This window comes from Kitasatospora sp. NPDC096204 (genome assembly GCF_044763205.1).
Taxonomy (GTDB): Bacteria; Actinomycetota; Actinomycetes; order Streptomycetales; family Streptomycetaceae; genus Kitasatospora.
In genome coordinates this window covers 114,476-170,964 of record NZ_JBIWFT010000005.1, presented here as the reverse complement: position 1 = coordinate 170,964, position 56,489 = coordinate 114,476, and the positions used below count along the sequence as shown (strand labels likewise).

The following is a 56,489-nucleotide window of genomic DNA, read 5'->3' as shown; positions in this document are numbered from 1 at the left end:
GCCCGCACCGGGCAGCTGCCACTACCGCCACACCGCGGACCAGCAGCCGCTGCCGGACCCCGCCTGCACCCCGGGCGCGATCAGCCCGGCGGTCAGCCAGGACAACCTCAAGGACACCATCTGCAAGCCGGGCGGCTACACCTCGACCATCCGCCCACCGGCGAACATCACCGGCAAGGAGAAGGCCGAGAACGCCAAGTCCTATGCCTACACGGGGCCGTTGGCCGATGCCGAGTACGACCACCTGATCAGCCTCCAGCTCGGCGGCGACCCCAACGACCCGCGCAACCTGTGGGTCGAGCCGCCCTCCCCCGGCCACGTCCCCGGCAAGGGCCCGAACAACCCCAAGGACACGGTGGAGACCCACCTGCACACCGCGATCTGCAAGGGCCGGATCACCCTGGCCGCCGCCCAGCAGGCGATCGCCACCGACTGGACGACCGCCGAGGGCAGGCTCGCCGTCGACACCGGCTCCGCCCCGACCGCCGCGCCCGACGCCGACGGGGACTGACAGGCCCTCGGAGCTCAACTTCCGGGCACAGCACCGTCGTCGCGACTGCCCCCGATGTCGCCCGCCCCCGATGTCGCCCGTTCACGTGTCCGGTCACGTCACCGGTGGGGCGGGTGCCACGGCGACGGGCCGGCGCTCACCTGTTCCGTCACCCGAGTGCGGGCTCAGTGGCGAGGACGGGCGTCAAGGGGCTCGGCAGAGAGTCGACGGATCTCAGGTCCGGCGCGGTGTTCGCCGTGCTGTCGGTGGTGATCGACGGCTTGCCGCTGTCCAGGATCTGGCGCTGGGCCGGGGAACAGACACCCGGGGAGCACCACTCGGCGGTGCTGCGGACCTGGCGGCTCCTCGCGGGCATCGCGTTCACGGTGCTGCTCGGCATGGCCGTCGCCGGTCAGCGGTCCACCCCGCAGCGCCGCCGGCGCTGCGCGATGCTCGGCCTCCTCCTCGGCCATCTGGCCCTGGCGGCCTTCCTGGCCCTCGCGGTCGCCCTGCTCCTGGGCGGCGGCATCGGCGGCATCCCCTGGGGGCGTGTCTGACCGCCCAGGCCGGTCGACCATCCGGCCGCCGCCCGCCGCCCGGCCACCGAGGTGTCCGGGAGACGGGCGGCGAAGGCACGGGCCCGGCCGGTCAGGCCACCGGCGGGACGACCGGCAGGTTGCGCTTGTGCTCGGTGCGGCGGTAGTGGCCGAGGACGGTCCGGAAGACCTCCTCGCTGACCGGCATGCCCTCCAGGAAGTCGTCCAGGGCGTCGTAGCTGACACCGAGGGCGTCCTCGTCGGGGCGGCCGGGGGCGAGGTTCTCCAGGTCGGCGGTCGGGACCTTCTTGACCAGCTCGGCCGGCGCGCCCAGCGCCTCGGCGATCGCCCGCACCTGGCGCTTGGTCAGGCCGGACAGCGGCATCACGTCGGCCGCGCCGTCGCCGAACTTGGTGAAGAAGCCGACGGCGGCCTCGGCCCCGTGGTCGGTGCCGACCACCAGCCCGCCCTTGGCGCCGGCCGCCGCGTACTGGACCACCATCCGCTGGCGGGCCTTGACGTTGCCACCGACGAAGTCCTCGTGGCCGTGGTCGGAGTAGGTCAGTCCGGCGGCCCTGAGGGCGGCCAGCGCGCCGTCGGTGGCGGGCTTGACGTCGACGGTCAGCACCTCGTCGGCGCGGATGAAGCCGAGCGCGAGCTGGGCGTCCGCCTCGTCCGCCTGGACCCCGTACGGCAGCCGCATCGCGGTGAAGGTCACCTGGCGCCCCTCGGCCCGCAGCCGCTCGACGGCGAGCTGGCAGAGCCGCCCGGCGGTGGTGGAGTCGACGCCGCCGCTGATGCCCAGCACCAGGCTGCGCGCGCCGGTGGTCCGCACCTGGTCGGCCAGGAACTCCACCCGGCGCTCGGCCTCCGCCGCGGGGTCCGGTACGGGCGCGACCCCGAGGGCACGGGCGATCTCCCGCTGGACGTCGGCAGGCAGGGGCTCGGTCATTCCGACTCCTCGGGACGGTGGGTACGTGACGCGCTCCCGAGGATACGACCCCCGGCGGCACGGCCGTCACGGGCGGGGGGTCTCCCCCGGTTCCGCCCGCCCCTCGGGCCCGTCGGGCTTGCGCAGCGAGACCGGCTGCTCCGGGCCCGGTCCCTGGTGCGCCAGGATCTCCAGCACCACCCGGCCGTCCACCGTCTCCTGGGCGACCAGCAGCGCCGCCAGCTCGTCCAGGTGGTGCCGGTGCTCGGTGAGCAGGTCGAGGGCCCGCCGTTCGGCCCGGCGCAGCAGGCCGGCCACCGCCTCGTCCACGGCGCGCTGGGTCTGCTCGGAGTACGGGCGGCGCAGCAGGTCCTCGGGGCTGTCGCCGAGGTAGTGCGGGGTACCGCTGGAGTAGCCGACCGGGCCGAGTTCCGGGGAGAGGCCGAACTCGCGGACCATCCGGGTGGCGACCGAGGTGGCGTTGGCGAGGTCGTTGGCGGCGCCCGTGGAGCCCTCGCCGAAGACCACCAGCTCCGCCGCCCGGCCGCCGAGCTGGACGGTGAGCAGGTCGGTCAGGTAGCCCTCGCTGTACAGGTGCCGTTCGGCCTCGGGCAACTGCTCGGTGGCGCCGAGGGCGACGCCGGCCGGGAGGATCGTCACCTTGGCGACCGGGTCGGCGCGCTCGCACAGCGCGGCCATCAGCGCGTGCCCGGACTCGTGCACCGCCACGGCGTGCCGTTCCTCGGGCAGCAGCGCGTTGGAGGACTCCCGGCGGCCGAGCAGCACCCGGTCGCGGGCGGCGTCGAGGTCGTCGGCGGTGAGGACGGACCGGTCGGCGCGCACGGCGTTGATGGCGGCCTCGTTGACCAGGTTGGCGAGGTCGGCGCCGGAGAAGCCGGGGGTGCCGCGGGCGAGCCGCCCGAGGTCGACGTCCGGGTCCAGGTTCTTGCCCCGGGCGTGCACGGCGAGGATGGCCGCCCGTTCGGCCTGGTTGGGCAGCGGTACGGTGACCTGCCGGTCGAAGCGGCCGGGGCGCAGCAGGGCCGGGTCGAGGGCGTCCGGGCGGTTGGTGGCGGCGATGACGACGATGCCGGTGCTCTGGTCGAAGCCGTCCATCTCGGCGAGCAGCTGGTTCAGGGTCTGCTCGCGCTCGTCGTTGCCGCCGAGCCGGGTGCCGCCCGCGCGGCGGCCGCCGACGGCGTCGATCTCGTCGATGAAGATGATCGACGGCGCGCGTTTGCGGGCGTCCTCGAAGAGGTCCCGGACCCGGGAGGCGCCGACGCCGACGAACATCTCCACGAAGCCGGAGCCGGTGACCGAGAGGAAGGGCACCGAGGCCTCCCCCGCGACGGCCCGGGCGAGCAGGGTCTTGCCGGTGCCTGGCGGCCCGACCATGATCACCCCGCGTGGCCCCTTGGCCCCGGCGGCGGCGTACCGCTCGGGGCTGCGCAGGAAGTCGACCACCTCGCTGACCTCCTGCTTCACCCCCTCGTAGCCGGCCACGTCGGCGAACCCGGTGTTCGGCCGCTCGGCCTCGATGATCTTGGCCCGGGACCGTCCGATGGCGCTCAGGCCACCGCCCAGCGAGCGGGCGGCCATCCGGCCGGACCAGAGGAACAGCGCGCCGAAGATCAGCAGCGGCAGGAACAGCAGCAGGGTGGACCAGGCCGAGCCGCCGCCGCTGGTCCGGCTGCCGGTGACGGTCACCTGGTGGTCGGAGAGCGCGCTGCTGAGCTGGGAGGTGTCCAGGGCGGTGGGGATCTGGCTGGTGAAGTGGGTGCCGTCCTTGAGCGTGCCGCTCACCCCGCCGGTGTCGCTGACGTCCACGGTCTGCACCTGGCCGGCGTTGACCCGGTTCACGAAGTCGCTGTAGCCGTAGCGGGTGCCGGGCTTGCCCGGGTTGGAGAAGAGCACCAGCAGGAGCAGCGTCACCAGCACGGCGACGGGCAGCAGCCAGCGGCGCCACGAGGGCGGCGGGGGCTTGCCGGGGCCCCCTGGGCCGCCCGGGCCGCCGGGCCCCGGGCCCTGGTTACGGCCCTGGCCCGGGCCCTGGCCGCGCGGCTGATCCCAGCCCGGCCTCGGGCCCGGGCCGGTGCCGGGGCCGGCGCCCGAGTCGGTGCCCGGGCCGGTGCCCGGGCCGGAATCGGGCCCCGATGGAGTCGTGGGGTGATGGGCAGCGCGCAGCCGGATTCGTACGATCATCCACGCTCACCGCCTCTCGGCGCCGCATTCTCGGGGCCGCACTCTCGGGGGGCCGGACAGCCTCCGCCCCTCCATGGTCGGACGGTCCGCGCCCGGACGGGAGACCGAACGGGGTGGAAACGGTCCACCCGGGGGAGAACGGCGTGTGCGGCGCCCCGGCCGACAGCCTCGGAGCGCGGGCGTCCGCCGGGCTCCGGCCCTTGGCCGCTCCGCCGGCCACGGTGTCGGCCACGCTCACGGCACAGGTGCCGGCCACGCTCACGGCACATCCGGGCACGGGGAGTTGGCGATCGAGCGGCCTGCCAGGGCTGTTCGTGACCTAGAGTAGCCGCATGGTCAACGAGGAACTGCCCGCCATGCGCACGACGCCCGAGGCCGCCGTGGAACCCCGGGCCGGGGACGGCGACCGGGAGGCGGTGGCCGAGCAGTTGCGGGTCGCCGCCGGCGAAGGCCGCATCGACCTCGCGGAGTTGGAGGAGCGGCTCGACCTGACCTACGCCGCGCGGACGTACCGCCAACTCGACGTCCTGGTGGCGGACCTCGGCGGACGGGTGGGGCCCGGAGCGGAGTCCACGGAGGAGGCCCTCGTGCTCCGGCCCCGGATGAACAACATGGTGCAGGCCGGCCGGTGGTCGGTGCCCCGCCGGATCGTCGCGGAGACCAGGATGTCGCTGCTCACGATCGACTTCACCGAGGCCGTCTGCCCCCACCGGGAGGTCACGGTGGAGGCGTCGACCGGCCTGGGCCACGTGCGGCTGATCGTCCCGCGCGGCTGGGGCGTACGGATCGACCCGTCGAGCACCAACACCGGGAACATCGTCAACAAGGCCGCCGAGTCGGCGGAGCCCGGCGCCCCGACGCTGGTCCTGATCGGCCACCCCCGGTCGGGGCCGATCAGGATCAAGCAGCGCCGCCGGGGCTGACGGGCGGGGGCGGGTCTGGCCTGGCCTGGCCTCTGGCCGCCTCTGGCCGCGTCGGCCTGCGTCGGGCCTGGTGGGGTCGGGTCGGATCAGGAGAAGTCGAGGCCGCCCGTCCGGGTCCGCTTGAGTTCGAAGAACTTCGGGTACCCGGCCAGCAGCCGCACACCCTCGAAGACCCGTACGGCGTCCTCGCCGCGCGGGATGGCGCTCAGCACCGGGCCGAAGAAGGCCACGCCGTCCACGTGGATGGTCGGCGTGCCGACCTCCTCGCCGACCGGGTCCATACCCTCGTGGTGGCTCTTGCGCAGGGCCTCGTCGTGATCGGTGCTGTTCGCCGCCTCGGCCAGCTCCTCCGGCAGGCCCGCCGCCACCAGCGCCTCCCGGATGACGGTGTCGTCGGCGGCCCGGTCCTGGTCGTGCAGCCGGGTGCCGAGCTCGGTGTACAACTCGCGCAGCACCTGCGGGCCGTACTGCTCGGCGGCGGCTATGCAGACGCGTACGGGGCCCCAGCCGGTGGTCATCAGGCGCTGGTAGCGCTCGGGCAGGTCGGTGCGGCCCTCGTTGAGGACGGACAGGCTCATCACCCGGAAGTTCAGGTCGAGTTCGCGCTGCCGCTCGACCTCCAGGATCCACCGCGAGGTGATCCAGGCGAACGGGCAGACGGGGTCGAAGTAGAAGTCGACCCTGACGGTGTCACTGTCGGGCTTGTGGCCCTTGTCGAGGGGCTGGAGGGCGTGGTGGGCGGGGTGCTGGTCGAGCACGCTGTTCGTCACATCGTTCGTCACATCGTTCGTCACACGGGAGAGACTAGTGGCCGAATGGCCCACTTCCCAGGGCCAATCGACAGCCACTGTGTCGGGCCACTTTCAGCCCCGGACTCACGCCCGACCACCCTGCTCAGGAACACGTCGTCCCGTCCGCCGGCACCGTGCCGTCCAGCAGGTAGGCGTCCACGGTCTGCTTCAGGCACGCGTTGCCGGTGTTGTAGCCGCCGTGCCCCTCGCCCTGCAGGGTGACGCCGACGCCGACCCCCGCGCCGAGCTGCTGCGCCATCGTCCGGGCGCCCTCCACCGGGGTGGCCGGGTCCCCGGTGGTGCCGACCACCAGGATCGGGGCGGCGCCCGGCGCGGAGACCTCCGGGTGGGCGGTCTTGCCGGGGACGGGCCAGCCGGTGCAGCCGGTCAGGCCCCAGGCGGTGAAGGTCCCGAACACCGGGGAGGCGGCGCGGAACTGCGGCAGCTGCTGCTGCACGTCCTGGTCCGAGTAGCGCTGCCGGGCGTCCACGCAGCCGATCGCCCGGTTCGCGGCGTCGAGGTTGTTGTAGTGCCCCTGCGGGTCGCGCCCGTTCAGCGCGTCGGCGAGCTGGAGCAGCGTGTCACCGGTGCCCTGCCGCATCGCCTCGGTGAGCCCGCCGACCAGCGCGGGCCAGGTCGCCTGGCTGTACAGGCCACCCGCGATGCCGGTGACCGCCAGGCTCTCGGTGAGCTGCCGCCCCTGCTTGGTGGGCAGCGGCGACTGGTCCAGCTGCTGCAGCAGTGCGGCGACCTTCGCCGTTCCCTCGTCGCCGCCCGCGCCCGTCGGGCAGGCGGCACCGGCCTGGGCCGCGCAGGCCTTCATGAAGTCGCCGAGGGCGAGTTGGAAGCCCTGGGCCTGGCCGAGCGCGGCCTGCTGCGGGTCCTTGGTGGGGTCGACCACCGAGTCCAGCACCATCCGGCCGACCTGCTGCGGGAACAGGTGGGCGTAGACGCCGCCGAGCTGGGTGCCGTAGCTGAAGCCGAAGTAGGACAGCTTCCGGTCACCCAGCACCTGGCGCATCAGGTCCATGTCGCGCGCGGCGCTCACGGTGTCCACGTACGGCAGCACCGCGCCGGAGTTGTGCTCGCAGGCGGCGGCGAACCCGGCGTTGGTGTCGTCCAGGGCCTTCACCTCGTCGGGGGTGTCGGGGGTGCCGTCGGAGGCGGTGGCGGCGTCCATCGCCCGGTCGTCCAGGCAGGTCACCGTGGCGCTGGCACCGACTCCGCGCGGGTCGAAACTCACCAGGTCGTAGCGGGTGTTGAGGGAGGCGTAGTTCGCGGCGAAGGCGGGCAGGCCGACCACGCCGGAGGCGCCGGGGCCGCCGAAGTTGAACAGCAGCGAACCGATCCGCTGCTGCTCGTCCTTGGCGGGGGTGCGGATCAGTGCGAGGTCGATCGTCGCGCCGTCCGGTTTGCCGTAGTCCAGTGGGACCTTCAGGGTGGCGCACTGCCAGTCGGCCGCGGGCGCGGTGCCGGCGCCCTGGGCGGTGGTGGGGGCGGCGCAGGCGTGCCAGTCCAGGTGCTGGGTGGCCAGGACGGTGGCGGCTGCGGAGGCGCCGGTGGCGGTCCCGGTGGCCGTCCCGGTGCCGGTGGCCGGCGAGGTCGGTGCGGGTTCGGCGGCGGAGGGTTCGTCGGCCTGGCAGCCGGTGGCGGCGGTGAGCAGCAGGACGGTGAGGCCGAGCGCTCCGGCGCTGCGGACGACGGTGTGCATGGGTGGGTCCACCTCTCGGTCGGCCGGGCGCCCCGGCGCGCGGTCACGGGCCTGCGGGCCTGCGGGCCTTGGGGCCTGCGGGCCTTTGGGCCTGCCGGACGCCCGTGCGCTCGGCAGGACGGCGTACGCCCGGCGCTCGGTTCGTCGACGCACCGCAGACCCTAGGGTCTGGAGCCCGCCGGTGCCGTGCGGAGGCCCACGGACGGGGGCGTGCGCCGGACCGGCTGCCACCGGCCGAACGGGTGAGGAACGGGTCTGCGCGGCCCGGTTGCGGGGCGCCTGCCTCCCACTGCCCGGTCTCCACCCTGCCGATCGGCAGGGTGGAGACCGGGGTTGCGTCTTGGGGACCTCCCGATCGGCACATGTGCGACGGACCGGCAGCACGCAAGGATGACGGGCATCGGGGCCCCGCCGGTGGGGCCCGGGAAGGAGCCCTGCCGTGACCGCCCTGTTCCTCTCGCTCTCCCTGTCCGCCGCCTTCTGCGTCCGTCTCCGCTTCGCCCTCGGCGCAGGCCTCGGGTCCGCTGGCTTCGGGTCCGCTGGCTTCGGGTCCGCTGGCCTCGGCTCCGCAGGCCTCGGCCCCGCAGGCCTCGGGGGTCGCCGACGCGCCTCCTCAGCGCAGCGCCATGCCCGGGGTTCCCCGCACCGCGTACGCGGGCAGGCGCAGCCCGCCGAGGGCCGCGCGGGGCAGGCTCAGCCCGAAGCGCCGTTCGACGGCGCCGAGGGCACGGCGCCGGGCGGCGCCGCCGGCCTCCCGCCCGGGGTCACAGGAGGTCACGCCGTCGGCCTCCAGGACTCCGGCGGCGACGAGGTCCGGCACCAGCAGGTCCGGCTCCTGGCCCCAGCGCCAGCGCTCCTCGCCGAGGCCGAAGCCGCACAGCACGGCGCCGTCCCGGGCGTAGTCGAGCAGGGCCGGCCGCTGCTCCGGCATCGGGCGGAAGTGCACCACCTCGGCTCCGTCACGCGCTATCTCGGTGATCAGCTCACCGCCGGTGGAGTCGCCGTACTCGATCGCGAACGACCAGCCGGCGCAGCTGCCGACGCGGATCACGCCGTCGCCGTCGTCACCGGGGCGGTAGACCTCGATGTCGAGGTCCCGGATCTCGGCATCGCTGATCGGCTCGGTCGCGGTGGCCGGGTCGGCGCCCATCCGGCGGGCGAGTTCCTCGGGCGTGATCCCCCGGGCGAAGACGACGCCGCCGAGCTCACCGTCCGTGTCGGCGCCGCCCGTTGGGCATCGCCCGGCGCCGGTCCCGCCGATCTCCGCGAGCCACTGGATGCCGTCGCCGTCCTGCCCCGCTCCCCCGTGCGTGCCGTCGGTCATGCCGCCCTCCCCTCGCGCGCGGCCTGCGGTGACCGGGCGCGCCGGTGGGCACCCTAACCGACGCGGCCGACAGCCGGTCTCCGGTCGCCGGATCACTGCCGGAACCAGCCGTACGCGGGCCGACAACCACCCCCGATCGATCGGAAGGAGACTACCCCGAAGCCGAACTCGCCCGGCCCGAGCAGCCGTTCACCCGGACACGACCGTCGCTTCCTGTCCCACCGCTTCGAACAGCATCTTCGCGGCGACCATCGCCCCGTCGGTGCGGATGCCGCCGGCCACGGCCCCCGCCCGTGTCCTGGTCTCCGGCGCCAGGGCCGTGGTGAGCGCGGCGGAGAGCGAGTCGACGGTCGGCGTGCGGTCGAGATGGGCCGCGCCGATGCCCAACTCGGCCACCCGGGCGGCCCAGTAGGGCTGGTCCGCGATCCGGGGGACGACCACCTGGGGCGCCCCGGCCACGGCCGCGGTCGTCGTGGTGCCCGCACCGCCGTGGTGGACGACGGCGGCCACCCGGCGGAACAGGGCCTGCTGGTTCACCTCGCCGACGACGTGGCAGTCCTCCCGGTCGTCGGTCGGGGTGAGCCCGGCCCAGCCACGGGCGAGGAGCAGCCGGCGGCCCTGCGCGCGGGCCGCTTCGACGGCCACCCGCGCGATGCCCTCCGGAGCGTACGCGGCCATGCTGCCGAAGCCGACGTACACGGGCGGCTCACCCGCGTCCAGGAACGCCTCCAGGTCGGCCGGGAGCGGGCGGTCGTCGGGCAGGATCCACGCCCCGGTCGGCACCACGTCGAGCTCCGTCATGCCCTCGGACGGGCACAGCGTCGGGTCCGCCGCCAGCCACGGCCGCTCGGTGAAGACGTGGTCGCGGACGTTCTCCACCGGCGGCAGTCCGATCGCCGCCCGGTGGCTGTTGAGCGCCTCCCCGTACAGCGCGTTCACCCGCTGGGCGTCCTGCTCCCACAGCTTCCGGTAGTCGGTCTCGTCCTCCGGGGACGGCGTTCCCGGCCGCCGCCCGGGCCGGAAGTGCCGCGAGGGCAGCCCGAAGATGTGGAAGCAGGCCAGCACATAGTGGAGGCCGAGCTTCTCGGCGACGTCCCGCGCCCCGGCCGGCATCAGCCCGGTCGCCAGCAGCACGTCACAGCCCTCGGCAGCGGCGGTCAGCGTCTCGAACCGCGCGGCGACCAGCTCACGGGCCAGCCGGAACGCGTCCTCCGCCGTCGGCGGCTTCGGACCAGCAACCACCGACCGCACCGTCGGCCCGAGCGGCACCAACGGCACCCCGGCCCGCGCCAGCACCGCCACGAACTCCTCGTCCGGCGGCGCACACACCCGCACCTCCGCACCGAGCCCCCGCAACGCCACCGCCAGCCCGGCCAGCGGCTCGACATCCCCGCGCGATCCCCACGTCGTCATCAACACACGCATTTCACGACTCCCGTTCCCGCAGGTCATGGCCTTACGAGCGGGATTCTGCGACAGCTCGGGGGCCTTGCCGCAAGCCCCGGGTCACGCTATAGCTTGATAGTGGCAAGGGGATTGACTCTCCTTGCCCCTTTCTTTGGCCGCCCGGTCCCACCCACTCCCCCGAACCGGCCATCCCGTAGCAATCCCGCCCCTGGCCTCCGGGGCACCGTGCAGGCCCCACAGGACGCGAGCGGCCACCACGCATCAGCCAGGGGCCCGCCCCACCACCCAGTCGCACCATCCCACCAACCACCCACCAACACGGCACGCAGACCCGCCACCACCACGACGCCCACCGGCGAACGCGCCACCCAAGCCCGGCCAGGCACAACGCCGGCCAGGCGCTCACCGCGCTGGAGGCGCTGTCGGCGGTGACCCTGCGGCCTGCGAGGTGTAGCGGTCGGGTTGGATCACCGTCGGCCGCCGCGCGGACCTCCCCGTCTCCCGCTCGGCTGCTTCCCCGGGGCGCGTTCGACGTCCCGTTCCCGCACGTCTGCAGGACGTTGCACAGCGGGGGCGTCCGCTTCGGCGCCACGGTGGACTTCGCGTCCACGGCCGCCGCCCGGGTGGAGGCCTTCGCGATGCGCGGGATCAGCGGCCCGCTCCGGGGCCGTACGCGCAAGCCCGGCCGGCTGCTCGTCGAGGTCTACGCCCCTGCGGTCCGCGACGGCCTGTGGCGCTCGGGCCTCACGTCCGTCTCCGAGCTCGCGGGCCCTGCCGGATGGCGGCCCTCGGCTTCGCCGTGGATCGCCCCCGGTCCGGTTCCCGCTCCTCAAGCCGGACGCCGACGGGCGCGCGGCTGCCGCCCGGGCACTGGCCCCCGTGGGCGAGGCGGCGCCGAACGGGCTGAGCCCGGACCAACTGCTGCGGCGGGTCCCGCCGGAGGACGACCGGGCCACCGCGACTGCACGCCGGCGACGGCCTGGCCCGCATCCCGTTGTCGGCCGTCCCGGTCGCCCTCGCCGCGCTCGCCGTCCGGGCGCACGGGTGGAGGCTCGGCGTAGCCTCCGGCTACCTCGCGGTCACCGTGATCGGCACGGGCCGGCAGGCCGGCGGGCGGACAGACGGGCGGACAGACGGGCGGGCACGAGACCCGCCCGGTCGGTCCGCGCAGGCCTGTCAGCCCGTGAACCGACCGTCCCGCGCCACCACCCGGCCCGCACGGACCACCAGTTCGCGCGCCGGCAGGTCGACCACCACCTGCGGCAGGCACTCGCCGGTCACCAGCATGAAGTCGGCGGGCGTGCCCGGCTTCAGGGTGGCGGCCGGCAGGTCCAGCAGTTCGGCGCCGCCGTCGGCCGCCAGGGCGAAGCAGTCGGCCAGTTGCCCGTCGGTGCGGGCGTCGGTGGTCCAGCCGAGCAGGTGGGCGCGGTGCAGGAGGTCGGCGTTGCCGTACGGGCTCCACGAGTCACGCACGCCGTCCGAGCCGAGGCCGACCCGCACCCCGTGCGCCCGCAGCTCGCGGAACGGCAGCACCTGGTGGGCGGAAGGCGCCACGGTGGTGAGGCCGACTCCGGATTCGGCCAGCTCGGCGGCGAGGTCGGCGAGTGGCGCGCCGGTCAGTTCGGGGACGCAGAAGGCGTGGCTGACGACCACCCGTCCGGCCAGTCCGGCCGTCCTGGTCCGCGCGGCGATCTCGCGCAGCGGGCCGAGGCCGCGCTCGCCCCGGTCGTGCAGGTGGATGTCCAGGCGCAGTCCGTGCTGCTCGGCGAGTCCGAACAGCAGCTCCAGTTGGGCGGGCCCCTCGCCGCCGGAGCCCTCGGCCGGGACGTCGTCGAAGCCCGCCGGGTCGATCCCGCCGATGGCGTCGATCAGGCCGCTCGCCGCCGCCTCGGCGAGCAGCGCGCCCGCGCCGGGCATCCGCCGGACGCCGTGCTGGGGGAAGGCCACCAGTTGGACGTCCAGCACTCCGGCCAGCCGTTCGCGCGCCTCGGCGAGGCCGGTCACCCCGGCCAGTCCGTACGCGGGCGCCACGTCCACGTGCGCCCGCACGGCGCGGGTGCCGCGCGTCACGGCGTGGCTGAGCAGTCGGTGGGCGCGGTCGGCGACGGGGGTGCGCTGGTGGCGGTGGAGGTCGACGTCGCCCTGTACGTACTCGGGCAGTGAGCCGGCCGGGCGGCGGCTGTACCAGGGCTCGCCCCAGGCGGTCTTGTCGGGGTGGATGTGCGCGTCCACCAGGGTGGGCAGCGCGATCCGGCCGCCGCCCTCGACCACCTCCGGCACCGCCCCGTCGGGCAGGCGCTCGGTCAGCTGACCGTCGACGGCGATCAGGTCGACGGCCCGGTCGGCGCCGTACGGGCGGACGTTCCGGAAGAGGGTGACGGAGGGCCTGGTCATGGGGTGCTCGCTCTCGCTCCTGGCCCCGGGGTGGTTCGCGTACGTATCCGTGGACGGAATGTGCTCACCAGGCAAAACGTCCCACCTTTCCTTCAACAGTCTGTTTATCATCTCCGGGTTCCCGTCCCCCGTCCGGAGTCGCTCACGCATGACCACACCACCGCCCGCCGACACGCCCCGACCGCATCCGCTGCACGCCCTGCGGGCCGCCGTCTTCGCCATCGGCGCCCTGCTCCTGCTGGTCGGGGTGGGCGTACTGCTCGACCAACCACTGCTGATCCCGTCGCTGGCCGCCAGCGCCGCGCTGGTGCACGGCGCGCCCGGGCTGCCGATCTCGCAGCCGCGCAACCTGATCGGCGGTCAGCTGATGTCGGCCCTGATCGGCTTCGCCACCCTGGCCGTCACGGGCAGCACCACCTGGGGCGCGGCCGTCGCCGCCGGGCTCTCGCTGGGCGCGATGATGCTCGCCCACCTCTCGCACTCCCCGGCTGTGGCCACCGCCGTGATCGTCGTCCTGCAGGCGCCGCACCCCGTGCCCTTCCTCCCGTTGCTCGTGCTGGCCACCGGCCTGCTGGTGCTCATCGGCCTGCTGCCCTGCCGGATCGGCGGGCACCCGGTCCGCTACCCGGTGTCCTGGTGACGGCCGGGCGGGAATGACGGCCGCGCGGGAATGACGGCCGCGCGGCAGTGACCGGCCGCACCGTCACGACCGGCCTCGCGCCGGTGCCTGATCTCCACTCTCCTGCCGAACACCGACGGCCGGGTCATCCGATCGGATGACCCGGCCGTCATCCGTTCCGTCCGACGGGGGCGACCGCCCCGCCGACGCCACCGGGCGCCCGCGACGGCAGGCTGGGATCGTCGCGCGCTGTCCGCCACCCCACCGAGGAGCCCCCCATGACCGCCCGCCCGCTCTCCCCCGCCGACCAGGCCCTGCTGGAGGCCGCCGACCACGGCGACGTCGACGCCGTCCGTACGGCCCTGACCGCGGGCGCGGCCCTCGAGGCCCGCGACGCCCAGGGCCGTACGCCGCTGCTGCGGGCCGCCCTCGCCGACCGGGTCGCCGTCGCCCGGCTGCTGGTCGAGGCCGGAGCGGACGTCAACGCGCGGGATTCCCGACTGAACACCCCCTGGCTGGTCACCGGCATCACCGGCAGCGTCCCGATGATGCGCGCCCTGCTGCCCGGCGGCCCGGACCTCACCCGCCGCAACCGCTACGGCGGGGTGTCGGTGATCCCCGCCGCCGAACGCGGCCACGTCGTCTACGTCCGCGCGGTCCTCGCCGAGACCGCCATCGACGTCGACCACGTCAACGACCTCGGCTGGACGGCCCTGCTCGAAGCCGTCCTCCTCGGCGACGGCGGCCAGGCACACCGGGAGATCGTCGAGGTCCTGCTCACCCACGGCGCCGATCCGCACCTCCCCGACGCCGACGGCGTCACCGCCCGCGCCCACGCCGAGCGCCGCGGCTTCCACACCATCGCCGCGGCACTGCGCACGGCGGAGGCCGGGGCCGAGGCCGCCCGCAACGACGGCACGGGCACTACCGGCTGAAGCCCCCGACGACGTCCTCGCGGATCGGCCGCTGTCAGTCGAACGTTCCGCCCAGCATGGCGACCAGCGGCCGCCCTGGATCGTCGTCGTCGGCGTCCCAGCCGTTGTACGTGGGATCCAGGAGCACCGACAGCGGGACCGACCAGGACAGTCGGTAGCGGAACACGGCCGGCGGCAGGCCCGGCCGGCGGACGGTGAGGCGGCAGCGCACGAGACCGCACTGCTGGTGGCTGATCTCGGTCCGCTCGTCCACCACCGTGGACCAGTCGTCGATGTGCAGGACCCGTTCGCCGTCCACCTCCCTCACCACGGTCAGCAGCCGGCCGAGCCGTTCCACCCAGACGACCTCGGAACCCGCCCAGCTCACCCGCGCCAACTCGTCGTTCCTTCCGTGCGGCCGGCCCGCCCGGCGGACGTGCCGTGTCCGGTTGACGTGCCATGTCCGGTTGACGTGCCGTGTCCGGTTGACGTGCCGTGTTCGGCGGACGGGCCGGACGGGGCCCTGGCCTGCCCCCGCCCCGAGGCCCGGGATCAGCGCTCGGGCAGGGCCCGATCCCCCTGCTCGGCCAGCGACCTGATGCCGTCGAGAGTGGCCGCCATGCCGGTGCGCAGCTCGTTCAGCCGGAAGTCGACGATCTTCTCCTCCAGCTCCGGCCTGGCGTCGATGAACAGGCTGGGGCCGCTGCGGCCCGGACCGATCACCACCGACTGGCGCAGCCGGGTGCCGCCGTCCTCGGGGGTCAGCTCGAAGCGCCACCGGGCCAGCGCCCCGAGGAGGTCGGACACCGGCTCGCCGTAGCGGCCGTCCGCGTCCATCACACCCCAGGCGAAGACCCGCCGGTCGCCCGGCCCGGCCGCTTCCGTCGCCCCGGTCAGCTCGGTGATCTCGGAGACCGTCCGCCAGTCGGGCATGCCCGTACGGCTGTTGTGCCCCTCGAAGCGGGCGCCCACCGCGGGGCCGTCCGCACCGTCCAGCCAGGCGACCCGCTGGAGCTCCGGGCTGAGCCGGGCGGGCAGGCCGATGTCCGTCACCAGGTCCCACACCCGCTCCACCGGCGCCGCGACGAACACCTCGCACTGCGTACCCGGACCTTCGGCGTACCGCATTCCCGTCCCCCTCTGCCTTCCTATGTCACCGCTCTTGCGCATCGATGCGGGTCGACACCCGCCCGCGCCCCCGCCTCGGCGTCCGGACGCCGGCGAGGACAGCGGGCGGGTTGCCGCCCTGGGCCCTGGTTCGATGATCGATCCGGCGGAACACCCAAGTCAATCCGCCGATTTACTGGGACACCCCCAAGCGATACCTTGGGCCTCCGTGACCATTGACGACCTCCGCGTCTTCGCCGCGGTCTGCCGGGCCGGCTCGCTCAGCGCCGTGGCCCGCGAGCTGAACTGCACCCAGTCCGCCGTCAGCCAGCACGTCCGACGGCTGGAACGGGAGGTCGGCCTCGCCCTGATCGAGCGCCACCCGCGCGGGGTCGTCCCCACCACCGCGGGGAGCCTGCTGCACACGGCGGTCGCCGCCGGCCTCGGCAGCATCGACCACGCGCTGCACCGGATCGCCGAACTCGCCCGCGGCGAGGGCGGATCCGTACGGATCACCACGGGCGCCACCAGCATCCGGCACTTCATGTCCGCGGCCGTGGTGGACTTCCGGCGGCGCTTCCCCCAGGTCAGCCTGGAGTTCCAGACCGAGGTGTCCAGCCGCAGCTGCCTGGAGTCGCTCAACGCCGGACGGGTCGACCTCGCCTGGATCACCCTCGGCGCCCCGGCCCGGGGCGTCGACCGGCGGCCGGTGGTCGAGCTGCCCTGGGTGCTCGCGGTCGCGGCGGGCGACCCGCTCGCCGCCCGGTCCCGGATCTCGCCCGCCGACCTCCAGGACGCCCGGCTGATCGGGCTGCCGCAGAACTCCGTCTCCCGCTCCCAGGTCGAGTCCTGGCTGGGGAAGTCGGGCATCCGGCCGGTCTTCGACACCAGTGTCGCCGACTGGGACACCGCGATCCTGCTCGCCGAACTCGGCCTCGGCCACGCCGTCGTCCCCGCCCTCCCCCAGTGGCAGGGCTCCGGCCACCCGGGCCTGCGGCTGCTTCCGCTGCCCGACCTGCCCGCCCTCACGGCCGGTTGGGCCGTCCGCGACTGGGAGAACCTCGGCCCGCTCGCACGTGCCTTCGCCGACACCGTCGCCACCCACTGCGGCCGCGACACCCCGCGGGCCGGCGGCCCGGTCGCGGGCTGACGGCGGCGCGGCCGGCCGCAGCGGGGCCGGCCGGCATCCACACGCCGTCCCGAGCCGCCGCCGGCCGCAGCGGGGCGAGTCCTCCGGCGGGACGTCCGGCAGGCCGCGCAGCCGCCCCCTCCCCGCGCGGCGATCGCCACCTCGCAACGCAACTGCGCCGGCAGCTACGGCCGGTGGGACAGCCGGTGCCGCAGCACCGACCCCGCGGTTCCGCCCACGCCCACGCCCACGCCCACGCCCACGCCCACACTCACGCTCACGCCCACGCCCACGTCGGCCCGGCCGCCGGGCGGGACCGAGCCCTTCCGCCCGCCCGCGCAGTAGTCGCGTGGCCCTCGTCAGCGGCTGTGGAAGGAGTGGCTGCGCCCGATCTGCGCGAAGCCCCGGCGGCCGTACCACTCACGCGGCCAGTCCACCGCGTCCGCGAGCAGGAACAGCCGCGGGGCGCCGGCCTCGGCCGCCAGTGCCAGGCCGGTGGCGAGCAGGGTGTCGCCGTGGCCGGCGCCCCGGTGCCGTGAGGCCGTCACCAGGTCCTCCAACTGGGCCAGCCCGAGCGATGGTTCGAGGTAGAGGTCGCTCCAGGCCGCGACCTCGCCGGCCGGTGTCCGGGCGGCCAGGAAGTGCACCCCCGCGGCACCGCGCAGCCGGGCGGCACGGCGGTCGGTGAGCTGCCGGCCGAGCTCCTCGTCCTCGCTCCACTCCCGCTGCTGGCGCAGCACCGCCTCCCGCATCTCGGCCAACTCCACGGGGATGGCGGCCGGTTCGGGCCTGAGGCAGCCGTCCGTCGACCGGGCCAGGATCACCACGCTCTCCCGCTCGTACCCCGCCGCCGTCAGCACCGGGGCGGCCCGCTCGCCCGAGTCCGGGTCCAGCACCGTGATGCGGTACCGGCGGCGCCGCCCCAGCCATCGGGCGGCCAGCTCGGGCAGCACCGCCGGATCGGTGCCCGGGCCCTCGACGACCAGCTGGTTGTGCTCCTCCGAGCGGGCGAACTCGGCGTCCCGGACAGCGAACACCCCCGGGAACTCGGGAAGTTCGAGGATTTCAGCCGCCTGGCGGCGGGCGAAGGCGGAGCGGAAGGTGGTCACGCGCGCGAGTAGATCCGACATCCCGCCATGATCACCCCCGGGACCGCCCGTGGACAACCGCTTTCCCGGGCCCCGCACCTGCCCCCGCGCCCCCACAGGCCGCACACCGCCCCGGCGGACTAACGATCCAGGAAGCGCCGGATCCCGTCCCGCACGCCGTCCGTCGGCACGGTCGCCGCGAAGGCCGCCGCCTCGACCGCCAGCCCCTCGTCGATCGGCAGGTTGATGCCCCGGGTCACGGCCCGCAGACAGGCGGCCACGGCGGTCGGCGCGTGCCGGATGATCCGCTCGGCCAACTCGCGGGCGGTGTCCAGCAGTTCGTCCGCCGGGACGACGGAGTTGACCAGGCCGAGCTCGGCGGCCCGGGCGGCGGGGATCGGGTCGCCGGTGAGGATCAGCTCCAGACCGCGCTTGCGGCCTACGTGCCGCGGCAGCCGCTGCGAGCCGCCGAAGGGCGGCGGGAAGCCGAGCGAGATCTCGGGCTTGGCGAAGGTCGCGTGCTCGGCCGCGACGGCCAGCGGCGCGGCCTCGGTGATCTCGCAACCACCCCCGTAGGCCAGGCCGTTGACGGCCACGATGACCGGCTTGGGGAACTCCTCGATCCGCCGGGTGAGGGTGTGCCCGCGCCGGACGAACTCGCGCAGCGCCCGCTCCGGCCCGCCCGCGATGCTGGCCGCCAGCGACGGAATGTCGGCGCCCGCGCTGAACGCCCGCCCGCCGGCGCCGGTGAGGATCACGGCGCGGACGCTGTCGTCGGCGTCGATCAGGTCGAGCTCGGCGAGCAGCGCGTCGATCGTCGGGTAGTCGAGGGCGTTGAGCTTCTTCTCCCGGTCGATGGTGAGGGTGACGACGTGCCGGTCCCGCTCGCTGCGGATGGTCATGGGCGCGTGCTCCGTTCCTGGCCTCGCTGCTGGATGTGACGAGGCTAGGAAGAACCGCCCAGGACAATCCACTTATTGTCCTGGATACACTCCGGTACCCGCCCGCGCGCCCGGGGCGGGCCTCCACACCCAGGGCCTCCACATCCAGGGCCTCCACATCCAGAGACTCCACTCCCGGGAATCCCACTTCCGGGAACCCCACTCCCAGGAACGGCAGGTGCCCCGTGCGGCCGCCCACCTACAAGGCCGTCGTCGACGAGTACGCGGCCGCCATCCGCTCCGGCACGCTCCCGGCCGGCACCCGGCTGCCGACCCACCGCGCCCTCGCCCGGGAACGGCGGATCGCCCTCGCCACCGCCACCCGGGTCTACGCCGAACTGGCCGCCGCCGGACTGGTGGTGGGCGAGCAGGGGCGCGGCACCTTCGTCCGGCTGCGGTCCGGCTACGACGGCCTCGAACCCTCACGAGCACTCCCGGTGCCCCGGGTGGCCGACCTCTCCTTCAACCAGCCGCTCGCCCCCGGGCAGGGCGACCAGCTCCGGCAGGCCCTGCGCGCGCTCGCGTCCTCGGGTGACGCCGAGGCCCTGCTGCGCCAGCACCCGCCGGGCGGCCACCGGCACGACCGGGCAGCTGTCGCCACCCACCTGCTGGACCGCGGGATCGACACCCCGCCCGAGAACGTCCTGCTCACCAGCGGCGCCCAGCAGGCCCTGGACTGCGTCCTGCGCACGCTCACCCGCCCCGGGGACGTCCTCGCCGTGGACGCGCTCGGCTACCCGGGCATCAAGCTGCTCGCCACCGCCCACGGGCTGGACCTCGCCCCCGTGCCGGTCACCGCCGCGGGCCCGGACCTCGACGCGCTCGACCGGCTCTGCCGCACCCGGCCGGTGCGGGCGGTGTACACCCAGCCCACCGTCCACAACCCGCTCGGCTGGGTGCTCGACGCGGCGCAGCGCGAGCGCCTCGTCCGGCTCGCCGCCGACCACGGCTTCACCCTCGTCGAGGACGGCACCTACGCCTTCCTGGAGGCCGCACCGCCCCCGCCCCTGCACACCCTCGCCCCCGAGCGCACCTGCTACCTGGCCGGCCTCTCCAAGAGCGTGGCAACCGGTCTGCGGTTCGGCTTCGCCGTCCTGCCCGCCCACCTGGTCCGGTCCGCCACCACCAACCTGCGCACGGCGGCCTGGGGCGCCCCCGGGCTGATCACCGCCCTCGCCACCGGCTGGCTCACCGACGGCACGGTCGCCCGGCTGGAACGGGAACGCCGTACGGACGCCGCCGCCCGCCAGTCCATCGCCCGCACCGCGCTGGCCGGCCTGACCACCACCGCCCACCCCACCTCGTACATCGTCTGGCTCACCCTCGAACCCCACCAGCGCCCCGACCACGCGGCCGCCGCCCTGGCCGCCGAGGGCATCCTGATCTCCACCGCCGACGCCTTCGCCACCACCCCCCACCACCCCAACGCCCTCCGCCTGGCCCTTGCCACACCCCCACTCCCCACCCTCCCCGCCGTCCTCACCCACCTCCGCACCACCCTCGAAGCCATCGCCCCCTGACTCCCCACCAGCCGCAGCATCAGAAGTCGGCCCAGCCGACTTCCCACTCCCCCATCACCGCCCGACCACGGCGAACCCCGGAAACGCCGCCATTGCCGCGAGAACCCGTGACCCGGAACCGAGGCAAACGGCTTCCGGAGGCAGAGCCGATCCGCTTGCTCACCCACGCCGGAAGTCGACCTGGCCGACCTCCGCCTCCCCCGCCGCGCGGGCGAAGCGGGTGCTCCAGTCGGCGAGCAGGCTCCGCAGGGCCGGTGGGGCGAGTACGTGGAACTCGGCGCCGAGGGAGCCCAGGGCCATGGCCGGCCAGTCGAGGGAGTCGGCCGTCATCCGCAGGCGGCAGCGGTCGGGGGTGACGGGTTCCACGGTGGCCCAGCGGCCGACGCGGGCGCGGACGTGGTCGGCCGGCGCCTCGACGAGGGCCTCCACAAGGTGCGGCCGGGGCATGCCCTGGAGGCCCGCGCGGACGAACTCCGCCGCGTCGGCGGCCGGGAGGGTCCGCGGGGCGAAGCGGGCGCCGCTGCCGGACGGGGCGGTGAGGCGGTCGATGCGGAAGCTGCGCCAGTCGGCCCGGCCGAGGTCGTACGCCACCAGGTACCAGCGGCGGTTCAGGCAGACCAGCCGGTGCGGTTCGACGTGCCGCTCCGTGCCGCGCCCGTCGGCGGCCGTGTACGAGAACCGTACCCGTTCGCCGTCCCGGCAGGCGAGCGCCACCACGGTCAGGACGTCCGGGTCGACGCCCGCGCCCGTCCCCGTCCCCCAGTCCACCGGGACGGTCACCGCGCGCAGCGCCTCCACCCGTCGGCGCAGCCGGGCCGGCATCACCTGGACCACCTTCGCCAGCACCCGCACCGAGGCCTCGGCGACGCCCTCCACCGGGCTCTCGGCCGCCGCCTGCAGGCCCACCGCGAGGGCCACCGCCTCCTCGTCGTCGATCACCAGCGGTGGCAGCGCCGCGCCCGCCGCCAGCTGGTAGCCGCCGTCGACGCCGCGCTGCGCCTCGACGGGGTAGCCGAGTTCGCGCAGCCGGTCGATGTCGCGGCGCAGGGTGCGGACGGAGACGCCGAGCCGGTCGGCCAGTTCCTCGCCCGGCCAGTACCGGTGGGTCTGGAGCAGGGAGAGCAGTCGCAGCGTCCGGGTGCTGGTGTTGGCCATGCCCCGATTCTCCCGGGAATTCAGGACAGGAAGTGGCCGCAATGGTCCGTAGCGTTGTTCTTGCCCGAGGGAGCAGGACCCGGGCAGGAACCCGAGCAGGACCCGAACGAAAGGCCGTCCCGATGACCACGCCCATCACCCCCGCCGCCACCCCCCGGAACCTCACCGGCGAGCGCGCCGACCTCCTGGTGTCCCTGGAGAAGCAGCGGCACTTCCTGCGCTTCACCACCCGCGACCTCACCGACGAGCAGGTCGGTCTGCGGACCTGTGCGAGCGAGCTGTGCCTGGGCGGCCTGATCAAGCACGTGACCAGCGTCGAGCGGCTCTGGGCGGAGTTCATCGTGCAGGGGCCGTCCGCGATGCCCGACTTCACCAGCTGGACCGAGGAGGACCTCGCCCGCCGCGCGGACGAGTTCCGCATGCTGCCCGGCGAGACGCTGGCCGGTGTCCTCGCGGCGTACGCCGAGGTCGCCCGCCGCACCGACGAGCTGGTGGCCACCCTCCCCGACCTGGACGCCACCCAGCCGCTGCCGAAGGCCCCCTGGTTCGAGCCGGACGCCGAGTGGTCGGCCCGCCGGGTGCTGCTGCACATCGCCAACGAGACCGCCCAGCACGCCGGCCACGCCGACATCATCCGCGAGTCCCTGGACGGCGCGAAGAGCATGGGCTGAGCCGGTCCCGGACCGCGCCGGGGTCCGTCGGCAGCCGCCGCCGGACCCCGGGACCGCCCAGGCCTGGCCCCGGACCCGCCCCCAAACCCGACCCCGGACCCGCCCCGGACCCGCCCTCAGGCCCGACCGACGAAGGTGAACCCGGCGCCGTCGACCACGCCCCGGACCAGGGCCTCGTCCAGCGGCTGCGCGGAGGCCACGGTGACCCGGCCGCTCGGCGCGTCGGCGCTGACGTCGGTGACACCCGGCAGGACGGCGAGCCCGGCGCTGACCGTCCTCTCGCAGTGGCCGCAGCTCATGCCGTCGACGGCGAAAACAGCGGTGGTGGACATGACGGCGCCTCCGATGGCAGGTCAGACGGAACGAGATCGAGCCGGACGGATCGACCCGCCCCCACCACACCCGAATCCGACGGCGGCGCCCAGGGACACGCCGCCCGGGTGACACCATCGAGCGGTTCCGGGAACCGCCCGGCCCTCCCGTCCGACTGGCGTCCGCACGGCGGCCGACCGACCGTCCGACCGGTCATGACGCACGACACTCCCTGAACCGCCGCCGCTCCCCGCCGCGTCACTCCAGGTACGACCCTTTCGCACATTCGGGCGACGGCCCGGCCCGCAGATCCCGTCCTGGAGCACTTCCGCGATGTCCACCCCGGCCCCGCTCGACGGCCACCCGACCGCCACCGCCCTCCCGCTCACCCGCACCGTCCACGCCGTCCACGCCGTCCACGCCGTCCACGCCGTCCACGCCGCAGGAGCCACCCACACCGCCGGCACCGCCCACCCCACCCGGACCACGGGAGCGGGCCGTTGAGGGCGCCCGCGCTGCTTGCCCGCCGTCGCCCCCGGCACGCCGTCCTCGCCCTCGCCCTGGTCGCGGCGCTGGCTGCCGGACTGCTCTGGTGGCGGCCGTGGAGCGGGGGCGAGGACGGGGACCGGCTGGCGTTCACCACCGCGCCCGGCGGCTCCGCCCGCTTCGGCACCGGCGAGCACCTCTACCGCTACAAGGTGCGGGTGGAGAACGGGATCGCGGAGAGCCCGGCGCAGTTCGCCGCCGAGGTGGACGCCGTGCTCGGCGACGTCGGGCACGGCTGGGCGGCCGGCGGCACGGCCTCGTTCCAGCGGATGCCCGCCGACCCGGTGGACTTCACCGTGTACCTGGCCACCCCGGAGTCCACCGACCGGATCTGCGGCCAGTACGGGCTGGACACCGGCGGCTGGGTGAACTGCGGCGTCACCCACCAGGTGGTCATCAACCTCAAGCGCTGGAACGAGCTGTCCGAGTTCTACCAGGGCCGCCCCGAGCAGTACCACGCGCTCGCCGTCAACCACGAGGTCGGTCACATCCTCGGGTACGGCCACGTCGACTGCCCCGGACCGGGCGCCCCGGCGCCGGTGATGATGCAGCAGATCAAGGGCCTGCACGGCTGCGTCCCCAACGGCCGGCCGTACTCGGACACCGGCGCCCTGCTCACCGGCCCGCCCGTCCAGGCCCCGAGCGGGGCGCCCTGACCTCCCAGCACCCGCCCCCCGTGCCGGGCCGCCCGCCGAAACACGGATAATCCTGGTCGGACCGGACGCACCGCACCGCGCGCCCGGTCCCGGTCGTGTTCCAGTCGGTGCCGGTGGAGGAGAAGCGTTGAACGGTGTGCCCGGCGGGGAGATCCTGGACTGGCCGGTGCTGCTGGAGGCCGCCGAGGCGGCCGCCCGGGCGACCGCGGGCCGGGGCCGGGTCGCCGACTACATCCCGGCCCTCGCCACCGCCGACCCGGAGGCCTTCGGCATGGCCGTGGCCACCGTCGACGGGGAGTTGCACGGCGTCGGGGACTGGGAGCGGCCGTTCTCCGTGCAGAGCGTCTCGAAGCTGTTCTCGCTCGCCCTCGCGGTGGCCTACGGCGGCGACACGCTCTGGCGGGGCGTCGGCCGCGAGCCGTCCGGCAACCCGTTCAACTCCCTGGTGCAGCTGGAGACCGAGCACGGCATCCCGCGCAACCCGTTCATCAACGCGGGCGCCCTGGTGGTCACCGACCGCCTCCAGACCATGACCGGCGACGCCTCGGGCGCGGTACGGGAGTTCCTGCGCCGCGAGTCCGGCAACCCGCTGCTCGACACGGACCCGGTGGTCGCCGTCTCGGAGGCCGAACACGGCCACCGCAACGCCGCGCTGGCCCACTTCATCGCCAGCCACGGCAACCTGGAGAACCCGGTCGAGACCGTCCTGGAGCACTACTACGCCCACTGCGCGATCGCCACCAGCTGCCGCGACCTCGTCCTGGCCGGCTCCTTCCTCGCCCGCTACGGCGTGCGCGCCGACGGCACCCGGCTGATGTCCCGCAGCGAGGCCAAGCGGATCAACGCCGTCCTGCTCACCTGCGGCACCTACGACGCCGCCGGCGAGTTCGCCTTCCGCGTGGGTCTGCCCGGCAAGAGCGGGGTCGGCGGCGGCATCCTCGCCATACTCCCCGGCCGCGCGGCCGTCTGCGCCTGGGGCCCCCGCCTGGACCAGGCCGGCAACTCCGTCGCCGCGGTCGCCGCCCTGGACACCCTGACCACCCTCTCCGGCTGCTCGGTGTTCTGATCCCCGGCGGGGAACCGGGCCCCGGCCGTCCGCACAGCGACCGGGACCCGGTGGTCCGAGGGGCGGGCGGCCGCGCGGCCGGCCGCCCCGGGGCGGGCTACTCCACCGTCACGCTCTTCGCCAGGTTGCGCGGCTTGTCCACGTCGCGGCCGAGGGAGACGGCGGCGTGGTAGGCCAGCAGCTGGAGCGGGATGTTGAGCAGCAGCGGGTCCAGCTCGGGCTCGCTCTTGGGCACCAGGATGCAGTGGTCCGCGAGCTTCTCCTCGGGCCGCCGGTGGGCGACCGCGATGACCCGCCCGGAGCGGGCCTTGATCTCGCCCAGCGTGGTCAGGTTCTTGTCCAGCAGCTCGTCGTCCGGAACCAGTGCCACGGTGGGCAGTTCGGGGCTGATCAGCGCCAGCGGGCCGTGCTTGAGCTCGCTCGCCGGGTAGGCCTCGGCGTGCACGTAGGAGATCTCCTTGAGCTTCTGCGCGCCCTCGCGGGCCACCGGGAAGCCGCGCACCCGGCCGATGAACATCATGCCCGTCGACTCGGCGTACTCGGCGGCGAGTGCGGCGATCGCCTCGCTCTGCTCCAGCACCTCGCGGATCTGGTCGGGCAGCGCCTGGAGCGCCGAGACGATCCGGCGCCCGTCGGCGGGCGACAGGTCGTGGATGCGCCCGAAGTGCAGGGCGAGCAGCGCGAAGGCGACCACGGTGGAGGTGAAGGCCTTGGTCGAGGCGACGGAAACCTCGGGACCGGCGTGCAGGTAGATACCGCCGTCACACTCTCGGGCGATAGCACTGCCCACGGTGTTGACGACGCCGAGCACCCGGCCGCCCTTGCGCTTGATCTCCTGGACGGCGGCCAGCGTGTCGTAGGTCTCGCCGGACTGGCTGACCGCGACGTACAGGGTGTCCGCCTCGATCACCGGGTTGCGGTAGCGGAACTCCGAGGCCGGCTCGCTGTGCGCGGGGATGCGGGCCAGCTCCTCGATCAGCTGCGCGCCCATCTCGCCCGCGTAGTAGGCCGATCCGCAGCCGAGGATCTTCACCCGGCGGATCTCGCGCAGCTCCCTGGCGTCCAGGTTGAGGCCGCCGAGGTGGGCGGTGGCGAAGCGCTCGTCGAGGCGGCCGCTCAGGGTGCGCTCGACCGAGCCGGGCTGCTCGTGGATCTCCTTGAGCAGGAAGTGCTCGAAGCCGCCGGTGTCGTAGGAGTCGACCTCCCAGTCCACGGTGGACGGCTGGCGGTGCGTGGTGCGGGCGTCCGCGGTGAAGGTGCGGAAGCCGTCGGCCCGGACGGTGGCCAGCTCGCCGTCCTCCAGGTGGACGACCTGGCGGGTGTAGCGGACCAGCGCGGAGACGTCCGAGGCGGCGAACATCTCCTTCTCGCCGATGCCCAGCACGATCGGGCTGCCGTTGCGGGCGACCACGATGCGGTCCGGCCGCTCGGCGTCGAGCACCGCGATGCCGTAGGTGCCGACCACCCGGCCGAGCGCGGCGCGCACCGCGTCCTCCAGCTCCACGCCCTCGGCGACGTTCGCCGCGATCAGGTGGGCGAGCACCTCGGTGTCGGTCTCGGAGTGGAACACGGCGCCGTCGGCGGTGAGCTTGGCGCGCAGCTCGTCGGCGTTCTCGATGATGCCGTTGTGGACGACGGCGATCCGCTCGGCGTTGTCCAGGTGGGGGTGGGCGTTGGCGTCGCTGGGGACCCCGTGGGTGGCCCAGCGGGTGTGGCCGATGCCGGTGGTGCCCTTGAACCGGGCCGGCACGGCGGCGGCCAGGTCGGCGACCCGGCCCTTCACCTTGCGGAGCTTGATCCCGCCGCTGCGCCCGGTGACGGCGACGCCGGCCGAGTCGTAGCCGCGGTACTCCAGCCGCGCCAGCCCCTCCAGCAGGAAGGGGGTCGCGTCCTTGGGGCCGATGTAGGCCACGATTCCGCACATGCGTGGTCTCCTCTTCGAAGTCTTCGGAAGGTCGGGTACGGCGGTCCGGTCGGGAACCGCGGCTCGGTCGGGAAGAACAGCGGCTCGGACGGCTCGGACGGCTCAGCCGTAGACGATCCGCCGCAGCTGGCGGGCCGACAGCTCCGGCGCCGAGACCCGGCGCTGCGGCAGCTCCTCGGCGAGCCGGGCGAAGATCCGCTCGTTGGTCAGACCGCGTGCCTGGAGCTCGGTGTGGCGGCGGCGCACGTACTCCTCGGTGCTCTCGGAGAAGTACGCCAGCACCTCCGCCACGACCCGCGCCGCCTCCCGGGGCCCGAGCGGGCTGGTCCGGGTGAGGTGGGCGAGGAGGTCTTCGTGAGGGTGGGATGAGCTCGGCACGAATGAGGAGCCTAGGTCGGACTCCCCGCCGAAGCCAAAGTTTCTGCCCGAAATCGGGCAGACATTACGACTTTCAGACCATGTCCACACCTCCTTCACATTCGACCGCCGATCGACCACCCGATCACCCCCGTTCTCGAAAGCCCCTTGAAGCGACGCCAACTCCGCACGTAGCGTGACCCCCTGAACACGAAGCGGAAGACCGGAGGCTTGCGGATGTGCGGGATCACCGGATGGGTCGCGTTCGAGCGCGACCTCACCGCCGAACGGGGGGTCATCGAAGCGATGACGGCCACCCAGGTCCGTCGCGGCCCGGACGCCGGCGGCGTGCACCTGGAGCCGCACGCCGCGCTCGGCCACCGCCGGCTCGCGGTGATCGACATCGAGGGCGGCGTCCAGCCGATGACGGTCGAGCACGACGGCCGGACGCTGGCCGTGCTCACCTACAGCGGAGAGGTCTACAACCACCGCGAACTGCGCGCGGACCTGGAGGCGGCCGGGCACCGCTTCCGCACCCGCAGCGACACCGAGGTCGTGCTGCGCGCCTACCTGGAGTGGGGCGAGCACCTGGCCGAGCGGCTCAACGGCATGTTCGCCTTCGCGATCTGGGACGTGCGGCGCGAGGAGCTGCTGCTGGTCCGCGACCGGATGGGCGTCAAACCCCTGTACCTCCACCGCACCCCGGACGGCGTCATCTTCGGCTCCGAGGTCAAGGCCCTGCTCGCCCACCCCGCCGTCCGCCCGGTGGTGGACCTGGACGGGCTGCGCGAACTGCTCGGCTACACCCGCACCCCCGGCCTCACCCCGTACCGGGACATCCACGAGGTCCGGCCCGGGCACGTGGTGCGGGTGCGCCGCGAGGGCCTCACGGTGCGCCGCTACTGGGCACTGGAGGCGCGCGAGCACGGCGACAGCCTGGAGGCCACCGTCGCCACCGTCCGGGCCCTGCTGGACGACATCGTGCACCGCCAGCTGGAGGCGGACGTCCCGCTCTGCTCGCTGCTCTCCGGCGGCCTGGACTCCAGCGCCGTCACCGCCCTCGCCTCCCGGACGCTCGGCGCAACCGGGGCCGGCCCGGTGCGCTCCTTCTCCGTCGGCTTCGCCGGGCAGAGCGAGACCTTCCACGCCAACGACGTCCGGCAGACCCAGGACGGCCCGTTCGCCCGGCTGCTCGCCGAGCACGTGGGCGCCGACCACAGCGTCGTCGAGCTGGACGCCGCCGACCTGACGGACCCGTCCCGGCGCTCCGAGGTGCTGCGCGCCCGCGACCTGCCCAACGGCGTCGGCGACATGGACACCTCGCTGCTGCTGCTCTTCCGGGGCGTGCGCCGGCACTCCACCGTCGCGCTGTCCGGCGAGTCCGCGGACGAGCTCTTCGGCGGCTACCGCTGGTTCCACGACCCCGAGACCATCGCCGTCGAGGACTTCCCCTGGGCGCTCGGCCTCACCGGCATCGCCGGCGGCGGAGCCACCCCGCGCGAGTACCTCCTGGACGCCGAACTGCTCCGCAAGCTCGACCTGGACGGCTACCGCAGGGCCCGCTACCGCGAGGCGATCGCCGAGGTCCCGCACCTGCCGACGGCGGATCCGCTGGAACGGCGGATGCGCGAGATCTCGTACCTCAACCTGACCCGCTTCGTCTGCATCCTGCTGGACCGCAAGGACCGGATGAGCATGGCCAACGGCCTGGAGGTCCGGGTGCCGTTCTGCGACCACCGGCTGGTCCAGTACGTCTTCAACGCCCCGTGGGCGATGAAGACCTTCGACGGACGGGAGAAGAGCCTGCTGCGCGCCGCCGTCCGGGACGTGCTGCCGCCCGCGGTCGCCGAGCGGCCGAAGAGCCCGTACCCCGTCACCACGGACCCGCACTATCCGGCGAAGCTGCGCGCCGAGCTGGCCCGGCTCGCCGTCGAGCGCACCTCCCCGGCCCTGGACCTGCTCGACCGGCGGCGCCTGACCGACGCGCTCGCGCCGGACACCGACCCGCAGTCCGTCCGACTGGCCGTGGACCTCGCGCTGGACTTCGACGCCTGGCTGACGGAGTACCGGGTGACGCTGGAGCTGTGAACGCGGGCGCGCCCGGGCCCCCGAGAGGGGCCCGCGGGGCGCCGGGGCGCGGGTGCCACCACCCGGACGGCGCAGTTGGCGACGCCCGCGCCCCCATACTCCGTCCGGGTGATTGTGTGGAGCCCCATCCCGCCGGGCCCCGCGGTCCCAGGGTGCGGTAGCGTCGCCGACACCTCCCGAACGGCGGGCGAATACGCGGATTACCCGCTCATCTGCCGTCAGGATGGAAGCGAAACGTTCACCTCGATCCGCCGGGGGATCCCGTCATGCAGCCGCGAGTCTTCGTGATTCTCACCGCCCTGCTCCTGGGCGTCCTGGGCCTGGGGTCGGTGGCCGTCACCGACTGGTCGCCCGCGGCGGCCACCGCGTCCCAGGCCGTCGCCCCCGCGGGCCCCGCCGCCGGCGCCAAGCCGGCCGCGGCCGGTGCCGCGAGCGTCACCCCGACCGGCGACCCGGCGGTGTGGACCCGCTCCACGCTGCGCAACAAGCTGATGGCCGAGATGGACGCCACCGACCCCGGCATCGCCCTGGCCGACCTCGACAAGATCACCAAGGAGAAGCCGTACACCGTGCGCTTCTGCCACCCGATCGCGCACGAGCTCGGCCACGCGGCGGTCAAGCGCTTCAACGCCGACTTCCAGAAGGTCATCTCCTTCCCGCACGAGACCTGCGCGGCCGGCTACCTGCACGGCGCGGTCGAGGAGATGCTCAACGCCTCCGCCCAGCCCGAGACGGACCTGCTCAAGCTCTGCGCCCCCAAGAACAGCGGCCCCTGCATCCACGGCGTCGGCCACGGCACGATGTTCGTCGTCAAGCAGGACGTCGCCAAGGCCCGCGACCTGTGCAACAAGTTCCCCTCCGACCAGAACCGGATCCGCTGCTCCGAGGGCCTGTTCATGCAGCTCTTCGGACCGGACGAGGAGGACGAGCAGGCCAAGGCCAACCTGCCCGCCGACAAGCTCGCCCAGGACCCGCTCTACCCGTGCAAGGACCAGCCGGCGCTGTTCCAGTCCGCCTGCTTCTTCTACGCCCCGACGTTCTACCTGTCCTCGCACGACTACCCGAACCACCCCGAGGTCTACGCCGAGGCCCTCAAGTGGTGCCTCAACGGCAAGGCGAGCGGCGGGGCGGTGGACTGCAGCCGCGGCGTCGGCTCGCGCACCATGAAGTACAACCTGGACCGCGAGGACTGGGCGGCCGAGCAGTGCGCCACCGCCGCCGACGGCTGGCAGCGCAAGGCCTGCGCCGAGGGCCTGGTCAGCTACTACACGGTCAACTACACCGACGGGGGCGCGGCCGGACGGCTCTGCGCCAAGATCACCAACAAGGAGATGCAGGGCTACTGCCGCTCGGCGAGCGGCCTGTCCAGCTCGCTGGACTGACGCCCCGGTCCACCCGGACCGACACCCCCGGTCTCAGCATGAGGGCCCGCGCCGCACGGCGCGGGCCCGTTTGCGTAGGATCACCCGACCATCGCCTGATCAGGGTGCGCCAAGGACGCCGCGCCTCGCCCCGCCCCCCGGCCTCCCTGGAGCACGCCATGACCATCGAGGACATCCCCGGCGCCGATTTCCGCCGTGCCGCCCACGCCACCGCCGACCTGGTCTCCGACTACCTCGCCGAACTGCCCGGGCGCCCGGTCTGGCAGCCCATGGACGAGGCCGCCCGCCGGGCCCTGCTCGACGCCCCGCTGCCCGCCGAGGGCCGCCCGCTCGACGAGCTGGTCGGCGCCATCGGGCGGGACGTCCTCCCGTACCCGATGGGCAACGGCAACCCGCGCTTCTTCGGCTGGGTCAACTCCGCCCCCGCCCCCGCCGGGGTGCTCGCCACCCTCGCCGCCTCCGCGATGAACCCCAGCTCGGCCGGCGGCGACCACGCCGACGTCCACCTGGAGCGCGCCGTGGTCCGCTGGATAGCCGAGCTGGTCGGCTTCCCGCACCCGGCCGGCGGCGGCCTGCTCACCTCCGGCACCTCGATGGCGACCATCGTCTGCCTCGCCGCCGCCCGCAACCGCGCCGCCCACCGGGCCGGCCGGGACGTCCGCGAGGAGGGCCTCGCGGGCCTGCCCCCACTGGTCGGCTACGTCACCGGCGAGACCCACTCCTGCGTCCGCAAGGCCGCCGAACTCCTCGGCCTCGGCAGCCGGCACCTGCGCACCGTGGCCACCGGCCCCGACGGCCGGCTGGACACCGCCGACCTGCGAGCGGCCGTCGAGCGCGACCGCGCGGCCGGCCTGCTGCCCTTCCTGGTGGTCGCCTCCGCGGGCACCGTCGGCGCCGGCGCGGTGGACGAGTTCGGCCCGATCGCCGACCTCTGCGAGGAGCAGGGCCTCTGGCTGCACGTGGACGGCGCCTACGGCGCCTTCGGCCGGCTCGACCCGGCCATCGCCGACCGCTACGCCGGCCTGGAGCGCGCCGACTCGCTCGCCCTCGACCCGCACAAGTGGCTCGGCGTCCCGGTCGACTGCGGCTGCGCGCTGGTCCGCGACACCGAGGAGCTGCGCGGCACCTTCAGCCTCGTCCCGTCCTACCTGCGCGACGAGTCGGCCGGCGCGCTCGGCTGGTTCTCCGAGTACGGCACCGAGCAGACCCGCCCCTTCCGGGCCCTCAAGGTCTGGGCCACCATCGCCCACAAGGGCCGCACCGGCCTCGCCCAGGACATCGCCCACTGCACCGCGCTGGCCCGACGACTCGGCGAACTCGTCGAGGCAGACGAGGAGTTGGAGCTGCTCACCGAGGTGCAGACCTCGATCGTGGCGTTCCGCCACCGCGCCCCCGGACTGGACGACGCCGCCCGCGACGCCCTCAACCGCGACCTCCCCGTCGCCGTCCAGCGGCGCGGCCGGGTCTTCGTCACCGGCGCCCGCCTCGGCGCCGCCGAGATGCTCCGCGCCTGCCTGCTCAACGCCGCCACCACGGAGGACGACCTGCACCTCCTGCTCGCCGAGGTCAAGGCCGCGGCCGCCGAGCTGCTCGGATAACGGTGCCGGATCCGCACCCACCACCCCGGCCCGCCCGGCGGGCGCGGATCCGACCCGCGGTCAGTTGCTGCCGGGGTCGTTCGGGTGCGGTTCCAGGGCCGTCACCGTGGCGGTCATCCACGGCCACATCGGCAGGGTGCCGAGCACCTTCTCCCGGAGTTCCGCCTCGTCGGCCGCCCGCCAGACGCCGATGCTGCGCCGCTCGCCGACCGGCCGCCACAGCCGCGCCAGGTGGCCGGTGGCGGCCAGCTCGCGGGCGCGGACGGCCTCGGCGGCACGGCGGCGGTCCACCTCCTCCTCGGGGGTGCCCGCGGGCACGGCGGTCGTGATCTCGACCAGGAACTCGTTCACGGCAAGGCTCCGTTCTCCAGGGGTCCGCGGCGGGGTCACACCTCTCGCCGCCCTTTGCGCTACCAGGTCTCGCAACCGCCCTCACCGCGCCGGCGGGGGCGCGGTGAGGGCGAGCCGTCTCAGCCCCGCCCGGCGGGCCGCACCGTGCAGGCCGCGTCGGCGAGCATCGACCCGAAGCCGCCGAGCAGGGCGCCGATCACCTGGTGGCAGGCGGCGGCCTCCCCAGGCGTCTTGGGGCCGTTGTCGGCGGCACCGGCCGGCCGGGCGAGGGCGAGCGGCGCGGCCAGCAGCAGGGCGCAACAGGCTGTCGCCAGTGCGGAGTTCCTCACGGACGTGAAAGCGGACATCGGAAAGCCCCTTCGGAAGGAGTCGGGATCGGTGGTAAGCCGAGCCATCCCTATCCGAAGGGGCTCCCCCGCTCAGGGATCCTGGGCCATTCGTGAGCGTTTCCGGAGCATTCGATCAGAAGCGGCATCCGGTCAGCGCCCCGGACGCTCGCCGGGCACCGTCCGCTCCACCTCCCGGATCGCGGCGGCCAGCTCGGCCACCCCGTGCTCCCGCAGCACCCCGTAGTGGTCGCCGGCCAGGTCGACCACGGTGGGCGGGGCCGCCGAGTAGCCGCTGCGGCCCTCGAGGAAGGAGTAGTCGTCGCCCGCTGCCCTGAAGAGGGTCACCGGCGCCTCCAGCCGCCGCTCGGCGAGTTCGCCGAAGCTGTACTCGAACTCGTAGGTCTCACCGACGATCCCGGTGATCCGCCGGATCAGCTCCTCGTCCAGCTCCGGCAGCATCCGGTGCACCAAGGCGACGAAGGTCGGCTCGTCCACCGTCTCGGCCAGGCAGCGTTCCAGGTCGGGGCCGGCGATCCGACCGGTGAACACCCCGAACAGGATGGTCAGGTACACCGGGTCGGTGTACGAGGCCTCACGGCCCCGCCGACGGCCGTCGTCCCGGCGCACCTTCGGGTTGCCGGGGCAGATCAGCAGCAGGCGCTCCACCCGCTGCCCGGCCCGCTCCAGCTGCCAGGCCGCCTCGAAGGCGACCCGGGCGCCGAAGGAGAAGCCCCACAGCGTGTACGGGCCCCGCGGCTGCACCCCGCGCAGCTCGGCGACGTCGGCGGCGGCCATCTCCCGGATGGTCGGGTACGGCCTCTCGCCGGGGTTGATGCCGTACGCCTGGACGCCGTAGAACGCCCGGTCCCCGCTCGCCTCGCGGCCGAGCGGCCGCAGGTTCATCGGGTAGCCGCCGAGGCCCGGCCAGCAGAACACCGCCCGGCCGGCGTCGCCCGGGTGCAGCGGTATCAGCCGGGGGGCCGGGCCGGTGCGGCCGCTTTCCCCGCTGCCCTCCCCGCGCGCCCACTCGATGCGCGCGGCCAGGTCGCCGAGCCGGGGGCACTGGAAGAGCACCTGCAGCGGCAGGGCGACGCCGAACTCCCGGTTGATCCGGTTGACCAGGGCGACGGCGATCAGCGAGTTCCCGCCGACGGCGAAGAACTCGTCCGTCACCGACACGTCCTCGTAGTTCAGCGCCCGCCCCCAGGCCTCGGCCAGCCAGCGCTCGGACCCGGTGGCCGGGGCGACGAACTCGCCGCGCACGTCGGCCGTACGGACGGCCTCGGACGCGGCCAGCGCCTTGAGGTCCACCTTGCCGTTCGCGGTGAGCGGCAGGGCGTCCAGCACCAGCACCCGGTTGGGCAGCATGTAGTCGGGCAGCAGGGTGGCCAGCTCCTCCTTGATGATCTCGGCCGGGCCCTTCATGTGGACGGTGTCCTCGTGCATGCCCTCGCTGCGGATCTGCTCCTCGCTCACCTTGCCGCCGAGGAAGAAGTACGACGGTCCCGGGGTGATGCCGCGGCCGGCCAGGATCTCGTCGATGCGGCGTGCGGCGGGCAGCGGGTGGCCGGACTTGGAGCTGTAGCCGGAGGACATGAAGCCCAGGGCCAGGCCGTTGCGCTGGAGGCGGTGCAGCACCGCGCCGAGTTCGACGTACCGCAGCCACTCCTCCTCGGCGCGGCTGACGGCGGTGATGCCGAACGAGGCCCGGGCGTAGACGGCCTGGTTGATCGCGATCACGTGCCGGGACTCCACCACCTCCTCCGACACGTGCGTCAACCCGCCGTCGGCGTACCGGTAGAGGCCGCCGGGCAGGCCGTCCACCCGGCCCTCGTGGGCCTGGACGTACAGCTCGACGCGCTCGGCCCGCGCCGGGCCGCCGGCCCGGACGACGGCGAAGCCGCCCAGGTAGTGGTCCTCCTCGGCGACGTCCAGCCGGTCCTTGACCGCCGGGTCGAGGCCGAGCGGGCGCACGTCCAGCCCGTACCCGGGCAGCACCTCCGCCAGGACGCCCAGCATGTGGCCGGTCTCGAACTCCAGCACCTCCCGGATGTTGTTCTTGTAGACCGGCTCGACGGCGCCGTGCTTCCCGGAGAAGTGCAGCGTCAGGTAGGCCTCGGGCGCGGGCTCGGCGGGCCCGATCCGGACCAGGGCGTGCTCGACCGGGTGGTAGTAGTACAGCCCGGCGGCGAGCCCGTCCAGGCCGCCGGTCTCCAGGTACAGCTGGGTCGCGTACAGCGCGCCGGGCGAGGCGTAGGAGTACTTGGGCAGCAGCCGCTCCTCGCTGTGGAACTGGCCGAACCACCGCAGGGCGCGGCCGAGTTCGGGCAGGCTCAGGGGCTCCGGGTCGCGGCCGCGGGCGGCGGCCGGGCGCGGGGCGAGCAGCGCGGTGAGGTCGTCCCGGGTGACGGTGCCGCCCTCGTAGAACCGGTAGGTCTTGCGGGCGAAGGTCTCCCGGCGCTGGGTCTCGGTCTCCTTCCGTCCGGGCAGCTCGACCCGTTCGCGGCCGGCCAGTCCGCTCCGGTCGCGCAGGCCCGGGTCGGACAGCTGGGCCTTGACCTGGAGCTTGCTGGCCTTGGACTGGTGGTGGCCGCCGTGGCTGCCCTGGTCCATCAGGGCGGCCTCGCGCGGGTCGAGTTCGACGCAGGCGACCAGGTTCGGGTGCCCGGTGCGATCGTCCCCGGTGACGACCGCGGCCGAGCGGCGCACCCAGGTGTGCTCCTCGATCGCGCGGGCGATCTCGTCCAGCTCGACCCGGTACCCGCGCAGCTTGACCTGGTTGTCCACCCGGCCGGCGAACTGCAGGGTGCCGTCCGGGTTCCACCGCACGAGGTCGCCGGTGCGGTACAGCCGCTCGCCGGAGTCGAACGGGGCGCGGACGAACCGCTCCGCGGTCAGCTCCGGCCGGTTCAGGTAGCCGCGGGCGAGCTGGACGCCGCCGATGTACAGCTCGCCGACGCCGTCGGCGGCGACCGGCAGCAGCTCCTCGTCGAGGACGTAGCACCGGGTGTCGGCCACCGGCAGGCCGATCGGCACCGAGCCCGCGCCGTCGCCCGGGTCGGCCGGGTCCACCAGGTGCGAGGTGGCGTTGATGGTGCACTCGGTCGGACCGTACAGGTTGACCAGCGCGGCCTGCGGCAGGGCCTGGAGCAGGTCACGGGCGAGCCGCCGGGAGAGGGCCTCGCCGCCGGCGAACACCCGGGTCAGGCCGGTGCAGTCGGTGAAGCCCTCGGTGTCCAGCAGCGCCCGCAGCAGGGTGGGCACGCACTGGAGCGCGGTCACCCGGTGCCGCCGGACGGCGGCGACCAGCGCCTCCGGGTCGCGGTACAGGCCGGGCGTGCCGGCCACCACCCGGGCGCCGACGGCGGGGGCGAGGATCTCCCACTGCGCGGCGTCGAAGCTCATCGGGGTCTTCTGCAGCACCGTGACCTCGGGGTCCAGGTGCCCGGCGGAGTGCATCCAGCGCAGCTGGGAGACCACCGAGCGGTGCTCGATCATCACGCCCTTGGGCCGGCCGGTGCTGCCCGAGGTGTAGATCACGTAGGCGAGCGACTCCGGTGCGGCGGCCTCCTGCGCCGCTTCCTCCGCCGCCGGGTCCGGCACCGGCTCGGCGTCCTCGAAGGTGACGACCGCGGTCCCGGCGGGGGCCAGCGCGGCGAGCCGCTCGCGCAGGTGCGCCTGGGTGAGCACGATCCGGGTGCCGCTGTCCTCGATCATGTAGCGGAGCCGGTCCTCGGGGTACTCGGGCGACAGCGGCAGGTAGCCGGCCCCGGCGTGGAGCACGCCCCAGGCACCGGCGACCAGCTCGACGGACGGCTCGACGTACAGGCCGACGCAGTCGTCCGGGCCGGCGCCCAGGCGGCGCAGCCGTACGGCCAGCCGGCGGGCCGTCCCGGACAGCTCGCGGAAGGTGAGGCCGCCGCCCTCACCGAGGACGGCCGGCGCGTCGGGCCGGATGCCCGCCTGCCGGTCGAGCAGGCCGGTCAGCGCGGTGCCGACCGGAGCACGGCGGGCGTGCGGGACGGCGGGGGTGGCGGTGTCGGTGTCGGTGGTGGGGACGGACGAGGTGTTGCGCATGAGAAAACGACTTTCGACGGTGTGTGGACGTGAGGGCCCGCTGCTCCTGCTCACCAGGAGCACCGGGATCGCCACCCACCGTCGGCCGCCCGGCGTCCCGGCCGCATGAGGCACCGGTCGGGACCTGCGCCGGTGCCGTCCCGGCCGGCCCGCCCGACGTCCCGGGCGGGAGCCCGACCGGTCCCACGCCGCCCGACCGCCTCCCGGGCATTCGCGCGTTCACGATCACGTAACCGAACGGAAGCGCACCGTCGGTAGCGTCGGCGATATGAAGGCATCCCGCACGCGCGCCGAACGGCTCTGGCACCGGCCCTTCCGCAGGTCCGACCGCAGGTGCGCGGCGCCCCAGGGCCAGGCCACCCGGCTGCCCGCGCTCACCGGCGGCCCGTACCGGACCGGCCGGTCGCAGCCGCCCGCGGAGCATGCCGCCCGCCAGGCGCCGGAGGCCCCGTCCCGGCTGTCCCTGCCGGACGGGACCGAACTGCTGCTGCGCCCGGCCGGGCCGGCCGACCGGGCGGCGGCACTGGCGATGCACGGCCGCTGCTCCCCCGCCGCGCTGCGGCTGCGCTACCACGGCCCGGTCCGCGACGCCGGCCGCTACCTGGACCACCTGCTGGACCCCCGGCACGGCCGCAGCCTCGTCGTGACCGCCCCGGACGGGCGGGTCGTCGCGCTCGGGCACCTGATGTGGGACGACGGCGAGGCCGAGCTGGCCGTCCTGGTCGAGGACGCCTGGCAGCGGCGCGGACTGGGCCTGGCACTGCTGCGGCGGCTGTCGGCGGCGGCCCGGGCGGCCGGCGTGGGGACGGTGTACGCGGTGACCCACGGCGACAACACCGGGCTGATCGCCGCGATGCGACGGCTGGACGCGCCGCTGGACTTCCGGGCCGAGGACGGCACCCTGGTGATCACCGCCACGTTGGCCGCCGCGGATCCGGCCGGATGCGCCCACCGTCCGGACCGCTGATCATTTCTTCACCAGATCCTTACCCGGGCCGCTCGGGAACCCTGCGGTGCCCGTGGAGCGTCGTGAAGGAGTGGGGGTTTGGAGCCGATCCCTTGGGGCTGCTCCGTACACCGCTCTCCCCGGCGGACCGTCGGCGACGCCCGCGAACGCGTCGCAGCAGGCGGCACGGGGTCCGGATCGTCCGGTCGGGCTACGGAGTCGGTAGGCTGACCCCCGTCCCCGCCGCCCGTCGGCCCGTTATCCGGCCACGGGTGGTGCCGCAGCAAGGAGGAACCACTGAGCATGGCAGGCACCGAATCGGAGCCCACAGGCGCACGCGACGCCTCGCTGCCGGCCCGCGCCAAGATCGCGGTCACCGCCGGCCGGGTCGCCGCCGCCGTGTCGCGCAAGGCCGGGCGCGGGAGCGGCTCGGTGATCGGCGGCAAGGTCGCCCTCAAGCTCGACCCCGACCTGCTCGCCACCCTCGCCGACCACCTCGACGTCGTCCTGGTCAGCGCGACCAACGGCAAGACCACCACCACCCGCCTGATCGCCGAGGCGCTGCGCGCCGCCGGCCCGGTGGTCTCCAACGCCCTGGGCGCCAACATGCCGGCCGGCATCACCTCCGCCCTGGCCGGCGGCACCGACGCGCGCTTCGGCGTGATCGAGGTCGACGAGAAGTACCTGGCGACGGTCGCCCGCGACACCCGCCCCAAGGCGATCGCCCTGCTCAACCTCTCCCGTGACCAGCTCGACCGCGCCGCCGAGACCCGGATGATGGCCGAGAAGTGGCGCGAGGGCCTGCAGAACACCGAGGCCGTGGTCATCGCCAACGCCGACGACCCGCTGGTGACCTGGGCCGCCTCCTCCTGCAAGAAGGTGGTCTGGGTGGCCGCCGGACAGGCCTGGAAGGAGGACGCCTGGTCCTGCCCCGCCTGCGGCGGCGTCATGCAGCGCCCCGGCGACGACTGGTTCTGCCAGGACTGCGGCTTCCGCCGGCCCAACCCGCACTGGGCGCTCCAGGGCACCCACGTGATCGACCCGCAGCGCGGCGCCTGGCCGATCCAGCTCCAGCTGCCGGGCCGGGCCAACCTGGCCAACGCCACCAGCTCGGCCGCCGTCGCCGCCGTGTTCGGCGTCGCCCCGCAGGTCGCCCTGGAGCGGATGCGCTCGGTGGCCGCCGTGGCCGGCCGCTACGACGTGGTCCAGTACCAGGGCCGGGACATCCGCCTGCTGCTGGCCAAGAACCCGGCCGGCTGGCTGGAGACCTTCTCGCTGATCGACGGCCCGCCCGCCCCGGTGATCCTCTCCGTCAACGCCCTCGACGCCGACGGCACCGACACCTCCTGGCTGTGGGACGTCGACTACGAGCGCCTCGCCGGGCACCCGGTCTTCGTGATGGGCCAGCGCAAGCTGGACCTGGCCGTCCGCCTGGAGGTCGCCGGGCTCCAGTTCCACGTGGTGGACACCCTGGAGCAGGCCGTCCGGATGGCCCCGCCCGGCCGGATCGAGGCCATCGCCAACTACACCGCCTTCCAGCAGCTGCGGAAGGTCGTGGCCGGCTGATGCCGCGCCCGCACACCAGTCTTTACGTGACGGAAGGCCTTCGAGGATGAGTGAGAGCAGCCTGCGCGTGGTCTGGGTCTACCCGGACCTGCTCAGCACCTACGGCGACCGGGGCAACGCCCTGGTCGTGGAGCGCCGGGCCCGCCAGCGCCACCTCAACGTGACCCGGATCGACGTCCGCTCCGACCAGGCGATCCCCACCAGCGGTGACATCTACCTGATCGGCGGCGGCGAGGACCGCCCGCAGCGCCTGGCCGCCGAGCGGCTGCGCGCCGACACCGGCCTGGTGCGGGCCGCCGAGAACGGTGCGATCATCTTCGGCGTCTGCGCCGGTTTCCAGATCATGGGCCACGAGTTCATCAACGACCTCGGCGAGCGCGAGCCGGGCCTGGGCCTGCTCGACGTCTGGACCACCCGCGGCGAGGGCGCCCGCTGCGTCGGCGACGTGCTCGCCGACGTCGACCCCCGGCTCGGCCTGCCGCAGCTGACGGGCTTCGAGAACCACCAGGGCGTCACCCACCTCGGCCAGGGCGTGCAGCCCTTCGCCACCGTCAGCGTCGGCCGTGGCAACGGCACCGGTGACGGCACCGAGGGCGCCTGGCGGGACACCGTGTTCGGCACCTACCTGCACGGGCCGGTGCTGGCCCGCAACCCCGCCGTGGCCGACATGCTGCTGAAGCTGGCGCTGGACGTCAGCGCGCTGCCGCCGGCGGACACCACCTGGTACGACGCGCTGCGCGCCGAGCGCATCACGGCCGCGACGCGCCCCCAGTAGTACATCCGTACGCCCCGGCCGGGTGCCCGCCATGCGGTCACCCGGTCCGCGGGCGGCCCCGGAAGTACCACAATGGGGCTGCCTACTGCACACCCTCCTCGGCAGCAGGCTGCAATTCCGCGCGGGGGCGCCGACGGCGCCGCTCCCGCGTCGGCTCCTGCCCGGCCGGACCAGGGGCCGTATGCTCGACTTCGCGGCCGTTTTCGGGCGTTATGTCCGGATCGGCCGGTCCTTCACCCCTCGGCCATCTCCCCGCCACCCCGGTGTGGGAGCGACCCGTTACGGTGACGGCTCGTCGTCCCAGCCTGTAGTCCGGCCGTTCCTCGGTTCTGCTCGGGAGTTGCAAAGCTAATGCGTATTGGAGTGCTGACCAGCGGCGGTGACTGCCCCGGCCTGAACGCGGTGATCCGCTCCGTGGTCCACCGGGGGGTGGTCGACCACGGCGACGAGATCATCGGGTTCGAGGACGGGTGGCGCGGATTCCTGGAGGGCCACCACCGCCCCCTGACCCTGGACTCGGTGAGCGGCATCCTGGCCCAGGGCGGCACCATCCTCGGTTCCTCCCGGGTCCAGCCGAGCCACCTCCGGGACGGCGTCGAGCGGGCCAGGAAGTACTGCTCCGACCTCGGCCTGGACGCGGTCATCCCGATCGGCGGCGAGGGCACCCTGAAGGCCGCCAAGCTGATGAGCGACGCGGGCCTGCCGATCGTCGGCGTGCCCAAGACCATCGACAACGACATCGCCGCCACCGACGTGACCTTCGGCTTCGACACCGCCGTCTCGGTGGCCACCGAGGCGCTGGACCGCCTGAAGACCACCGCCGAGTCCCACCAGCGGGTCATGGTCGTCGAGGTCATGGGCCGCCACACCGGGTGGATCGCGCTGAACGCGGGCATGGCGGCCGGCGCGCACGCCATCGTCGTCCCGGAGCGCCCGTTCCACATCGACAAGCTCACCGAGGTCGTCCGCGAGCGCTTCGACCGCCAGAAGAAGTTCGCCATCGTGGTCTGCGCCGAGGGCGCCAAGCCCGAGCCCGGCACCATGCACTGGGAGGAGGGCACCAAGGACATCTACGGCCACGAGCGGTTCACCGGCATCGCCACCCAGCTCTCCCGCGAGCTGGAGCACCGCCTCGGCAAGGAGGCCCGCCCGGTGATCCTCGGCCACACCCAGCGCGGCGGCACCCCGACCGCCTACGACCGGGTGCTCGCCACCCGCTTCGGCTGGCACGCCGTCGAGGCCGTCCACAAGGGCGCCTTCGGGCACATCACCGCGCTGCAGGGCACCAACATCAACCTGGTGCCGCTGGCCGAGGCGGTCGCCGAGCTGAAGACCGTGCCGCAGGACCGCTACCTGGAGGCCGAGACGGTCATCTGACCGCCCGCCCGCACCCGCAGGCCCCCGGACCCGCCGCGCGCGGTCCGGGGGCCTCGTGCTCGCCGGATCCGGTGGGCGCGGCCCGGCCCCGGCCGTTAGCGTGTCGGGCATGGAGATCCTCGCTTACGGAGTGCAGGCCGACGAACGGCCCCTGCTGGAGCGGGCCTTCGCCGGCCGGCACGGGCTTCGCTGCCTGGACGTGTTCCTCAACCGCGACACCGCGCCGCTGGCCGTCGGCTACCCGGCCGTCAGCAGCAGCGTCAACGCCGTCCTGGACGCCGAGACCCTCGCGGCGCTGGCGGCGGGCGGCACCGAACTCGTCGCCCAGCGTTCCACCGGCTTCAACAACATCGACCTCGACGCCGCCGCCGAGCTCGGCCTCACCATCGCCCGGGTCTCCCACTACAGCCCGTACTCGGTGGCCGAACACGCCTGGGCCCTCGCCCTGGCCGTCAACCGCCGCCTCACCCGCGCCGCCAACCGCACCCGCGAGTTCGACTTCCGCCTCGACGGCCTGCTCGGCCGGGACGTCCACGGCATGACGGTCGGCGTGATCGGCACCGGCAAGATCGGCGAGTGCTTCGCCCGGATCGCGGCCGGCTTCGGCACCGAACTCCTCGGCTGGGACATCGCCCCCAACCCGGCCTGCCTGGACCTCGGCATGCACTACACCGAACTGCCCGAACTCCTCACCCGCGCCGACCTGGTGAGCCTCCACGTGCCCCTGCTCCCCGCCACCCACCACCTGATCGACGGGAGCGCCCTGGCCCGGATGAAGGACGACGCCATCCTCGTCAACTCCAGCCGCGGCGGCCTCATCGACAGCGCCGCCCTGGTCGAGACCCTGCGCGCCGGACGCCTCTCCGGCGTCGGCCTCGACGTCTACGAGGAGGAGACCGGCCTCTTCTTCACCGACCGCTCCATCCAGGGCATCACCGACGACACCCTCGCCCGCCTCGTCACCTTCCCCCAGGTCCTCGTCACCAGCCACCAGGCCTACTTCACCCACACCGCCGTCGGCCAGATCATCGACGCCACCGCCCGCAACATCGACGACTACGCCGCCGGCCGCCGCAACGAGAACACCCTCGTGCCCAGGAGCTGACCCACGAGCCGGATCACCGGCGCACCGAAACCGATCCGACGCCGCGGGGATCCGGCGCTCGCGCCGCGCCCCGGTCACGACCGCCACGTGGACGGCGACGACCGGCCGCTTTCCGCCCCCGAACCATCACGATTGCCTAACTGACCGTCAATTCACAGAATCTGCTTACGCTTTCCTCTCGCCATCCGTAGTCTTCCGACCCGACCGCCGAGCCGATCGGCGCGGGCCACAGGGAGTACGAGGCGCGTGAGGCTCTACGGACAGGAGGCCGTCCTCGACGGCCTCGTCCCACAACTGGTGGGACTCGACCGCACCACCAACCGACGACCGCACCACCGGCGCGCCGCCCCGGTCGTCCACCTGGTCGGCCCGCGCGGCAGCGGGAAGACCACCCTTCTCGACGACCTCCAGAACAGCTACCGGAACCGGGTCCCCCTGGTCCGGGCCGACCTGGCGAAGGAGGACTTCGGCTTCGAGGGACTGGGAAGGCTTCCGGGCGACGACCTCCCGAACGCCTCCCACCTCACCAGCCTGCTCTACCTGATCTCCCACCACCTGCAACTCGCCGTCCCGGGCTCCTGGACCACCCTCAAGTTCCGCAGGCTCTCCCTCGGTCTCCTCGTCGTCACCACCTGGCCGGCCTCCACCCCCGCCGACCCGAACGAGCCGGCCGACCTCCGCAACCTCCGGCAGCAGCTGGACCGCTTCCGGACCGTCATCACCGCCGACAGCGTGGACCGCAAGCGCCGCAACGACCTGCTCAGGCAACTGTTCGACGCCCTCCTCCCCCTGATCAGCACCGTCACCGCGATGCCCCCCGGCGCCGACGCCCTCGCCCAGACCGTCCTCACCACGGCCCGCGACGCCCTCCTCTCCCCGCGCGGCGACCGGGGTGCCCTCAACTGGTGGAAGAAGAGGCTCGGCGACTACCAGGGCGACGCCGTCCAGAAGCTCTACTGGTTCGGCCAGACCTTCCAGCAGCAGGACCACCGGCGGAACGAGATCGAAGCGCTCCTCACCGCCGCCCTCATCGCCGACATCGACGACAGCCACGACTTCAAACGGCGTCTCAACGACACCCCCCGGCCGCTCGTCCTGCTCGACAACCTCGACGCCCTCCCCGACGACCGGCTCATCGCCCCGCTCCGGGACGCCTTCGCCCACCTCGACGCCGACCGACCCGGCACCCACCCCGTCTTCGTCGTCACCACCCAGGGCTCCGCCCGGGGCCTCCCGCCCCTCACCCGCGACCCCGTCCCCGACGGGACCTGGATGACCATGGGTCTGCCCCCCGTGCGTCAGCGGGAGATCCGGGCGATGCTCGGCACCTCGCTCTACCCGGCCGAACTCCCCCTCCTCGTCGACCGGCTCAGCGGCGGACGCGCCGCCACCGCCTGCACCCTCCTCGACGCCTTCGACAGAGTCCGCCCGGCCGGCGGCCGTACGGGCGGCGCCGGCAGCACCCGCGCCCTCACCGACCAGCTCCGCTCCCCCAGCGACGTCGGGACCCTCGCCGGCCTCCTCCGCGGCCTCGTGGACCAGTTCCTCCCCGACCCCACCCTGCGGGCCCGCGTCCGCCTCCTCTCCGCCGCACTCGACCGCGGCGAGGCCGTCGCCCTGCTCACCTCCTACCGCCGGGAGAGCGACCCCGTCGACCGGCTCGAAGAAGTCCAGGCCCACCTCACCGGCATCCACGCCGACCCGTACCACTGGCCCTCGTACGGGCCCGGCACGCCCTTCCTCGCCGACCGCGCCCTGCGCACCCTGCTCCTCCAGGAACTGCGCGCCGAAACCACCTGGGCCGGCTGGGAGCAGATGCGCCGCCTCCTCCGGGACCGCTACCCGAGCCCCACCGACGGCACCCTCCGCGCGGTGGAAGCCGAAGCCAAGTACCTCCACCACACCCTCGCCCTCGGCCAGGTCGCGGAAGTCGCCAACGCCCTCCACCGGCGCTTCCTCGCCGACCGGCCCGCCGACTGGCTCACCCTCCTCAACGTCGCCTGCTCCGCCCCCCAGCCCCCCGACGCGCAGACCGCCCCCGCAACCCCGCCCTGCCCCACCTGTACGGCGCCCCGCGCCGCCGCCGACTCCCCCACCGTGCACCTCGCCATCACCCGCCTCCTCACCGCCCTGTGGCAGCAGTCCTCCCCCCTCGCCGCCACCGACGAAGACCACGTCAACGAGATCGCCGCACACCTCCGTACCCTCCGCGCGGAGAGCAACGACCCCGAACTCAGCCTGCTCCGGGCCCGCGACCACTGGCCCGTCCGGCTCCGGCAGGGCACGCAGGCACCCGACCTGCCGATAGAGAGAGCGAACGCATGAGCATCTCCGACATCTACGACGGCTGGGGGCGGCTCACCAAGGTCCTCGCCCTGGTGGCGGCCCTCGCCGTCGTCGCGGGCGCGATCGTGGCGGGCATCGAACTCACCCGCCCCGATCTCTCCTGCGGCGAAGGCGTGAGCAAGAAGACCCCCGACGGGGAGTGCACCGGCGTCACCGACGGCGCGTTCAGCTTCTCCCCCGCCCTCGACGCCGTCTCCCACCGGATCAAGGTGGAGAACGACAGCATCGCCGACCGCCCGCACGTCACCGTCGCCGTGATGATCCCCATGACCGGCCTCGCCCAGTCCGTCAGCCAGGACCGCGTCCTGCGGCAGCTCCAGGGCGCCTACCTCGCCCAGTACCGCGCCAACCACGACGACGGCGGCAGGACCCCGCCCATCCGGCTCGTGCTCGCCAACCCCGGCTCCGACAGCTTCGACTGGAGGCCGGTCACCGAACAGCTCGCCGGCATGGCCGCCTCCACGCAGGACAACCTCCGCGCCGTCACCGGATTCGACCGCAGCGTCCCCTCCACCAAGGCGGCCATCGCCCACCTCACCCGCGACCTGAAGATCCCCGTCGTCGGCGGGGCCATCACCGCGGACGACCTCGCCAACAGCCCCCAGGCGCCCAAGGACTTCCCCGGCCTCGTCCGGGTCGTCCCCACCAACACCGGCGAGGCCGACGCGCTCTCCTACTACGGCGCCCAGAGCGGTACGCCCGAGAGTGCCGTCGTCGTCGAGGACACCCGCGAGGACGACAACTACATCACCACCCTCAAACGTGCCTTCGAACGGAACACCAAGGTCACCGCCGCCCACCAGCCCCAGACCTACACCTCGCCCCAGGACATCAACCAGGTCGGCAACATCCCCAACGTGTTCGACATCATGATCCAGAACATCTGCCAGTCCCAGGCGAACACCATCTACTTCGCCGGCCGCTACCTCCAGCTGCGGCTGTTCATCAACCGGCTCGGGGCGCGCGGCTGCACCACGAAGCCGTACACCGTCCTCAGCGGCTCCGAAGCGAACTCCCTGCTCGCCGACCCCGAACTCGACTGGGCGGCCCTCTCCAAGAACGTCACCGTGCGCTACGTCTCCCTCGCGCACCGGGACATGTGGACCGGGCCGGCCGTCAACGGAGGCTCCGCCGAGGACCTCCAGGCACTCTCCGCCCGCGTCGACCAGGCCGCCAAGGAACCCGTCGGCCCCATCGGCCCCACCGACCTCTTCGACTCCCGCACCATCGTCATGCACGACACCGTGTGGACGGCCATCAGCGGCATCCGCCTCAGCGTCTCCGGGACCACCCCGCCCGCCACCTCCGCCAACCCGCTGCCCAGCATCACCGACGTCGCCGACATCTGGCAGTTCATGCACTCCAAGGCGATGGTCAAGGGCGCGGGAGGCTGGATCTGCCTCGACCAGAACGGCAACCCCTACGACAAGGCCCTCGCCATCGTCGAACTCCGGGACAACCCCCGCGCCGCCAAGTTCGTCGGGCTGGCCTGGCCGACCGGCAAGCCCCCGGAGGAGGACTGCACCGCGCCGAACTCCTGAACACGCCTGCCGAGCGAGTCCTCCAGGCCGGCTCCGTGACACAGGCGTTCCGGTCCCCCGGGTTCGCCGCGCCGGCGGGCGTACGGCGTCGCCTTCGACCGGGCCGCGTTCCGTCGCCGTTCTCCGGGCCTCCCTGCCGACCGGTCGGTCGGGCCGGGACGGGCCCGGGGCGGGGAGCCACCCGTACGGAGGGGCCGGGGGTAGGCCCGAGGTAAGGCCCGCCTAGGCTGTATGCCAAGCAAAAGGGGCGAACCGGACCCGCATCAGGGACCACGAGGACGGAAAGCAGGACCCGCCGATGGGCGACGGAATGTCAGGAATGCACCACCACGGCGGGATGACCCAACCAGGCCCGTTCACCTTGTCGAACGTCTGGACCTGGTCCCCGGACTGGGTGTTCCTGCTCGGCGGTCTCGTCGTCCTGGGGCTGTACGCGGCGGGCGTGGTGCGGCTGTACCGGCGCGGCGACCGCTGGCCGATCGGCCGGATGGTCGGCTGGGCCACGGGTGTCGGCACCATGCTGCTGGTCACCTGCACCGGGCTGAACGACTACGGCATGGTGCTGTTCAGCGCGCACATGATCCAGCACATGGTGCTCTCCATGCTGACGCCGATCCTGCTGCTGCTCGGCGCCCCGATCACGCTGGCCCTGCGGGCGCTGCGCCCGGCCGGCAAGGGCCGTCCGCGCGGGCCGCGCGAGCTGCTGGTGGCGCTGCTGCACAGCCGGTACATCCGGATCGTGTCGCACGCGGCGTTCACCATCCCGATGTTCATCGCGAGCCTGTACGGGGTCTACTTCACCCCGCTGTTCGACTTCCTGATGCAGTACCGCCTCGGGCACATCTTCATGATGGTGCACTTCCTGCTCACCGGTCTGGCCTTCTTCTGGCCGATCATGGGCGTGGACCCGGGCCCGCACCGCCCCGGCCACGTGATGCGGATCATCGAGCTGTTCATGGGGATGCCGTTCCACGCCTTCTTCGGCGTGGCGGTGATGATGGCCGGCCACCCGCTGGTCACCACCTTCACCGTGGAGGGCGCACCACCGGGGACGAACCTGCTGGAGGACCAGAAGCTGGCCGGCGGCATCACCTGGGCGTTCGGCGAGATCCCGACCGCGATCGTGCTGATCGCGCTGGTCTACCAGTGGATGGGCTCCGAGCAGCGGCAGGCCCGCCGCCGCGACCGTTCCGAGGAGCGCACCGGCGACGCCGAGCTGGAGGCGTACAACGCCTACCTGGCCTCGCTGCACAAGCGCGACCGCCGTGCGGGTGCGGGTGCGACTCCGGCCGCCCCGGTCGCCCCGGTCGCCGGCGCCGCCCCGGCGGCCGACGCGGGCTGAGCCCGGCGCCGTCCACCGCGGAACCCTCGTTCCCGGGAACCCCCGTTCCGCCTGCGGAACGGGGGTTCCGCCGTTCCGGGGCCCGGGACAGCGGTGCCGCGCGGTGCGGAACGGTCGTTCCGGCGCGGGCGTTCGAACAGGTATGCACGTCCTGCTGATCGTCGCCGTCCTGCTCTGCGGGTACGTCCTGCTCTGGCTGCTCGGCTTCCTCGGCTTGGCGCTGTACCACCGCCACCGCCGGCCCGCGCCGGCCGGCTCCGACTACCTGGTGGTCCTGGGCGCCGCGCTGGACGGCTGTGAGCCCGCGGCCCCGCTGGCGGCCCGGCTGGACGCCGCGCTGGAGCGTCTCGCCGCCGAGGAGGCCGCCGGGTACGCCCCGCTGGTCCTGGTGACGGGTGGGAAGGGCCCGCACGAGGAGTGCACCGAGGCCGCCGCGATGGCCCGCTACCTGACGGCCAGGGGCGTCCCGGCCGAGCGGATCCGGCGCGAGGAGCGCGCCGTGAACACCTCCGAGAACCTGCGCTTCAGCGCCGCCCTGATGGCCGCCGAGCGCCCCGGCTACCGCTGCACGGTGGTCACCAACGGCTTCCACACCGTCCGCTCCGCCCTGGCCGCCCGCCGGGCCGGCGCCCCCGCCGCGGTGCTCGGCGCGGACGGCCCGCTGGCACACGGCCCGTACCTCCTGCTGCGCGAGGCCGTCGGCACCGCCCTCGCCCTGCTCGGCCGCGTCTGAACCGGGGCAGCCCGAAGGCCCCGGCTCCGGTCCCTGGGTTTCAGGAACCGGAGCCGGGGCCTTCGTCAGCTCGACTCGACCGGAATCAGCCGAGGTTGGCGAGCGCCTCGTTGAAGGTCTTCGACGGGCGCATCACGGCGGCGGCCTTGGCCGCGTCCGGCTGGTAGTAGCCGCCGAGGTCGACCGGCGAGCCCTGGACCGCGATCAGCTCGTCCACGATGGCCGACTCCTGCTCGGTCAGCGTGGCGGCCAGGCCGGCGAAGGCCTGGGCCAGCTCGGCGTCGGCGGTCTGCTTGGCCAGCTCCTGGGCCCAGTACATGGCCAGGTAGAAGTGGCTGCCGCGGTTGTCGATGCCACCGAGGCGGCGGCTCGGCGACTTGTCCTCGTTGAGGAAGGTGCCGGTCGCGCGGTCCAGGGTGTCGGCCAGCACCTGGGCGCGGGCGTTGTCCGTGGTGCTCGCCAGGTGCTCGAAGCTGGCGGCCAGCGCGAAGAACTCGCCCAGGCTGTCCCAGCGCAGGTAGTTCTCCTTGACCAGCTGCTGGACGTGCTTCGGGGCGGAGCCGCCGGCGCCGGTCTCGAACAGGCCGCCGCCCGCCATCAGCGGGACGACCGACAGCATCTTGGCGCTGGTGCCCAGCTCCAGGATCGGGAACAGGTCGGTCAGGTAGTCACGCAGCACGTTGCCGGTCACCGAGATGGTGTCCTCGCCGCGGCGGATGCGCTCCAGCGAGAACTTGGTGGCCTCGACCGGGGACTTGATCTCGATCTGCAGGCCGGTGGTGTCGTGCTCCGGCAGGTACTGCTTGACCTTCTCGATCAGCACCGCGTCGTGGGCGCGGGTCTCGTCCAGCCAGAACACCGCCGGGACGCCGGTGGCGCGGGCACGGGTGACGGCCAGCTTGACCCAGTCCTGGATCGGCAGGTCCTTGGTCTGGCAGGCGCGGAAGATGTCGCCCGGCTGGACGGCCTGCTCCAGCACCACGTTGCCCTCGGTGTCGACCAGGCGGACGGTGCCCGCGGCGGCGATCTCGAAGGTCTTGTCGTGCGAGCCGTACTCCTCGGCCTTCTGGGCCATCAGGCCGACGTTCGGTACCGAGCCGATGGTCGCCGGGTCCAGGGCGCCGTGGGCGCGGCAGTCGTCGATGACGGCCTGGTACACGCCGGAGTAGCTGCTGTCCGGCAGCACGGCCAGGGTGTCGGCCTCCTTGCCGTCCGGGCCCCACATGTGGCCGGAGGTGCGGATCATGGCCGGCATCGAGGCGTCGACGATGACGTCGCTCGGCACGTGCAGGTTGGTGATGCCCTTGTCGGAGTCGACCATGGCCAGGGTCGGGCCCTCGGCCAGCTCGGCCTCGAAGGAGGCCTTGATCTCGGCGCCCAGGTGCGGCACGTTGTCGAGGCCGGCCAGGATGCCGCCGAGGCCGTTGTTCGGGTTCAGACCGGCGGCGACCAGCACCTCGCCGTACTTGGCGAAGGTCTTCGGGAAGAAGGCGCGGACCACGTGGCCGAAGATGATCGGGTCGGAGACCTTCATCATGGTGGCCTTGAGGTGCACCGAGAACAGCACGCCCTCGGCCTTGGCACGGGCGACCTGCGCGGCCAGGAACTCGTTCAGGGCGGCGACCCGCATCACCGAGGCGTCGACGACCTCGCCGGCCAGCACCGACACCTTGTCGCGCAGCACGGTGGTGGTGCCGTCCTCGCCGAGCAGCTCGATGCGCAGCGCACCGTCGGCGGCGATCACGGCGGACTTCTCGGTGGACCGGAAGTCGTTCTCGTCCATGGTGGCGACGTTGGTCTTGGAGTCGGCCGTCCAGGCACCCATGCGGTGCGGGTGGGTCTTGGCGTAGTTCTTGACCGACTGCGGGGCGCGGCGGTCCGAGTTGCCCTCGCGCAGGACCGGGTTGACGGCGCTGCCCTTGATCTTGTCGTAGCGGGCGCGGACGTCCTCGTCCTCGTCGGTCTGCGGGTCGTCCGGGTAGTCCGGCAGGGCGTAGCCCTGGGCCTGGAGCTCGGCGATGGCGGCCTTGAGCTGCGGCACCGAGGCCGAGATGTTCGGCAGCTTGATGATGTTGGCACCCGGGGTCTTGGCCAGCTCACCCAGCTCGGCCAGCGCGTCGCCGATCCGCTGCGCCTCGGTCAGACGCTCCGGGAAGCTCGCGATGATCCGCCCGGCCAGGGAGATGTCACGGGTCTCCACCCGCACACCCGCGGTCGAGGCGTAGGCCTGGACCACCGGCAGGAACGAGTAGGTCGCCAGGGCCGGAGCCTCGTCGGTGTGCGTATAGATGATGGTCGAGTCAGTCATCGGTACTCCGCTTCACGTCTCCAACGTCTTGACGTCAAGATATCTCGTCACAGGCCTCCGACTCCACCTCCCCCCGTCTTCCGGCGCACACCGGTCCGGCGGAGGGCGTGACGGGGGCTGTGATCGGGGGCGTCACCGGGGGATGCGACGGGGGCCGAACTCCACGGTGGTCCGGGTCGGGACGCCTGGCAAGCGGAGGGCCAGGGAAGTGGTTTAGTCCAGTCGGGTGAGCCGGGCGTCAGGAGTGCGTCAACGCACGACCCCATTCGGTCAACGGCGCGTCAGGACCGGGGATCCCCGGGCCGGCCCGCCCTAGCGTCGAGGCAGTAGTTCCGGCAGGCACCACCACCCCACTCGGGAGCATCCGCATGGCCCGCGTCGTCTGGCACGTTCCGGTCACCACCTCCGGCACCGGAAGCACCACCGCACTCCGCCTGTTCCGCCTGCGCGACGGCCGCCGCTGCGCGGTCGGATTCTCCAGCCCCGAGGCCCTCACCGCCCTCCTCGGGCCCGGCCAGGCCCACACCGAGCTCGCCGAGCCCGCCCTCCGCGAGCTCACCGCCCCGCTCGGGATCGACACCCTGGTGCTGGACCCCCGGCTGGTCGCCCCCTCCGTGTCCGCACCGTCCGCCGCGCCGTCCCTGACGGCCCCGCCCGGCACCGCCCCCGTCGCCCCGGCCTCGGTCTCGGCCGTCCGGTTCCAGCACCGGTGACCGCCCCGCTCCAGCTCGTCCCGGACGATCCGGCCCAGGGCCGGCCCGGACCGGGGCGGGCCCAGCCGGCCCGGGCGCTGCACGCGATCGCCCGGATCAGCCACGGACCGGTCCCGCTCGACTTCGACCGCCTCGCGGCGCAGTTCCCGGCCGTCCAGAGCGGCCTGGCCCTGGCCGGCGAGGCCGACCTCGAGCTGCGCCTCGCCTGTACCGGCCCCGAGGAGTTACGGGCGATCGCCGCCGCCCTGCACCGCGCGGGCGCCGCCAGGGTGCACATCGACCTCGTCCTGCGCTCCCTCACCCCCGCCCCGGTCACCCTGCGCCCGGTGCCGTGACCGACACCGGTACGGGCCGTGGCCCGGGCGCCCCGCTCCCCTGCCCGGGGGCGGGGCGCCCGGCCGCGCTCACTCCTCCCCGGGGCGCGGATCCGGGTTGATCGCCTGGCCGTCGATGGGCTGGCCCCAGGCGTCGTCGCCGGCCGCGTCGACGCAGTAGCCGCTGCCCTCGACGTGCCCGCCCGCGCTCCGGCACTGGTCGGCGGTGACGTCCCGGCGCCCGCTCGCCGCCGCCGGACCGGCGGCGAGCACGGCCCCGGCGGCGGCCCCGGCGACGGCGGCGAGCAGGAGGACGGAGGCGGTCGCGGCGGCCGACCGGGCCGGGAGTGAGCTGTTCATGCGGACCACGACAGCACGCCACCCGGCCCCCGGCGACCACAGGACGCCCGCCCGGGTGGCCGCCACCCACCGCCCGCCGGTCTACCGCCGCGCCAGCGCCGCGATGGCCGCGAGCAGCAGCGCCGAGCCCGCCAGCAGGCCCGCCGTCAGCGGCTCCCCGAGGAACAGCACGCCGATCACCGCCGCGGTCGCGGGCTCCAGCAGGACCAGCACCGCGGCCGTGGTGCTGGGCACGGCGGTGAGGCCGGTGAAGTACCAGCGGTAGGCGAACAGGGTGGGGACCGTACCGAGGAAGAGCAGCGCCACCGCGGTCACCACCGGGTCCCCGCCCGTCGGCAGGACGCCCTGGGCGCCCTGGACGGCCGCGAGCGGCAGCAGGCAGAGCAGGCCGGTGGTGAAGGCGCCGGTGCCGGCCCGGGCCGAGCCGCCGCCGCGGGCCCAGAGGGTGAGGCCGCTCTGGCCGGCGCCCCCGAGGACGGCCAGCGCGACGCCGAGCGCCGGGCGCGGGCCCGCCGCCGGGGCGGCGACCAGCAGGGCGAGACCGGCCAGGGCCAGGGCCACCGCGGCCGCGGCGCGACGGGTCAGCCGCTCGCCGAGCAGCAGGTGGGCCCCGAGGCTGGTGAACACCGGGCCGGCGCCGATGGTGATCAGGGTGCCCAGCCCGAGCCCGGCGTACCGCACCGAGCCGAAGTAGGCACACTGGCTGACCGCCAGGCCGAGCCCGGTCAGCCCGGCGGCGCGCCACCGGGCGGTGCCGCGCTCGCCGCCGCGCTCACCGCGCGGTTCACGGCTCGGCAGCAGGGCCAGGCAGAGCGCGGCGACGCCGAAGCGCCAGCAGGAGACGCCCGCCGGGCCGAGCCCGCCGGTGCGCATCAGCAGTGCGGAGACGGCGCCGCCCACGCCCCAGGCGACGGCGGCGGCGGAGATGGACAGGAGGCCGTGCCGGAAGGGCACGGCGGCGTACGAGGTCATGCGTCGGTACTCCACGATGAGTTGCCGGTTCGGGTCCGCGGGGTACGCGGGCGGCAGTCATCGCCCCGGCTGCGGGCTGGTCCCGTCGGGCCGGAGTGGGTGGAGTGGGCCGCCCGCTAGCGGGCCGGCGGGGCGAGGATCACAAGACGCACGAGGTCAGCCTACGCGCCGCCCGGTCCCCTTGTCCGCGATCTTTCCGCCGCCCGTGAACGGGACGTACCGTCGCCCTGGCCGGTACTCCCGCCGGAACCCCCGCGGGGGCTGCCGGTGGGCCTCCCGGCCGGAACGCACCCCTCGACGAAGGAGCGGAACACGATGGACCAGCTGACGTACGACGAGGTCGAGGCCGCCGGGAAGCGGATCGCCGGGCGGGTGCGCCCGGTGGCGGTGGCGCCGGGGGACGACGGCGGGCGGACCTGGCTGGCCCTGGAGTTCCTCCAGCACACCGGCAGCTTCAAGGCGCGCGGCGCGCAGAACTTCCTGCTCGCGCACGCCGAGGCGGGCACCCTCCCGGACACCGGGGTGACCATCGCCTCGGGCGGCAACGCCGGACTGGCCTGTGCCTGGGCGGCCCGCGAACTCGGCGTCCGGGCAACGGTGTTCCTGCCCGAGACGGCCTCCGCGGTGAAGCTGGCGCGGCTGCGCTCGTACGGCGCCGAGGTGCGTCTGGCGGGCCGGGAGTACGCGGAGGCGCTGGCCGCCTGCGAGGAGTTCGCGGCGGGCAGCGGGGCGCTGTCCTCGCACGCGTACGACCATCCGCTGATCGCCGCCGGCGCCGGGACGGTCCTGCCGGAGCTGCGCGCGGCGGTGCCCGGGCTGGACACCGTGGTGGTGTCGGTCGGCGGCGGCGGGCTGTTCGCCGGGGTGGCGGTGGCGGCCCGCGAGCACGGCGTCCGGGTGCTCGCCGTGGAGCCGACGGGCAGCCGCGCCCTCCACGCCGCCCTGGCGGCCGGCCGCCCGGTGGACGTCCCGGTGGACTCCGTAGCCCAGGACGCGCTCGGGGCCCGCCGCGCCACCGCCCTCGCCGTGGCGGCCGCCGCGCACGAGGGCGTCCGCTCGGTGCTGGTCGACGACGAGGCCATCGTGCGCGTCCGCCGGCAGCTCTGGGAGGACCGCCGGATCGCCGTCGAGTACGCGGCCGCCACCGCGCTCGCCGCCCTGGACCGGGCCGAGGGCGAGCGTGTCGCCGTACTGCTGTGCGGCGCCAACACGGACCCGTCCGATCTGGTGGATTAGCACCGGACCGCTATACGGAGCCCACTATTCCCATCACCGAACGGACCGTCTATCATGCCGCCCCACGCCGATCGGCCGGAATTCCGACTGGGTCGATCGAATACGTAACAGATCGGCGGCAATCACGCCCCCTACCTGCAAGGACGTCCAGAAAAGAATGTAAACATTCAGTAATGAAATCTGTGCAGGGGCAGCTGAAAAGCCCTAGTGTGTGGCAACTCTCATCGCTCCGCCCACCTCGGGGCCCCCACCCACAGAGAGATCGTTCATGGCTTCCCTCAACCAGATCTCACCGCCCGATCAGGGCACCGGCTCCGATTCCGGGACCACCCACCGGTCGCTGCGCCGCCACGTCGGGCTCGTCGGCCTCATGTGGGCCTCGGTCGGCTCGATCATCGGCTCCGGCTGGCTCTTCGGCGCGAAGGAGGGCGTCATGGCGGCGGGCCCGGCCGCCGTCCTGTCCTGGGTCATCGGCACGGTCGCGATCGTGCTGCTCGCGCTCGTCCACGCCGAGCTCGGCAGCATGTTCCCGGTCTCGGGCGGCACCGCGCGCTACCCGCACTACGCCTTCGGCGGCCTGGCCGGCATGTCCTTCGGCTGGTTCTCCTGGCTCCAGGCGGCCACCGTCGCGCCGATCGAGGTCGAGGCGATGATCGGCTACGCCCGGCACTGGCCCTGGGCGGCCGACCTGCTCAACGACGACAACACCCTCACCGTCAGCGGCTTCGTCGTCGCCACCGTGCTGATGGCGGTGTTCGTCGCGGTGAACTTCCTCGGCGTGCGCGTGCTGGCCCGCACCAACAACATCGCCACCTGGCTGAAGATCTTCGTCCCGCTGCTGACCATCTTCGTGCTGGCCGTGACCAACTTCCACGGCTCCAACTTCACCTCGCACGGCTTCGCGCCGTTCGGCGCCAAGGGCGTGCTCGCGGCGATCAGCACCAGCGGCATCATCTTCGCCCTGCTCGGCTTCGAGCAGGCCATCCAGCTCGCCGGCGAGAGCCGCAACCCCAAGCGCGACATCCCCCGCGCCGTGCTCGGATCCGTCGCCATCGGCAGCCTGATCTACACCCTGCTCCAGGTCGTCTTCATCGGCGCCCTGCCGGTCAGCACCTTCGCCAACGGCTGGGACAAGCTCGACTTCCCCGGCATCGACGGCCCGTTCGCGGGCCTCGCCACCCTGGTCGGCCTCGGCTGGCTGGCCTGGGTGCTGTACGCCGACGCCGTGATCTCCCCCGGCGGCAGCGGCCTGATCTACACCACCTCGACCTCCCGCATCTCCTACGGCCTGAGCCGCAACGGCTACGCCCCGCAGCGGTTCGAGGAGCTCGACAAGAACGGCGTGCCGTGGTTCGGCCTGGTGATCGCCTTCGTCACCGGCGTGATCTGCTTCCTGCCGTTCCCGAGCTGGCAGGAGCTGGTCGGCTTCATCACCTCCGCCAGCGTGCTGATGTACGCCGGCGCCCCGCTGGCCTTCGGCGCGATGCGCCGGCGCCTGCCCGGGCACGAGCGCCCCTACCGGCTGCCGGCGGGCGGGCTGATCTCCCCCGCCGCGTTCGTGGTCTCCAGCCTGATCATCTACTGGTCCGGCTGGCACACCCTCTCCCGCCTGGGCATCGCGATCGTGCTCGGCTACCTCCTGCTCGGCAGCTACGCCGCGTACGCGATCAGGAAGGGCCTGCCGAACGCGCCCCGGCTGAGCTGGAAGTCCGCCCAGTGGCTGCCCCCGTACCTGGTGGGCCTCGGCCTGATCTCCTGGCAGGGCGGCTTCGGGGACGGCACCGGCCGGATCCCGATGTGGGGCGACATGGCCCTGGTGGCGGTGTTCTCGCTGGTCATCTACTACTGGGCGATCCGGGTGGCGCTGCCGACCGAGGCGATCGAGCAGGAGATCGCCGACGTCGAGGTGGTCGACGAGGGCGGCCACTGACCGACCCCGGAACAGACGGAAGGGCCCGCCGTGCGACCGGCGGGCCCTTCCTCGTCCCGTCCTCAGAGGCCGAGAACCGTCCGCAGCACCGTGGTGAACTCGGCCTCCGCGTCCTGCGCCGGGCCGGTCGAGCGCCAGGCGACGAAGCCGTCCGGGCGGACCAGCACCGCACCCCGGGGGCCGATGCCGTGCAGCGCGGCGAAGTCCGAGCCGGGCTCCGGCGCCAGGTCGTCCTCGGCGCCGGAGCCGATCCGGAAGCCGTCCAGCGGGACGGCCAGCCGGTCGGCCGCGCGCCGGGCGCCCGCCTGCCACGCGCCACCCTCCGGGCCGGTCAGCAGCACCATCGCCTGCTCGTACAGGTCCAGCGTGGACAGCCGCACCCCCGC

Annotated in this window: 49 protein-coding genes (2 of these 49 running past the window's edge); 27 read left to right on the top strand and 22 right to left on the bottom strand. The window is 73.9% G+C overall.

Features of this window, described 5'->3' with window-relative positions; genetic code table 11:
* Window positions 1–511 carry the 3' portion of a hypothetical protein gene (locus tag ACIQ87_RS07785; protein WP_402403370.1) on the top strand. 161 nt of this gene lie to the left of the window's left edge, so only the last 511 of its 672 coding nucleotides appear in the window; its start codon lies beyond the left edge, outside the window; the stop codon is at window positions 509–511.
* Between the two features lie 227 nt (window positions 512–738).
* On the top strand, window positions 739–1,047 hold the full coding sequence (locus ACIQ87_RS07780; RefSeq protein WP_402403084.1) for a hypothetical protein: 309 nt from the start codon (window positions 739–741) through the stop codon (window positions 1,045–1,047).
* A 91-nt stretch (window positions 1,048–1,138) separates the two neighbouring features.
* On the opposite strand, the gene nadE is transcribed toward ACIQ87_RS07780, so the two are convergent.
* Window positions 1,139–1,978, bottom strand: coding sequence for an ammonia-dependent NAD(+) synthetase (gene nadE, locus ACIQ87_RS07775; protein ID WP_402403081.1), 840 nt, complete (start codon window positions 1,976–1,978; stop codon window positions 1,139–1,141).
* Between the two features lie 66 nt (window positions 1,979–2,044).
* Window positions 2,045–4,159: an ATP-dependent zinc metalloprotease FtsH gene (gene ftsH / locus ACIQ87_RS07770; protein WP_402403079.1), complete on the bottom strand. Its 2,115-nt coding sequence runs from the start codon at window positions 4,157–4,159 to the stop codon at window positions 2,045–2,047.
* Between the two features lie 332 nt (window positions 4,160–4,491).
* On the opposite strand from ftsH, the gene ACIQ87_RS07765 reads away from it, so the two are divergent.
* Window positions 4,492–5,082, top strand: coding sequence for a DUF1707 domain-containing protein (locus tag ACIQ87_RS07765; RefSeq protein WP_402403076.1), 591 nt, complete (start codon window positions 4,492–4,494; stop codon window positions 5,080–5,082).
* Window positions 5,083–5,168: 86 nt separating this feature from the next.
* Here ACIQ87_RS07765 and ACIQ87_RS07760 read toward each other — a convergent pair whose 3' ends face one another.
* From ACIQ87_RS07760 to ACIQ87_RS07740, 5 genes are all read right to left on the bottom strand, one after another.
* Window positions 5,169–5,876, bottom strand: a complete 708-nt coding sequence (locus ACIQ87_RS07760) for a disulfide bond formation protein DsbA (protein WP_402403073.1) — start codon at window positions 5,874–5,876, stop codon at window positions 5,169–5,171.
* 100 nt (window positions 5,877–5,976) lie between these two features.
* Window positions 5,977–7,584 (bottom strand): alpha/beta hydrolase, encoded by a 1,608-nt coding sequence (locus ACIQ87_RS07755; RefSeq protein ID WP_402403071.1) that lies wholly within the window; start codon window positions 7,582–7,584, stop codon window positions 5,977–5,979.
* A 613-nt stretch (window positions 7,585–8,197) separates the two neighbouring features.
* A complete protein-coding gene (locus tag ACIQ87_RS07750) occupies window positions 8,198–8,908 on the bottom strand; it encodes a DUF6461 domain-containing protein (protein ID WP_402403068.1) in 711 nt (236 codons plus the stop codon).
* 189 nt (window positions 8,909–9,097) lie between these two features.
* Complete coding sequence (locus ACIQ87_RS07745; protein ID WP_402403066.1) at window positions 9,098–10,333, bottom strand: glycosyltransferase; 1,236 nt, start codon at window positions 10,331–10,333, stop codon at window positions 9,098–9,100.
* A 1,158-nt stretch (window positions 10,334–11,491) separates the two neighbouring features.
* Complete coding sequence (locus ACIQ87_RS07740; RefSeq protein ID WP_402403063.1) at window positions 11,492–12,709, bottom strand: amidohydrolase; 1,218 nt, start codon at window positions 12,707–12,709, stop codon at window positions 11,492–11,494.
* Between the two features lie 148 nt (window positions 12,710–12,857).
* Between ACIQ87_RS07740 and ACIQ87_RS07735 the strand changes: the two genes are divergently transcribed.
* The gene (locus ACIQ87_RS07735) at window positions 12,858–13,349 is read left to right on the top strand and encodes an HPP family protein (RefSeq protein WP_402403060.1); all 492 of its coding nucleotides are present in this window, start codon (window positions 12,858–12,860) and stop codon (window positions 13,347–13,349) included.
* Between the two features lie 257 nt (window positions 13,350–13,606).
* Window positions 13,607–14,263, top strand: coding sequence for an ankyrin repeat domain-containing protein (locus ACIQ87_RS07730; protein ID WP_402403058.1), 657 nt, complete (start codon window positions 13,607–13,609; stop codon window positions 14,261–14,263).
* Window positions 14,264–14,297: 34 nt separating this feature from the next.
* Here ACIQ87_RS07730 and ACIQ87_RS07725 read toward each other — a convergent pair whose 3' ends face one another.
* Together ACIQ87_RS07725 and ACIQ87_RS07720 are read right to left on the bottom strand one after the other, a co-directional pair.
* Window positions 14,298–14,639: a hypothetical protein gene (locus ACIQ87_RS07725; protein ID WP_402403057.1), complete on the bottom strand. Its 342-nt coding sequence runs from the start codon at window positions 14,637–14,639 to the stop codon at window positions 14,298–14,300.
* A gap of 155 nt (window positions 14,640–14,794) precedes the next feature.
* A complete protein-coding gene (locus tag ACIQ87_RS07720) occupies window positions 14,795–15,370 on the bottom strand; it encodes an SRPBCC family protein (protein ID WP_402403055.1) in 576 nt (191 codons plus the stop codon).
* A gap of 208 nt (window positions 15,371–15,578) precedes the next feature.
* Here ACIQ87_RS07720 and ACIQ87_RS07715 point away from each other — a divergent pair, with 208 nt between their 5' ends.
* Window positions 15,579–16,499, top strand: a complete 921-nt coding sequence (locus tag ACIQ87_RS07715) for a LysR family transcriptional regulator (protein WP_402403053.1) — start codon at window positions 15,579–15,581, stop codon at window positions 16,497–16,499.
* Between the two features lie 338 nt (window positions 16,500–16,837).
* On the opposite strand, the gene ACIQ87_RS07710 is transcribed toward ACIQ87_RS07715, so the two are convergent.
* Window positions 16,838–17,587 carry a GNAT family N-acetyltransferase gene (locus tag ACIQ87_RS07710; protein WP_402403050.1) on the bottom strand — a complete coding sequence of 250 codons (750 nt, stop codon included), beginning with the start codon at window positions 17,585–17,587 and terminating at the stop codon, window positions 16,838–16,840.
* Between the two features lie 119 nt (window positions 17,588–17,706).
* Window positions 17,707–18,468, bottom strand: coding sequence for a crotonase/enoyl-CoA hydratase family protein (locus ACIQ87_RS07705; RefSeq protein WP_402403048.1), 762 nt, complete (start codon window positions 18,466–18,468; stop codon window positions 17,707–17,709).
* 224 nt (window positions 18,469–18,692) lie between these two features.
* Here ACIQ87_RS07705 and ACIQ87_RS07700 point away from each other — a divergent pair, with 224 nt between their 5' ends.
* On the top strand, window positions 18,693–20,027 hold the full coding sequence (locus ACIQ87_RS07700; protein ID WP_402403046.1) for a PLP-dependent aminotransferase family protein: 1,335 nt from the start codon (window positions 18,693–18,695) through the stop codon (window positions 20,025–20,027).
* Window positions 20,028–20,186: 159 nt separating this feature from the next.
* On the opposite strand, the gene ACIQ87_RS07695 is transcribed toward ACIQ87_RS07700, so the two are convergent.
* Window positions 20,187–21,182 (bottom strand): helix-turn-helix transcriptional regulator, encoded by a 996-nt coding sequence (locus ACIQ87_RS07695; RefSeq protein WP_402403043.1) that lies wholly within the window; start codon window positions 21,180–21,182, stop codon window positions 20,187–20,189.
* Window positions 21,183–21,304: 122 nt separating this feature from the next.
* On the opposite strand from ACIQ87_RS07695, the gene ACIQ87_RS07690 reads away from it, so the two are divergent.
* Entirely contained in the window at window positions 21,305–21,853 is a 549-nt protein-coding gene (locus tag ACIQ87_RS07690; RefSeq protein ID WP_402403040.1) for a DinB family protein, read from the top strand.
* A 116-nt stretch (window positions 21,854–21,969) separates the two neighbouring features.
* Here ACIQ87_RS07690 and ACIQ87_RS07685 read toward each other — a convergent pair whose 3' ends face one another.
* Window positions 21,970–22,185, bottom strand: a complete 216-nt coding sequence (locus tag ACIQ87_RS07685) for a heavy-metal-associated domain-containing protein (protein ID WP_402403037.1) — start codon at window positions 22,183–22,185, stop codon at window positions 21,970–21,972.
* Between the two features lie 313 nt (window positions 22,186–22,498).
* Between ACIQ87_RS07685 and ACIQ87_RS07680 the strand changes: the two genes are divergently transcribed.
* The 3 genes from ACIQ87_RS07680 (at window position 22,499) to ACIQ87_RS07670 (ending at window position 24,433) form a co-directional block, all read left to right on the top strand.
* Window positions 22,499–22,669 (top strand): hypothetical protein, encoded by a 171-nt coding sequence (locus ACIQ87_RS07680; protein ID WP_402403035.1) that lies wholly within the window; start codon window positions 22,499–22,501, stop codon window positions 22,667–22,669.
* Entirely contained in the window at window positions 22,666–23,367 is a 702-nt protein-coding gene (locus ACIQ87_RS07675; RefSeq protein WP_402403032.1) for a DUF3152 domain-containing protein, read from the top strand. Before ACIQ87_RS07680 ends, ACIQ87_RS07675 begins: the two co-directional genes overlap by 4 nt.
* A gap of 154 nt (window positions 23,368–23,521) precedes the next feature.
* Window positions 23,522–24,433 carry a glutaminase gene (locus tag ACIQ87_RS07670; protein ID WP_402403367.1) on the top strand — a complete coding sequence of 304 codons (912 nt, stop codon included), beginning with the start codon at window positions 23,522–23,524 and terminating at the stop codon, window positions 24,431–24,433.
* A gap of 97 nt (window positions 24,434–24,530) precedes the next feature.
* Here ACIQ87_RS07670 and glmS read toward each other — a convergent pair whose 3' ends face one another.
* Together glmS and ACIQ87_RS07660 are read right to left on the bottom strand one after the other, a co-directional pair.
* On the bottom strand, window positions 24,531–26,357 hold the full coding sequence (glmS, locus tag ACIQ87_RS07665; protein ID WP_402403030.1) for a glutamine--fructose-6-phosphate transaminase (isomerizing): 1,827 nt from the start codon (window positions 26,355–26,357) through the stop codon (window positions 24,531–24,533).
* Between the two features lie 102 nt (window positions 26,358–26,459).
* Window positions 26,460–26,735: a hypothetical protein gene (locus tag ACIQ87_RS07660; protein WP_359817625.1), complete on the bottom strand. Its 276-nt coding sequence runs from the start codon at window positions 26,733–26,735 to the stop codon at window positions 26,460–26,462.
* 216 nt (window positions 26,736–26,951) lie between these two features.
* Here ACIQ87_RS07660 and asnB point away from each other — a divergent pair, with 216 nt between their 5' ends.
* The 3 genes from asnB (at window position 26,952) to ACIQ87_RS07645 (ending at window position 31,782) form a co-directional block, all read left to right on the top strand.
* Window positions 26,952–28,802: an asparagine synthase (glutamine-hydrolyzing) gene (gene asnB / locus ACIQ87_RS07655; RefSeq protein ID WP_402403028.1), complete on the top strand. Its 1,851-nt coding sequence runs from the start codon at window positions 26,952–26,954 to the stop codon at window positions 28,800–28,802.
* A gap of 266 nt (window positions 28,803–29,068) precedes the next feature.
* Window positions 29,069–30,184, top strand: coding sequence for a hypothetical protein (locus tag ACIQ87_RS07650; protein ID WP_402403026.1), 1,116 nt, complete (start codon window positions 29,069–29,071; stop codon window positions 30,182–30,184).
* A gap of 158 nt (window positions 30,185–30,342) precedes the next feature.
* Window positions 30,343–31,782, top strand: a complete 1,440-nt coding sequence (locus tag ACIQ87_RS07645; protein WP_402403023.1) for a pyridoxal phosphate-dependent decarboxylase family protein — start codon at window positions 30,343–30,345, stop codon at window positions 31,780–31,782.
* Between the two features lie 60 nt (window positions 31,783–31,842).
* Here ACIQ87_RS07645 and ACIQ87_RS07640 read toward each other — a convergent pair whose 3' ends face one another.
* From ACIQ87_RS07640 to ACIQ87_RS07630, 3 genes are all read right to left on the bottom strand, one after another.
* On the bottom strand, window positions 31,843–32,133 hold the full coding sequence (locus tag ACIQ87_RS07640; RefSeq protein ID WP_402403020.1) for a muconolactone Delta-isomerase family protein: 291 nt from the start codon (window positions 32,131–32,133) through the stop codon (window positions 31,843–31,845).
* Window positions 32,134–32,252: 119 nt separating this feature from the next.
* Entirely contained in the window at window positions 32,253–32,480 is a 228-nt protein-coding gene (locus ACIQ87_RS07635) for a hypothetical protein (protein ID WP_402403018.1), read from the bottom strand.
* 132 nt (window positions 32,481–32,612) lie between these two features.
* Window positions 32,613–36,539, bottom strand: coding sequence for an amino acid adenylation domain-containing protein (locus tag ACIQ87_RS07630; protein WP_402403015.1), 3,927 nt, complete (start codon window positions 36,537–36,539; stop codon window positions 32,613–32,615).
* Between the two features lie 268 nt (window positions 36,540–36,807).
* Between ACIQ87_RS07630 and ACIQ87_RS07625 the strand changes: the two genes are divergently transcribed.
* From ACIQ87_RS07625 to ACIQ87_RS07585, 9 genes are all read left to right on the top strand, one after another.
* Window positions 36,808–37,506, top strand: coding sequence for a GNAT family N-acetyltransferase (locus ACIQ87_RS07625; RefSeq protein WP_402403013.1), 699 nt, complete (start codon window positions 36,808–36,810; stop codon window positions 37,504–37,506).
* A gap of 282 nt (window positions 37,507–37,788) precedes the next feature.
* Window positions 37,789–39,051, top strand: a complete 1,263-nt coding sequence (locus ACIQ87_RS07620; RefSeq protein ID WP_224281748.1) for a MurT ligase domain-containing protein — start codon at window positions 37,789–37,791, stop codon at window positions 39,049–39,051.
* Window positions 39,052–39,097: 46 nt separating this feature from the next.
* The gene (locus ACIQ87_RS07615) at window positions 39,098–39,826 is read left to right on the top strand and encodes a type 1 glutamine amidotransferase (RefSeq protein ID WP_402403009.1); all 729 of its coding nucleotides are present in this window, start codon (window positions 39,098–39,100) and stop codon (window positions 39,824–39,826) included.
* A 351-nt stretch (window positions 39,827–40,177) separates the two neighbouring features.
* Window positions 40,178–41,203 (top strand): 6-phosphofructokinase, encoded by a 1,026-nt coding sequence (locus ACIQ87_RS07610; protein ID WP_392876160.1) that lies wholly within the window; start codon window positions 40,178–40,180, stop codon window positions 41,201–41,203.
* 109 nt (window positions 41,204–41,312) lie between these two features.
* On the top strand, window positions 41,313–42,308 hold the full coding sequence (locus tag ACIQ87_RS07605) for a 2-hydroxyacid dehydrogenase (RefSeq protein ID WP_402403006.1): 996 nt from the start codon (window positions 41,313–41,315) through the stop codon (window positions 42,306–42,308).
* A gap of 246 nt (window positions 42,309–42,554) precedes the next feature.
* Window positions 42,555–44,633 (top strand): hypothetical protein, encoded by a 2,079-nt coding sequence (locus tag ACIQ87_RS07600; RefSeq protein WP_402403003.1) that lies wholly within the window; start codon window positions 42,555–42,557, stop codon window positions 44,631–44,633.
* Window positions 44,630–46,195 (top strand): ABC transporter substrate-binding protein, encoded by a 1,566-nt coding sequence (locus tag ACIQ87_RS07595; protein WP_402403000.1) that lies wholly within the window; start codon window positions 44,630–44,632, stop codon window positions 46,193–46,195. Before ACIQ87_RS07600 ends, ACIQ87_RS07595 begins: the two co-directional genes overlap by 4 nt.
* A 319-nt stretch (window positions 46,196–46,514) precedes the next feature.
* A complete protein-coding gene (locus ACIQ87_RS07590; protein ID WP_402403364.1) occupies window positions 46,515–47,537 on the top strand; it encodes a cytochrome c oxidase assembly protein in 1,023 nt (340 codons plus the stop codon).
* A 142-nt stretch (window positions 47,538–47,679) separates the two neighbouring features.
* Window positions 47,680–48,270 (top strand): YdcF family protein, encoded by a 591-nt coding sequence (locus ACIQ87_RS07585; RefSeq protein WP_402402997.1) that lies wholly within the window; start codon window positions 47,680–47,682, stop codon window positions 48,268–48,270.
* A gap of 85 nt (window positions 48,271–48,355) precedes the next feature.
* On the opposite strand, the gene ACIQ87_RS07580 is transcribed toward ACIQ87_RS07585, so the two are convergent.
* On the bottom strand, window positions 48,356–50,578 hold the full coding sequence (locus ACIQ87_RS07580) for an NADP-dependent isocitrate dehydrogenase (protein WP_402402994.1): 2,223 nt from the start codon (window positions 50,576–50,578) through the stop codon (window positions 48,356–48,358).
* A 368-nt stretch (window positions 50,579–50,946) separates the two neighbouring features.
* Between ACIQ87_RS07580 and ACIQ87_RS07575 the strand changes: the two genes are divergently transcribed.
* Together ACIQ87_RS07575 and ACIQ87_RS07570 are read left to right on the top strand one after the other, a co-directional pair.
* The gene (locus tag ACIQ87_RS07575; protein ID WP_402402992.1) at window positions 50,947–51,291 is read left to right on the top strand and encodes an SAV_915 family protein; all 345 of its coding nucleotides are present in this window, start codon (window positions 50,947–50,949) and stop codon (window positions 51,289–51,291) included.
* A complete protein-coding gene (locus ACIQ87_RS07570; RefSeq protein WP_402402989.1) occupies window positions 51,288–51,626 on the top strand; it encodes a hypothetical protein in 339 nt (112 codons plus the stop codon). The genes ACIQ87_RS07575 and ACIQ87_RS07570 overlap by 4 nt, the downstream gene beginning before the upstream one ends.
* Before the next feature lie 69 nt (window positions 51,627–51,695).
* Here the strand turns inward: ACIQ87_RS07570 and ACIQ87_RS07565 are convergent, their stop codons facing one another.
* Both ACIQ87_RS07565 and ACIQ87_RS07560 read right to left on the bottom strand, forming a co-directional pair.
* Window positions 51,696–51,965 (bottom strand): hypothetical protein, encoded by a 270-nt coding sequence (locus ACIQ87_RS07565; protein WP_402402986.1) that lies wholly within the window; start codon window positions 51,963–51,965, stop codon window positions 51,696–51,698.
* An 81-nt stretch (window positions 51,966–52,046) separates the two neighbouring features.
* Window positions 52,047–52,937 (bottom strand): DMT family transporter, encoded by an 891-nt coding sequence (locus tag ACIQ87_RS07560; protein ID WP_402402984.1) that lies wholly within the window; start codon window positions 52,935–52,937, stop codon window positions 52,047–52,049.
* Between the two features lie 315 nt (window positions 52,938–53,252).
* Here ACIQ87_RS07560 and ACIQ87_RS07555 point away from each other — a divergent pair, with 315 nt between their 5' ends.
* Window positions 53,253–54,173, top strand: a complete 921-nt coding sequence (locus ACIQ87_RS07555) for a serine/threonine dehydratase (protein WP_402402981.1) — start codon at window positions 53,253–53,255, stop codon at window positions 54,171–54,173.
* Window positions 54,174–54,441: 268 nt separating this feature from the next.
* A complete protein-coding gene (locus tag ACIQ87_RS07550; RefSeq protein ID WP_402402979.1) occupies window positions 54,442–56,103 on the top strand; it encodes an APC family permease in 1,662 nt (553 codons plus the stop codon).
* A gap of 62 nt (window positions 56,104–56,165) precedes the next feature.
* Here ACIQ87_RS07550 and ACIQ87_RS07545 read toward each other — a convergent pair whose 3' ends face one another.
* Window positions 56,166–56,489: the end of an FAD-dependent oxidoreductase gene (locus tag ACIQ87_RS07545; protein ID WP_402402976.1), read on the bottom strand. The gene runs 1,398 nt beyond the window's last position; only the last 324 of its 1,722 coding nucleotides appear in the window; the start codon falls outside the window, past its right edge; its stop codon occupies window positions 56,166–56,168.

What these genes read in the sequence shown, in the direction of transcription:
- nadE (WP_402403081.1), bottom strand. Translation starts at nt 1,978, where the DNA reads ATGACCGAGCCCCTGCCTGCCGACGTCCAGCGGGAGATCGCCCGTGCC.
- ftsH (WP_402403079.1), bottom strand. Translation starts at nt 4,159, where the DNA reads ATGATCGTACGAATCCGGCTGCGCGCTGCCCATCACCCCACGACTCCA.
- ACIQ87_RS07765 (WP_402403076.1), top strand. Translation starts at nt 4,492, where the DNA reads ATGGTCAACGAGGAACTGCCCGCCATGCGCACGACGCCCGAGGCCGCC.
- ACIQ87_RS07755 (WP_402403071.1), bottom strand. Translation starts at nt 7,584, where the DNA reads ATGCACACCGTCGTCCGCAGCGCCGGAGCGCTCGGCCTCACCGTCCTG.
- ACIQ87_RS07750 (WP_402403068.1), bottom strand. Translation starts at nt 8,908, where the DNA reads ATGACCGACGGCACGCACGGGGGAGCGGGGCAGGACGGCGACGGCATC.
- ACIQ87_RS07745 (WP_402403066.1), bottom strand. Translation starts at nt 10,333, where the DNA reads ATGCGTGTGTTGATGACGACGTGGGGATCGCGCGGGGATGTCGAGCCG.
- ACIQ87_RS07740 (WP_402403063.1), bottom strand. Translation starts at nt 12,709, where the DNA reads ATGACCAGGCCCTCCGTCACCCTCTTCCGGAACGTCCGCCCGTACGGC.
- ACIQ87_RS07735 (WP_402403060.1), top strand. Translation starts at nt 12,858, where the DNA reads ATGACCACACCACCGCCCGCCGACACGCCCCGACCGCATCCGCTGCAC.
- ACIQ87_RS07730 (WP_402403058.1), top strand. Translation starts at nt 13,607, where the DNA reads ATGACCGCCCGCCCGCTCTCCCCCGCCGACCAGGCCCTGCTGGAGGCC.
- ACIQ87_RS07720 (WP_402403055.1), bottom strand. Translation starts at nt 15,370, where the DNA reads ATGCGGTACGCCGAAGGTCCGGGTACGCAGTGCGAGGTGTTCGTCGCG.
- ACIQ87_RS07705 (WP_402403048.1), bottom strand. Translation starts at nt 18,468, where the DNA reads ATGACCATCCGCAGCGAGCGGGACCGGCACGTCGTCACCCTCACCATC.
- ACIQ87_RS07695 (WP_402403043.1), bottom strand. Translation starts at nt 21,182, where the DNA reads ATGGCCAACACCAGCACCCGGACGCTGCGACTGCTCTCCCTGCTCCAG.
- ACIQ87_RS07690 (WP_402403040.1), top strand. Translation starts at nt 21,305, where the DNA reads ATGACCACGCCCATCACCCCCGCCGCCACCCCCCGGAACCTCACCGGC.
- ACIQ87_RS07685 (WP_402403037.1), bottom strand. Translation starts at nt 22,185, where the DNA reads ATGTCCACCACCGCTGTTTTCGCCGTCGACGGCATGAGCTGCGGCCAC.
- ACIQ87_RS07680 (WP_402403035.1), top strand. Translation starts at nt 22,499, where the DNA reads ATGTCCACCCCGGCCCCGCTCGACGGCCACCCGACCGCCACCGCCCTC.
- glmS (WP_402403030.1), bottom strand. Translation starts at nt 26,357, where the DNA reads ATGTGCGGAATCGTGGCCTACATCGGCCCCAAGGACGCGACCCCCTTC.
- asnB (WP_402403028.1), top strand. Translation starts at nt 26,952, where the DNA reads ATGTGCGGGATCACCGGATGGGTCGCGTTCGAGCGCGACCTCACCGCC.
- ACIQ87_RS07650 (WP_402403026.1), top strand. Translation starts at nt 29,069, where the DNA reads ATGCAGCCGCGAGTCTTCGTGATTCTCACCGCCCTGCTCCTGGGCGTC.
- ACIQ87_RS07645 (WP_402403023.1), top strand. Translation starts at nt 30,343, where the DNA reads ATGACCATCGAGGACATCCCCGGCGCCGATTTCCGCCGTGCCGCCCAC.
- ACIQ87_RS07635 (WP_402403018.1), bottom strand. Translation starts at nt 32,480, where the DNA reads ATGTCCGCTTTCACGTCCGTGAGGAACTCCGCACTGGCGACAGCCTGT.
- ACIQ87_RS07630 (WP_402403015.1), bottom strand. Translation starts at nt 36,539, where the DNA reads ATGCGCAACACCTCGTCCGTCCCCACCACCGACACCGACACCGCCACC.
- ACIQ87_RS07625 (WP_402403013.1), top strand. Translation starts at nt 36,808, where the DNA reads ATGAAGGCATCCCGCACGCGCGCCGAACGGCTCTGGCACCGGCCCTTC.
- ACIQ87_RS07620 (WP_224281748.1), top strand. Translation starts at nt 37,789, where the DNA reads ATGGCAGGCACCGAATCGGAGCCCACAGGCGCACGCGACGCCTCGCTG.
- ACIQ87_RS07615 (WP_402403009.1), top strand. Translation starts at nt 39,098, where the DNA reads ATGAGTGAGAGCAGCCTGCGCGTGGTCTGGGTCTACCCGGACCTGCTC.
- ACIQ87_RS07610 (WP_392876160.1), top strand. Translation starts at nt 40,178, where the DNA reads ATGCGTATTGGAGTGCTGACCAGCGGCGGTGACTGCCCCGGCCTGAAC.
- ACIQ87_RS07605 (WP_402403006.1), top strand. Translation starts at nt 41,313, where the DNA reads ATGGAGATCCTCGCTTACGGAGTGCAGGCCGACGAACGGCCCCTGCTG.
- ACIQ87_RS07595 (WP_402403000.1), top strand. Translation starts at nt 44,630, where the DNA reads ATGAGCATCTCCGACATCTACGACGGCTGGGGGCGGCTCACCAAGGTC.
- ACIQ87_RS07590 (WP_402403364.1), top strand. Translation starts at nt 46,515, where the DNA reads ATGCACCACCACGGCGGGATGACCCAACCAGGCCCGTTCACCTTGTCG.
- ACIQ87_RS07585 (WP_402402997.1), top strand. Translation starts at nt 47,680, where the DNA reads ATGCACGTCCTGCTGATCGTCGCCGTCCTGCTCTGCGGGTACGTCCTG.
- ACIQ87_RS07580 (WP_402402994.1), bottom strand. Translation starts at nt 50,578, where the DNA reads ATGACTGACTCGACCATCATCTATACGCACACCGACGAGGCTCCGGCC.
- ACIQ87_RS07575 (WP_402402992.1), top strand. Translation starts at nt 50,947, where the DNA reads ATGGCCCGCGTCGTCTGGCACGTTCCGGTCACCACCTCCGGCACCGGA.
- ACIQ87_RS07565 (WP_402402986.1), bottom strand. Translation starts at nt 51,965, where the DNA reads ATGAACAGCTCACTCCCGGCCCGGTCGGCCGCCGCGACCGCCTCCGTC.
- ACIQ87_RS07560 (WP_402402984.1), bottom strand. Translation starts at nt 52,937, where the DNA reads ATGACCTCGTACGCCGCCGTGCCCTTCCGGCACGGCCTCCTGTCCATC.
- ACIQ87_RS07555 (WP_402402981.1), top strand. Translation starts at nt 53,253, where the DNA reads ATGGACCAGCTGACGTACGACGAGGTCGAGGCCGCCGGGAAGCGGATC.
- ACIQ87_RS07550 (WP_402402979.1), top strand. Translation starts at nt 54,442, where the DNA reads ATGGCTTCCCTCAACCAGATCTCACCGCCCGATCAGGGCACCGGCTCC.